General features: G+C 66.4%; 55 protein-coding genes and 5 pseudogenes (1 of these 60 running past the window's edge). 27 read left to right on the top strand and 33 right to left on the bottom strand.

Annotated elements, in window-relative coordinates:
* Together CLV40_RS32430 and CLV40_RS32425 are read left to right on the top strand one after the other, a co-directional pair.
* Positions 1-496, top strand: partial view of a GntR family transcriptional regulator gene (locus tag CLV40_RS32430; RefSeq protein WP_104482829.1) — the 3' portion only. 38 nt of this gene lie to the left of the window's left edge; 496 of the gene's 534 nt are visible here — the last part of the coding sequence; its start codon lies beyond the left edge, outside the window; it ends in the stop codon at positions 494-496.
* 27 nt (positions 497-523) lie between these two features.
* Positions 524-1,273: a GntR family transcriptional regulator gene (locus CLV40_RS32425; RefSeq protein ID WP_104482828.1), complete on the top strand. Its 750-nt coding sequence runs from the start codon at positions 524-526 to the stop codon at positions 1,271-1,273.
* A 21-nt stretch (positions 1,274-1,294) separates the two neighbouring features.
* On the opposite strand, the gene CLV40_RS32420 is transcribed toward CLV40_RS32425, so the two are convergent.
* A complete protein-coding gene (locus CLV40_RS32420) occupies positions 1,295-2,635 on the bottom strand; it encodes a helix-turn-helix domain-containing protein (protein ID WP_104482827.1) in 1,341 nt (446 codons plus the stop codon).
* 301 nt (positions 2,636-2,936) lie between these two features.
* Between CLV40_RS32420 and CLV40_RS32415 the strand changes: the two genes are divergently transcribed.
* Positions 2,937-3,278 (top strand): hypothetical protein, encoded by a 342-nt coding sequence (locus CLV40_RS32415; RefSeq protein ID WP_146108340.1) that lies wholly within the window; start codon positions 2,937-2,939, stop codon positions 3,276-3,278.
* A gap of 79 nt (positions 3,279-3,357) precedes the next feature.
* Positions 3,358-3,654, top strand: a complete 297-nt coding sequence (locus tag CLV40_RS32410) for a hypothetical protein (RefSeq protein WP_146108339.1) — start codon at positions 3,358-3,360, stop codon at positions 3,652-3,654.
* A 412-nt stretch (positions 3,655-4,066) separates the two neighbouring features.
* Here CLV40_RS32410 and CLV40_RS32405 read toward each other — a convergent pair whose 3' ends face one another.
* Together CLV40_RS32405 and CLV40_RS32400 are read right to left on the bottom strand one after the other, a co-directional pair.
* Positions 4,067-4,618: a DUF6461 domain-containing protein gene (locus CLV40_RS32405; protein WP_104482824.1), complete on the bottom strand. Its 552-nt coding sequence runs from the start codon at positions 4,616-4,618 to the stop codon at positions 4,067-4,069.
* The gene (locus CLV40_RS32400; protein WP_146108338.1) at positions 4,615-5,190 is read right to left on the bottom strand and encodes a NucA/NucB deoxyribonuclease domain-containing protein; all 576 of its coding nucleotides are present in this window, start codon (positions 5,188-5,190) and stop codon (positions 4,615-4,617) included. The genes CLV40_RS32405 and CLV40_RS32400 overlap by 4 nt, the downstream gene beginning before the upstream one ends.
* A 248-nt stretch (positions 5,191-5,438) precedes the next feature.
* Here CLV40_RS32400 and CLV40_RS32395 point away from each other — a divergent pair, with 248 nt between their 5' ends.
* Entirely contained in the window at positions 5,439-5,762 is a 324-nt protein-coding gene (locus tag CLV40_RS32395; protein ID WP_146108337.1) for a hypothetical protein, read from the top strand.
* Positions 5,759-6,085 (top strand): hypothetical protein, encoded by a 327-nt coding sequence (locus tag CLV40_RS32390; protein WP_104482821.1) that lies wholly within the window; start codon positions 5,759-5,761, stop codon positions 6,083-6,085. Before CLV40_RS32395 ends, CLV40_RS32390 begins: the two co-directional genes overlap by 4 nt.
* A 300-nt stretch (positions 6,086-6,385) precedes the next feature.
* Here the strand turns inward: CLV40_RS32390 and CLV40_RS37565 are convergent, their stop codons facing one another.
* Positions 6,386-7,192, bottom strand: a complete 807-nt coding sequence (locus tag CLV40_RS37565) for a hypothetical protein (RefSeq protein ID WP_146108336.1) — start codon at positions 7,190-7,192, stop codon at positions 6,386-6,388.
* A gap of 430 nt (positions 7,193-7,622) precedes the next feature.
* Complete coding sequence (locus CLV40_RS37560) at positions 7,623-8,846, bottom strand: RusA family crossover junction endodeoxyribonuclease (protein ID WP_146108335.1); 1,224 nt, start codon at positions 8,844-8,846, stop codon at positions 7,623-7,625.
* Positions 8,847-9,110: 264 nt separating this feature from the next.
* Between CLV40_RS37560 and CLV40_RS32370 the strand changes: the two genes are divergently transcribed.
* Entirely contained in the window at positions 9,111-12,287 is a 3,177-nt protein-coding gene (locus CLV40_RS32370; RefSeq protein ID WP_219824172.1) for a DEAD/DEAH box helicase, read from the top strand.
* A 289-nt stretch (positions 12,288-12,576) separates the two neighbouring features.
* On the opposite strand, the pseudogene CLV40_RS32365 reads toward CLV40_RS32370, so the two are convergent.
* Positions 12,577-12,723: pseudogene (locus CLV40_RS32365) on the bottom strand (transposase); the annotation flags it as partial.
* 237 nt (positions 12,724-12,960) lie between these two features.
* Here CLV40_RS32365 and CLV40_RS32360 point away from each other — a divergent pair.
* Complete coding sequence (locus tag CLV40_RS32360) at positions 12,961-15,378, top strand: hypothetical protein (protein WP_146108334.1); 2,418 nt, start codon at positions 12,961-12,963, stop codon at positions 15,376-15,378.
* Positions 15,379-15,599: 221 nt separating this feature from the next.
* On the opposite strand, the gene CLV40_RS32355 is transcribed toward CLV40_RS32360, so the two are convergent.
* Positions 15,600-16,379 carry an endonuclease domain-containing protein gene (locus CLV40_RS32355; RefSeq protein WP_219824171.1) on the bottom strand — a complete coding sequence of 260 codons (780 nt, stop codon included), beginning with the start codon at positions 16,377-16,379 and terminating at the stop codon, positions 15,600-15,602.
* Positions 16,380-16,542: 163 nt separating this feature from the next.
* Here CLV40_RS32355 and CLV40_RS32350 point away from each other — a divergent pair, with 163 nt between their 5' ends.
* The 3 genes from CLV40_RS32350 (at position 16,543) to CLV40_RS32340 (ending at position 21,307) form a co-directional block, all read left to right on the top strand.
* Entirely contained in the window at positions 16,543-19,113 is a 2,571-nt protein-coding gene (locus CLV40_RS32350; protein WP_181043882.1) for a tetratricopeptide repeat protein, read from the top strand.
* 124 nt (positions 19,114-19,237) lie between these two features.
* Positions 19,238-19,891, top strand: coding sequence for a hypothetical protein (locus CLV40_RS32345; RefSeq protein ID WP_104482815.1), 654 nt, complete (start codon positions 19,238-19,240; stop codon positions 19,889-19,891).
* A gap of 438 nt (positions 19,892-20,329) precedes the next feature.
* Positions 20,330-21,307: a hypothetical protein gene (locus tag CLV40_RS32340; RefSeq protein WP_104482814.1), complete on the top strand. Its 978-nt coding sequence runs from the start codon at positions 20,330-20,332 to the stop codon at positions 21,305-21,307.
* 7 nt (positions 21,308-21,314) lie between these two features.
* On the opposite strand, the gene CLV40_RS32335 is transcribed toward CLV40_RS32340, so the two are convergent.
* From CLV40_RS32335 to CLV40_RS32315, 5 genes are all read right to left on the bottom strand, one after another.
* A complete protein-coding gene (locus CLV40_RS32335; RefSeq protein WP_146108333.1) occupies positions 21,315-22,451 on the bottom strand; it encodes a hypothetical protein in 1,137 nt (378 codons plus the stop codon).
* A gap of 120 nt (positions 22,452-22,571) precedes the next feature.
* Entirely contained in the window at positions 22,572-24,428 is a 1,857-nt protein-coding gene (locus CLV40_RS32330; protein WP_104482812.1) for a coiled-coil domain-containing protein, read from the bottom strand.
* Entirely contained in the window at positions 24,416-24,904 is a 489-nt protein-coding gene (locus tag CLV40_RS32325; protein ID WP_104482811.1) for an ABC-three component system middle component 2, read from the bottom strand. The genes CLV40_RS32330 and CLV40_RS32325 overlap by 13 nt, the downstream gene beginning before the upstream one ends.
* On the bottom strand, positions 24,901-25,884 hold the full coding sequence (locus CLV40_RS32320) for an ABC-three component system protein (protein ID WP_146108332.1): 984 nt from the start codon (positions 25,882-25,884) through the stop codon (positions 24,901-24,903). The genes CLV40_RS32325 and CLV40_RS32320 overlap by 4 nt, the downstream gene beginning before the upstream one ends.
* A gap of 1,665 nt (positions 25,885-27,549) precedes the next feature.
* Entirely contained in the window at positions 27,550-27,906 is a 357-nt protein-coding gene (locus CLV40_RS32315; RefSeq protein ID WP_219824170.1) for an STAS domain-containing protein, read from the bottom strand.
* 393 nt (positions 27,907-28,299) lie between these two features.
* Between CLV40_RS32315 and CLV40_RS38530 the strand changes: the two genes are divergently transcribed.
* Both CLV40_RS38530 and CLV40_RS38525 read left to right on the top strand, forming a co-directional pair.
* Complete coding sequence (locus tag CLV40_RS38530) at positions 28,300-28,437, top strand: hypothetical protein (RefSeq protein WP_181043881.1); 138 nt, start codon at positions 28,300-28,302, stop codon at positions 28,435-28,437.
* Between the two features lie 383 nt (positions 28,438-28,820).
* The gene (locus CLV40_RS38525; protein ID WP_181043880.1) at positions 28,821-28,994 is read left to right on the top strand and encodes a hypothetical protein; all 174 of its coding nucleotides are present in this window, start codon (positions 28,821-28,823) and stop codon (positions 28,992-28,994) included.
* A gap of 497 nt (positions 28,995-29,491) precedes the next feature.
* Here the strand turns inward: CLV40_RS38525 and CLV40_RS32310 are convergent, their stop codons facing one another.
* The 3 genes from CLV40_RS32310 to CLV40_RS32300 are packed head-to-tail and all read right to left on the bottom strand — an operon-like array spanning position 29,492 to position 33,211.
* Entirely contained in the window at positions 29,492-30,655 is a 1,164-nt protein-coding gene (locus CLV40_RS32310; RefSeq protein ID WP_104482808.1) for a lysylphosphatidylglycerol synthase transmembrane domain-containing protein, read from the bottom strand.
* Complete coding sequence (locus CLV40_RS32305) at positions 30,652-32,010, bottom strand: HupE/UreJ family protein (protein WP_104482807.1); 1,359 nt, start codon at positions 32,008-32,010, stop codon at positions 30,652-30,654. Before CLV40_RS32305 ends, CLV40_RS32310 begins: the two co-directional genes overlap by 4 nt.
* A 1-nt stretch (position 32,011) precedes the next feature.
* The gene (locus CLV40_RS32300; RefSeq protein WP_219824169.1) at positions 32,012-33,211 is read right to left on the bottom strand and encodes a DUF3500 domain-containing protein; all 1,200 of its coding nucleotides are present in this window, start codon (positions 33,209-33,211) and stop codon (positions 32,012-32,014) included.
* A gap of 278 nt (positions 33,212-33,489) precedes the next feature.
* On the opposite strand from CLV40_RS32300, the gene CLV40_RS32295 reads away from it, so the two are divergent.
* Positions 33,490-34,119 carry a PepSY domain-containing protein gene (locus CLV40_RS32295; RefSeq protein ID WP_181043879.1) on the top strand — a complete coding sequence of 210 codons (630 nt, stop codon included), beginning with the start codon at positions 33,490-33,492 and terminating at the stop codon, positions 34,117-34,119.
* Between the two features lie 75 nt (positions 34,120-34,194).
* Here CLV40_RS32295 and CLV40_RS32290 read toward each other — a convergent pair.
* Positions 34,195-34,524 (bottom strand): annotated as a pseudogene (locus tag CLV40_RS32290) (polyprenyl synthetase family protein); the annotation flags it as partial.
* 42 nt (positions 34,525-34,566) lie between these two features.
* A complete protein-coding gene (locus CLV40_RS38520) occupies positions 34,567-34,740 on the bottom strand; it encodes a hypothetical protein (RefSeq protein ID WP_181043878.1) in 174 nt (57 codons plus the stop codon).
* Between the two features lie 82 nt (positions 34,741-34,822).
* On the opposite strand from CLV40_RS38520, the gene CLV40_RS37555 reads away from it, so the two are divergent.
* Together CLV40_RS37555 and CLV40_RS32280 are read left to right on the top strand one after the other, a co-directional pair.
* Entirely contained in the window at positions 34,823-35,314 is a 492-nt protein-coding gene (locus CLV40_RS37555) for a hypothetical protein (RefSeq protein WP_146108330.1), read from the top strand.
* Positions 35,315-35,562: 248 nt separating this feature from the next.
* Positions 35,563-36,369: a phosphatase PAP2 family protein gene (locus tag CLV40_RS32280; RefSeq protein ID WP_146108329.1), complete on the top strand. Its 807-nt coding sequence runs from the start codon at positions 35,563-35,565 to the stop codon at positions 36,367-36,369.
* Between the two features lie 121 nt (positions 36,370-36,490).
* Here CLV40_RS32280 and CLV40_RS32275 read toward each other — a convergent pair whose 3' ends face one another.
* From CLV40_RS32275 to CLV40_RS32255, 5 genes are all read right to left on the bottom strand, one after another.
* Positions 36,491-37,033, bottom strand: a complete 543-nt coding sequence (locus CLV40_RS32275; protein WP_104482801.1) for a phosphatase PAP2 family protein — start codon at positions 37,031-37,033, stop codon at positions 36,491-36,493.
* Positions 37,030-37,713, bottom strand: coding sequence for a phosphopantetheine-binding protein (locus CLV40_RS32270; RefSeq protein WP_245931703.1), 684 nt, complete (start codon positions 37,711-37,713; stop codon positions 37,030-37,032). Before CLV40_RS32270 ends, CLV40_RS32275 begins: the two co-directional genes overlap by 4 nt.
* The gene (locus CLV40_RS32265; RefSeq protein ID WP_181043877.1) at positions 37,710-39,002 is read right to left on the bottom strand and encodes a salicylate synthase; all 1,293 of its coding nucleotides are present in this window, start codon (positions 39,000-39,002) and stop codon (positions 37,710-37,712) included. The genes CLV40_RS32270 and CLV40_RS32265 overlap by 4 nt, the downstream gene beginning before the upstream one ends.
* Positions 39,002-39,223 carry an MbtH family protein gene (locus CLV40_RS32260; RefSeq protein WP_104482859.1) on the bottom strand — a complete coding sequence of 74 codons (222 nt, stop codon included), beginning with the start codon at positions 39,221-39,223 and terminating at the stop codon, positions 39,002-39,004. Before CLV40_RS32260 ends, CLV40_RS32265 begins: the two co-directional genes overlap by 1 nt.
* A 238-nt stretch (positions 39,224-39,461) precedes the next feature.
* Positions 39,462-40,409 (bottom strand): M56 family metallopeptidase, encoded by a 948-nt coding sequence (locus CLV40_RS32255; protein ID WP_219824168.1) that lies wholly within the window; start codon positions 40,407-40,409, stop codon positions 39,462-39,464.
* 60 nt (positions 40,410-40,469) lie between these two features.
* Between CLV40_RS32255 and CLV40_RS32250 the strand changes: the two genes are divergently transcribed.
* Entirely contained in the window at positions 40,470-40,856 is a 387-nt protein-coding gene (locus tag CLV40_RS32250; protein ID WP_245931702.1) for a BlaI/MecI/CopY family transcriptional regulator, read from the top strand.
* A gap of 4 nt (positions 40,857-40,860) precedes the next feature.
* Here CLV40_RS32250 and CLV40_RS38515 read toward each other — a convergent pair whose 3' ends face one another.
* Positions 40,861-41,094 (bottom strand): hypothetical protein, encoded by a 234-nt coding sequence (locus CLV40_RS38515; protein ID WP_181043885.1) that lies wholly within the window; start codon positions 41,092-41,094, stop codon positions 40,861-40,863.
* 35 nt (positions 41,095-41,129) lie between these two features.
* Here CLV40_RS38515 and CLV40_RS39975 point away from each other — a divergent pair, with 35 nt between their 5' ends.
* The 3 genes from CLV40_RS39975 to CLV40_RS32235 are packed head-to-tail and all read left to right on the top strand — an operon-like array spanning position 41,130 to position 42,974.
* Entirely contained in the window at positions 41,130-41,492 is a 363-nt protein-coding gene (locus CLV40_RS39975) for a helix-turn-helix domain-containing protein (protein WP_245931701.1), read from the top strand.
* Positions 41,387-42,037: an IS630 family transposase gene (locus CLV40_RS39970; protein ID WP_245931700.1), complete on the top strand. Its 651-nt coding sequence runs from the start codon at positions 41,387-41,389 to the stop codon at positions 42,035-42,037. Before CLV40_RS39975 ends, CLV40_RS39970 begins: the two co-directional genes overlap by 106 nt.
* A 40-nt stretch (positions 42,038-42,077) precedes the next feature.
* Positions 42,078-42,974: a WD40 repeat domain-containing protein gene (locus CLV40_RS32235; protein WP_104482798.1), complete on the top strand. Its 897-nt coding sequence runs from the start codon at positions 42,078-42,080 to the stop codon at positions 42,972-42,974.
* A gap of 119 nt (positions 42,975-43,093) precedes the next feature.
* Here the strand turns inward: CLV40_RS32235 and CLV40_RS39965 are convergent.
* Together CLV40_RS39965 and CLV40_RS32225 are read right to left on the bottom strand one after the other, a co-directional pair.
* A pseudogene (locus tag CLV40_RS39965) lies at positions 43,094-43,667 on the bottom strand (IS5 family transposase); the annotation flags it as partial.
* 33 nt (positions 43,668-43,700) lie between these two features.
* Positions 43,701-44,714, bottom strand: coding sequence for a helix-turn-helix transcriptional regulator (locus tag CLV40_RS32225; protein WP_181043875.1), 1,014 nt, complete (start codon positions 44,712-44,714; stop codon positions 43,701-43,703).
* A gap of 226 nt (positions 44,715-44,940) precedes the next feature.
* Here CLV40_RS32225 and CLV40_RS37545 point away from each other — a divergent pair, with 226 nt between their 5' ends.
* Positions 44,941-45,828, top strand: a complete 888-nt coding sequence (locus CLV40_RS37545) for a hypothetical protein (protein WP_146108328.1) — start codon at positions 44,941-44,943, stop codon at positions 45,826-45,828.
* Between the two features lie 64 nt (positions 45,829-45,892).
* Here CLV40_RS37545 and CLV40_RS32210 read toward each other — a convergent pair.
* The 6 genes and pseudogenes from CLV40_RS32210 to CLV40_RS32180 all read right to left on the bottom strand — a co-directional run.
* Positions 45,893-46,337: pseudogene (locus CLV40_RS32210) on the bottom strand (DDE-type integrase/transposase/recombinase); the annotation flags it as partial.
* A 1,031-nt stretch (positions 46,338-47,368) separates the two neighbouring features.
* Complete coding sequence (locus CLV40_RS32200; RefSeq protein ID WP_104482792.1) at positions 47,369-47,725, bottom strand: toxin-antitoxin system YwqK family antitoxin; 357 nt, start codon at positions 47,723-47,725, stop codon at positions 47,369-47,371.
* Positions 47,722-48,489 (bottom strand): YwqJ-related putative deaminase, encoded by a 768-nt coding sequence (locus CLV40_RS32195; RefSeq protein ID WP_104482791.1) that lies wholly within the window; start codon positions 48,487-48,489, stop codon positions 47,722-47,724. Before CLV40_RS32195 ends, CLV40_RS32200 begins: the two co-directional genes overlap by 4 nt.
* Before the next feature lie 98 nt (positions 48,490-48,587).
* Entirely contained in the window at positions 48,588-49,289 is a 702-nt protein-coding gene (locus CLV40_RS32190) for a WXG100 family type VII secretion target (RefSeq protein WP_104482790.1), read from the bottom strand.
* Positions 49,286-49,606: a type VII secretion target gene (locus CLV40_RS32185; protein ID WP_104482789.1), complete on the bottom strand. Its 321-nt coding sequence runs from the start codon at positions 49,604-49,606 to the stop codon at positions 49,286-49,288. The genes CLV40_RS32190 and CLV40_RS32185 overlap by 4 nt, the downstream gene beginning before the upstream one ends.
* A 3-nt stretch (positions 49,607-49,609) precedes the next feature.
* Positions 49,610-50,068: a YbaB/EbfC family nucleoid-associated protein gene (locus CLV40_RS32180; RefSeq protein ID WP_245931699.1), complete on the bottom strand. Its 459-nt coding sequence runs from the start codon at positions 50,066-50,068 to the stop codon at positions 49,610-49,612.
* A gap of 600 nt (positions 50,069-50,668) precedes the next feature.
* Between CLV40_RS32180 and CLV40_RS32175 the strand changes: the two genes are divergently transcribed.
* The 3 genes from CLV40_RS32175 to CLV40_RS32165 are packed head-to-tail and all read left to right on the top strand — an operon-like array spanning position 50,669 to position 52,688.
* Positions 50,669-51,295: a hypothetical protein gene (locus CLV40_RS32175; protein ID WP_104482788.1), complete on the top strand. Its 627-nt coding sequence runs from the start codon at positions 50,669-50,671 to the stop codon at positions 51,293-51,295.
* Positions 51,292-52,086, top strand: a complete 795-nt coding sequence (locus CLV40_RS32170; protein ID WP_104482787.1) for a hypothetical protein — start codon at positions 51,292-51,294, stop codon at positions 52,084-52,086. Before CLV40_RS32175 ends, CLV40_RS32170 begins: the two co-directional genes overlap by 4 nt.
* A 44-nt stretch (positions 52,087-52,130) precedes the next feature.
* Complete coding sequence (locus tag CLV40_RS32165; protein ID WP_146108327.1) at positions 52,131-52,688, top strand: response regulator; 558 nt, start codon at positions 52,131-52,133, stop codon at positions 52,686-52,688.
* Positions 52,689-53,774: 1,086 nt separating this feature from the next.
* Here the strand turns inward: CLV40_RS32165 and CLV40_RS32160 are convergent.
* Positions 53,775-54,263: a tyrosine-type recombinase/integrase gene (locus tag CLV40_RS32160; RefSeq protein ID WP_245931698.1), complete on the bottom strand. Its 489-nt coding sequence runs from the start codon at positions 54,261-54,263 to the stop codon at positions 53,775-53,777.
* Positions 54,264-54,454: 191 nt separating this feature from the next.
* On the opposite strand from CLV40_RS32160, the gene CLV40_RS32155 reads away from it, so the two are divergent.
* Together CLV40_RS32155 and CLV40_RS32150 are read left to right on the top strand one after the other, a co-directional pair.
* On the top strand, positions 54,455-54,757 hold the full coding sequence (locus CLV40_RS32155; RefSeq protein ID WP_104482784.1) for a transposase: 303 nt from the start codon (positions 54,455-54,457) through the stop codon (positions 54,755-54,757).
* A 92-nt stretch (positions 54,758-54,849) separates the two neighbouring features.
* Positions 54,850-55,410: pseudogene (locus CLV40_RS32150) on the top strand (IS3 family transposase); the annotation flags it as partial.
* Here the strand turns inward: CLV40_RS32150 and CLV40_RS32145 are convergent.
* Entirely contained in the window at positions 55,358-56,707 is a 1,350-nt protein-coding gene (locus tag CLV40_RS32145) for an IS30 family transposase (RefSeq protein WP_219824174.1), read from the bottom strand. The pseudogene CLV40_RS32150 and the gene CLV40_RS32145 sit on opposite strands and share 53 nt — an antisense overlap.
* Positions 56,708-56,784: 77 nt before the next feature.
* On the opposite strand from CLV40_RS32145, the gene CLV40_RS32140 reads away from it, so the two are divergent.
* On the top strand, positions 56,785-57,096 hold the full coding sequence (locus CLV40_RS32140; protein ID WP_181043874.1) for an integrase core domain-containing protein: 312 nt from the start codon (positions 56,785-56,787) through the stop codon (positions 57,094-57,096).
* Positions 57,097-57,671: the final 575 nt, after the last annotated feature.

The following is a 57,671-nucleotide window of genomic DNA, read 5'->3' as shown; positions in this document are numbered from 1 at the left end:
GTACGTGAGCGGCCACCGCAGTGATGCGTGGGCCGTGGAGGCTGCGGAGCATGGCGGTTCCGGCACGCAGAAGTTGCTGGGTGTCGAGGAGGTGCCCGCGCCGGAGATGGTGGCCGACATGCTCGGCGTCGAGCCGGGCGAGGCGGTGGTCCTCCGTCGCCGGGTGATGTTGTTCAACGACCACCCGGTCGAGCTGACCGACTCCTACTACCCCGCGGCCATCGCCCGCGGAACCAAACTGGCTGAACCACGCAAGATCCGCGGCGGAGCCGTCGCCCTCCTGGCCGACCTCGGCCACCCGCCGCGGCGCCTTCGCGAGGACGTCAGCGCGCGCCTGGCCACACCGGACGAGCAGGACGCCCTGCGACTGGATGCCGCGGCCTGCGTGCTGCTGCTCGCCCGGGTGCTGCTGACCGATGAGGACCGGCCTGTCGAGGCGAGTGTGATGACGATGGTCGCCGACGGGCGGCGGTTGCGCTACGAGCTGACCCCATGACCGTGACGACGCCCCCGGGAGCCGGTCGTGCCCCGCGCCCGTGACCCACGGCCGCGCCACCAGCAGATCGCCGCGGAGATCCGCGACCTGATCATGCGCGGCGAGCTAACGCCCGGCGAGCGCCTGCCGTCCACCGCGCAGCTCGTCGAACGATACGGCGCGGCCAACGCCACCATCCAGCACGCGCTCAAGGCGTTGAAGGACGAGGGGTTCCTCGACAGCCACGTCGGCAAGGGAGTCTTCGTCCGCGACCGCCGACCTTTCGTGATCGACGCCGCAGCCTACATCGTGCCGGAGCCGGGCCGGTTCCGCTACCGGCTGCTCTCGGTCGACAGCGTCGTCCCGCCCCGAGACGTCATCGAGAGCCTTCGACTGGCGCCCCAGGCCGCCGCCGTGGTCCGCGCCAGACTCCTCCTGCACGACGGGCACCCCGTGGAGCTGTCCTTCTCGTACTACCCGGCCGACATCGCCGCGGGCACAAGCCTGGCGGGCACGACGAAGATCCGCGGCGGCGCTCCCCGAGCACTGGCAGACCTTGGTTATCCCCAGCAGCACTTCGTCGACCGCATCTCGGCCCGTCCTCCCACTACCGAGGAGATCGAGACGCTTGACCTGCCTGACGGCACTCCGGTGATCCGGCAGTTGCGCGTCATCTACAGTTACAACGACCACCCGGTCGAGGCATCCGTCTTGATCAAAGGCGCGCACCTCTACGAGCTGCTATACCGCCAAGACACGGCAAACGAGCCGTCCAACGCACTGCCAGCGTCCACGTAGAACCATTCGGTGGGTTGCGCGTCATCCAGCCTGACTGCGGAGAGTTCGTCGCACGCGATGAGCCAGCTCGCGCACCTCCGGGACGGTGCGGTGTCCGCGGGCGGCCTCGGCCAGCCGGTTGAGCGCGTCGTTGACCCGGTCGGAGCGGACGGTGCCGACGGCGTCGAGTGCGTCGTTGCCGAGGACGACGGCTTCGCGCGGGTCGTCGCAGGCCATCACCAAGGCGGCGAGGTTGGCCTTCGCCAACGCCTTGCCGCGGGAGTGGCCATCGGGGAAGCGGGTGATGGCTGCTTCGAGTCGCTGGCGTGCTTGTTCGTGGCCGCCACCGTTGAGTGCGAGGAAGAACAAGGCCCGCCCGGCGTCGCGGTCGAGGTGCGCCTGGCCGTAGTGCGCCAGCCAGGTGGGTTCGTTGTCGGGTGTGGATGTGGCGAACAGGTCCTCCGCCTTGGCCACTGCGGTGCGGCAGTCTGCGGCGCGGGATGCGCCGACCAGGCCCAGCGCGCGGGCGTGACGGGTGTGGATCATCGCGCCGACTTTGGGACTGAGTCGGTCAGCCCGGACCAAGGCTTCCTCGGCGAAGCTCAAGGCGTCGTCTTTGCGGTCCAAGTGAACCGAGAGGTTAGCCAGGCCGGAGAGTGCCTTGGCTTTCATGGCCCAGTCGCCGGACTTGATGGCGCAACCGACACTGAACCGGAAGGCACGCTCGGCCTGTGAGTGTTCTCCGGCGTCGAAGCACACCCCCGCCGCGGTATCGGCGAGTTCGGCAACTGCGGAGAACCAGTTGTCGCGCACACGAGAACCGGCGAACGGGCTGTCGATGAGTTCCGCGGTCGCGCCAAGCTGCGCGATGACCGCGCGGGAGGAGAGTTGTCCTCCGTACTGATGGTCCTGGCTGGCGAACATGCGAGCGAGTTCGCGTACCTGGTCGACGTCGGCCTGGCCGATCTGCCGTCCGCTACCGGCTTGGGCTCGGGCCGCGAACTCGCCGAGAGGGTCGGCGAAGGTCAGGCCAGCCACTGATCCGGCCAGCACCCGGAGGAACGCCTGCCGCTCCACGTCGTCCCCTCCTTCACGGTAGCGAGGGCTTGTCCTCTCCACGGTAACCGCACGGGCACGGGTGCTGTAGAAGCCGAGATCACGGTCCGCGCCGGTCTCCAGGACCTCGCGGAAGGCCGCCCGATAGGTCTTGTTGGGCCAGCGGTGGATGCCGCGTTCGAGCTTGCTGACGTAGTCGGCGTCCATCGCGCCCGGCTTGCCCGTTGCCGCCTGGACTTGGGCGTTCGTGCGCTCGGCCAGTTGCTCCTGGGTCAGGTCGGCGGCCTCCCGCGCCGCACGCAACCGGTCGTTCGGGGTGGTCGTCACCGGTCCTCGATCCGTGTTCGCCGCTGTGCCCAGTGTAACCGGCGGCAGGACGCTGACCTGGTGATCTTGTCCAATCCTCCGGGTAATCCTCCGGGTGGACGGCGGCCGAATGGCCGGGCCCGCCTGCGGCCCTGACCTGCCCCTTCGGCTCTGTTCCGCTGCTCATGATCCAGAGCGAAGCTCGGTTCATGGCACCCCGCGCCGGATGACGCGCTGGTAGGACCCCCGACCCCGCCGGCGCCGCGTGTCTCCGGCGTGGGGTGTCACCCACCGGAGCCAGTGGACGCGGAGCACCAGCATCGTGAACAAGCACATCACCCCAGAGGATGCTCTGCGCCGTTTTCCCGAACTTGTCCATCTCCTGTCCATCCGCCAAGCCGGATGGAACTTCCACCTGTTGCACGAGAACGACGACCTGGCGGCGGTAGCCGCCAGCTACAGCCAAAAACAATTCACCGACGCCATTTTCGTCTTCGACCGCACGCACATCCTCGCCAACCGACTCCTGGATGACGGAATCGTCTGGATGAAGGAAGGAACCGACATCCAGGAGGTCATCCAAGACCTCCTGGACCTGCCGGCCCCGGGGGAGCCAGGCGCGCCGTCGTTGGTGATCCGCTCCAGCGCGTTGTGGTTGCCCTGATGCGCGCGGGAGCGACCACCGGGGGGCATGGACGGTGATGGCCGCGGCTGGCGAACGCACGAGCGGAAGGGCGGGCTCGGTGCCTGCTGAAGACGACATTCCCGAGAACCCGTGGCGAAACGGTCAGGTGCTGCTGCATGGCCTGACGGTGATCTACCGAGGGTTGGAGATGTACTTGGAGAACATCGTCGACGTGCACCAAGGCGTGGCTCAACCGCTGCCCGCGCGGGTGGTGGCCAGCCTCGGTACCTCCATGGTCGAGGTCGGCAACGCCCTCGCCGGACGAGTGATCAAGAGCCTGCCCGACGACCTGCTCTCGCCGCCCTTCACCGCCGAGGGGGCTAGCGATGGCGAGCGACCAGGCGATTCACTGTGAGCACGAGCACCGACGTGCGGCTCGCCCAGAGCGACTTGTGAACCGACGAGTTCAGCCCTATGCCTAGGCACACCCTGGAAGCCAGGATGGTGTCGGTTGCCGAGCTGGTCAAGCGGGAAACCGCTGCGGGCAGAGCGCTGCGCCTGCACTGGCGCGAGAGTGATGTCGGAGTCGACGGTTTGGTCGACCCAGCCCACGGCGGGGACTGGCCGACTGCTCTCTTGCCGCGAGTCACGCCGGAGCTGGCCCCATCGACCGCCGCAGTCGAGGACAGCGCAAAGGGCCTCCACTCACCACCGGCTCGGCGCTCTTGGCACACCGCCTTACCCTCTAGCGATCCGTCCAATCCGATGTGGGTACAGGATGACCTGGGCGTGTTGGAACGGGTGCTGCACGGCCTGCAGCGGTTGGCTCAGACCGGAAGCCGGTAGGTGGGCACCGGGGCGGTGAGCCACGAGTCGTCGAAGGCCAGCCCGGTCACGCGTTCGACGGCGGCGAGGCTGGCGGACTTGAGGTGGTCGAGGGGGAAGTCCTCGGGTTCGCACCAGCCGGGGAGCATGTCGTTGGCGCCCGCGGGCTGGCCGATGAAGGTGGGATCGAAGCGGGCGGTGAGCTGCCCGTCCCGTGCCTGGACGATCTGGTGGTCGCCGTTGGCGCTCCAGTAGACCGACAGGAATACCCCGCTCGGGCGAGACAACGTTCGGGCAACCTCTGGGGCGTTGCCGACCCAGCCGTTGGGCTCGATGGCCAGTAGGTGCTGCCCGCGGCGGGTGAGCTGGAGCAGGCCGTAGTCGTCGAAGTGCTCGTTGCGCTGCTCCAGCGCGGCCTCGAAGGTCAGGTCGGTGGGCTGGGCGTCGTCGCGGACGCCGTAGGCGGCGAGCACCTCCTGCTCGGTCCGGCCGGTGGTCACGGCCAGGGTCCAGGCCAGGTCGAAGGCGGTGTCCGCCCACGCGTAGCGGGTCACAGCGCACATTGTTCCACCTGCACGTCAGCAACGTCCGCCCCGGCAAACCCGGCCGTGGCAACCTGGGCCGGGCTGGCGATCACCACCAGAAAACTGTCCCCCTGGCCCACCTTGGCCTTGGCGTACCCGGCGCTGATCGCCCCACCCTGGCAACGTTGCTCACGCAGCGGAACCTCCTCCGTCCGCGCTCCGGAACCGCCCTCGTCCGTGGTCGCGAAGCTGTACTCGTCGCAACTGCCCCCGTTCTTCGGCACGAACTTGCCGCACGCTGCGGCCCGGTTGGCGGCCTGCTTGGCGGAGTTGCGGGTCAGGATCGACGGCTGCCCCTCACCCCAGGCCAGGTGGATGTTGCGGGCGATGAAGGGCATCTTGGCCGCGTCGATCACCACCACCTTCGCGTCACCGCACCGCCGCGTGGTCAACGCCACCAGAACGGTGCACTGCCGAGCCTTGGTCTCCCCGTCACCACCAACCAGGAGTTGATGGCCCTCGTCCTCGATCAACACCGGGTCCCGGCTCTCGAAGACACCGGTCACGGTGTCGATCACCGCGGCCGGACCGACATAGGCCACGACCCCAGCGAGAGCCAGAACAGGGAGGAGCAAGCGGGATTTGGTGCGGGGCATCGGTTTCCTTCGCGCTGACAGCCTGTCGTCATACGGACACGGACAGGTGTAGCAAGATCACTAACGCGATGACACGGAGCTTTGGGCGGAGGTTTCCCCTCGATCAACGCCACCACGCGACCCCGCCAGGGGGACCGGCCATCGATCAACGTCCACATCGAACATATGTGCGATCGGATGGTATGTTGCCGGACATGACGCCACCCTCCACGCCTCCCCCGCCGGACGGTGCGCTGCGGTACCGGATCGACCGCACGGGAGCGGTGATCGCCATCCTTCCCACCAGATGCAAGAGCGGACGACACCCACTCGTCCCCGGCATCACCACCGTGATCGCCGCGGGCGACGAACTCCGGGTCGACTGCCCGACCTGCGCGACAACAGCACGCGACACCGGCTGGCGCTTGACCGGCGATCGACCCTATCCGGACCGCGTCGAGTTGGACGAGCGGTTCTACGGCCACAGCCCCTTCCGCCACCCCACGATGACGAAGCGGCGGGAACCGGGCGAGCCATGATCATCAGCCCGTACACCTCCTGGGACGGCGACGCCCTACACGGACACAACCGCGTCCTCACCCCGGCCTGGATCCGACTCGACACCCTCTTCCCCCGCCCGGACGGACTCCCACGCCGGGTCATCGAGACCGGCCTGGACCTCACCGGCGCGGTCCCCGCCCGCCTGCACGGCCGCTTCCCCAGCGCCGACGGGAATTGGTGCGGCGTCGTCGACTACGAGATCAACTACGCCGACGGCCGACGCGACCAACTCCACCTCAAGGACCAGCTCGTGCCCTTCACCGCCCTCCGTCCGCAGGACCAGGAAGGGCGCCGTCGGTAAGCGCCAGCGTGACGTCTCCACCCCAGGAGCCCACTGCGGCCACCCGGTGCGCCAGGCACCCCAGGAAGTCGCGGAAGCTACGGCAGCCGTAATTGCGCTCATCGAACGCCGGGCCCAAGGAGATCAAGCAGTTTCTGACTTGGTCGAGGACCGTCAGGGCGTCGAAGGGGACGTTGACGAAGGACAGTTCCGTCTGAGCTGGGGCTGCAATCTGACACTTCATCGCCTCGCCCACGTCCCCTCACAACACTTCGCTTGTGCGGACGTCTCCGGTGTGGCATGGAGCGAGGTCCGCACCGGTCAATACTCAGGCAGCCTTCTCGTCGCCTTATCGAGGTCACTAATCAATCCGGGAAGCGCTTCTACGCTGGCCGCAAGTAGAGTAGCCGCTCGGTTTATGTTTTGATGTTCAAGCATCTCGGCCGCGAGCGCGAGTCGTCTTATCGACTGATGATCCACACCCTGGTTCGCACCCAAAGTACGGAGCACATCCCTAAGCTCGTCGACGGTGCGTTCGGTAACCTCGCCGGTGCGCTCCAAACGATCTGTGATGGCTTCCAGGCGGTCCAGAGGCGGAGAGAACATGCGGGTCAGTACATCCAGCAACTTCTCTGCGTCGTCGATGCGGAGCTTAGCCAGCGGAGGCCCGGCGACACCCTCTCGCTTGATCTTCCACTCTTTAAGCAAATCTGGGGGAAAGTCGGTAGCTCCTGTCTTCTTGTCATCGACATCCGCGTGATGCGGTGTGCACAACAGCAGAAGATTCTTAAAGGAGTCACGTTCCTCTGGCGACATGGTTTTAACATGACGCGGGGCGTCGGGCTTGACACCATAGATATGCGAGATCTGGACGTTCTTGCGATAAACCCCGGGGCGGGTTTCCACCACGACAGGTGCAGTGCAGTGAGGCTCGTAGCAGCGTCCGTTGCTCAGCGTCCATAGCGCAGCCTCGATCGCAGCCTGGATCTTCTGTCGAGTGCCAGCTCCAGCTGGGGGAACCTTGGGTGGAGTCACCGCCACAGCTTGCCGCAACCATACGACAATCCCCACCTGACGTAACCTGACCCGCGCCACTACCAGTACTTGCAGGAACGTCGTCCAGCTCACAGGTCGGCCTCAACGAACAGGAGCTGCGCGAAGTAGTGGCAGCTGGGTATCCTTGCCACACCATGGAGCGCCGGTTGCGCAGGTCCGGCTCTCCCACGTCCAAGCCCAGGACTTCCTCGGCGCTGGCGTCTGCCTCAACATCCACTCTCGTAGCAGCAGATGCGGCCGGCCGGACGACGGAGCCAGAACGATCATCGTCCGCCCACCCGGATCGCGCCCTGCTTGCCCCGACGCATGTTGTTCAGCAGACGACGGCCTTCTTGCTCGGTTAATCGACATGTTCTGACAGGCTCGGCCACCGACCCGATCTCATGCGCGAGGGCATGTGGGGCCGCCGGGAGGTCCCGAGTGCCGACCTTGACGGTCGAGGAACGCCCATGGCTGCCGAGGTCCGATCACTCCAGACCTTGACATACGGTCGAAATGACGGCTACCAGTGGTCGTCGCTATCCATGTGCTCCTCGATGTAATCGGTCGCGCGTTCCCAGGTGCTTTGTGGATTGAGCCCGTCGCCGAAGGCGAGACGTAGCAGTCCTTCCGGTGGATCGCCAGGAGTTCTGGCGAGTTCGATGACCTCGTACGAGGAGATCTCCCCAGGGGCCACGGCCTGGCGCACTGCGGGCATGACAGCGAGCGCGACGTTGTCGAGGTCCTTGCCCTGGGATGGCGGGACGACGAGGAGGATGACCTTCACGGGTGTTTGCATGGAGGTCAGGATGGGATACCTGGCTGTCAGTTCATCGACGGCCTGACCGATTGCCCTTCCGAAGTTCACGCCGTCACCACGGGTCTGGGGCAGCACAGGCAGCGTGAAGGTGAACGGTTCGGACAGCAGCATCATTCGACTGCGTTCGCGGCTGCGGTCAAGCTGCTCGTGGATCGCAAGCAGGCGCGGATCGTCGGCGAGCGGGCGGCCTGGTGGACGCGCGCCGGAGATCCAGTGAGGCCACTGGGTGAACATGAGGGTGAGCCGCGCATCGGACCGGGCCAGCAGAGCCTGTTGCAGGCAGCCGCGGTTGTAGCTCGCGAGCCAGTCGTTGAGTTCGCGCCGGCGTTCGGCTTGCTCAGGCGACTCGGCGTGGCATGGGTCGAAGGCAGGGTGGGTCTCGGGCTCAGGAATCGGCGGGCTGTGGACCGGACAGTCAGGGGAGTCGTCATCGCAGCGTGCGTCGTCGTGGACGGAGGAGAACCGCCTGAGATCGTCCACCACATCACGCAGGGGCCGCGCCGTGACGTGCGTGCATGGCGAGGCCGAGGCGTCAGCGGCTGGATGGCGCGATGAGAGATGAACGTGCAGTAGTTTCACTTGGCGGTCGTCGCGGTAGAGGGCGTGGTGGCGGCCACATGTGTGGCCGCGGGTCCGCAACGCGCCGAGCACGTCGAGAAGGTGCTTGGCAAGCCGGTGCACCCCCGGTGGCTGGGACCTGCCGGAAACGAAGCACACATCGAGTGCGACGGGACCGGTCAACGGGAACTGTCGGAATGTGGTCATCTGGTCCAGCAGCGCGATCTGGGCGCGTGTGATTCGATGAGTTGCGCCTCGACGTCCCTTCTGCTCAGGTTCTCCATCGATTCGAAGTCGACGTGCGCGCAGCCACCCCCGTCGCCATTGGATCCGCACGCCCTCTGGCTCGCTCCAGAAGTCATCACTCACCGAGCCTCGATTCCTCAGCCGTCACTCCGACAGTGTCTCCGCCGACGCCGGGTCACCGTGACATGCGCCCATGACCAGTTGAAGACTGACTTCAGGTCACCGAGTTCACGGTGGATCTGCGACCGACGAACGCGATCGTGAGGCTGGCTCGCTTTGCGACACGCCGGAGTGCGCGTGACACATAGCCTTGTTCTGGCTGGTCAGGTGTCATTCTGATGCGCACTGCAGGACAGCAAGTCGACCGTGGGCCGGACGGGAGGTCGCGTGAAGGTGAAGACGTCCCACGTATGGGCGGATGTCGAGCGGGTCGTGGGGAACGATGTCCGGCAGCTTCTCGTACCCGCTGGGACGCTCGAGGTAAGCAAGGATGAGGAGGAGTTGTGGGTCGCCAACTCGTCTGGGCGATGGCCAGCGCACCGGACTGCGCAATCCGACCTCTCGGCTCCCTTGACTGCCGTCGTGCCGCTGGTCTCGCCGAGCGGATCCAGGGTTCAGTGGTCTGGCAGCAAACGTCGATGGGAACCCGACGAGGTCACGAAGTCGTACGCGGGGGCTCTCGGCTTTCGGGATCACACCGAGGAGAACAGCCTCCGGCGCCCCCAGATCGGCGCGTTGCACTCGGTGCTGGGGCATTGGGCGTCCGGGGTCGGCGATCCGGGGGTCGTGGTCATGCCGACCGGGACGGGCAAGACCGAGACCATGCTCGCATTGCTGGTGGCGGCGAGACCTCAGCGCGTCCTCGTACTGGTTCCGACCATAGCGTTGCGGGATCAGATCGCAGGCAAGTTCGAGAGCCTCGGCGTTTTGCATAGGTACCAGATCGTTGCTCCCGGAGCCCAGCGCCCTGTGGTAGGTAGGCTCGAGCACGGCATCTCCGACCCGGCGGAGGTCCGCCGCTTCGCCGAGGCGTGCAACGTTGTGGTCGCGACTCCTTACGCCGTGGCTGCCTGCGGCGAGGAGGCTCGGGCTGACCTCCTCGGCGCCTTCTCGCACTTGATGGTGGACGAGGCGCACCACGCGCCCGCGTCGAAGTGGATCAGCGTCATCGACGCGTTCGCCGACCGTAAGGTCTTGCTGTTCACGGCGACGCCGTTCCGGGAGGACGGGAAGCCTCTTCCGGGTCGTTTGATCTTTCGGTTTCCGCTGCGAGAGGCGCAGAAGGAGAACTACTTCACCTCGATCGACTATAAGGCTGTGTTCGGTATGGAGGGGACGGACCTGGCGATCGCCCAACAGGCCGTGGCGCGGCTGCGGTCCGACCTGGCGGCGGGATTCGACCACATCTTGATGGCCAGAGGAGAGTCGATCAAACGCGCCAAGGAGCTGCTGGCCCTCTACGAGCAGGAGGCGCCGGACCTGGGTCCGGCAGTCCTTTACGACAAGCTGTCGACACCGGCGCGCAAGGCGGTCTTCAAGGGACTCGACGACCGCAGCTGCCGCATCATCGTGTGCGTCGACATGCTGGGCGAGGGATTCGATCTTCCCGCCTTGAAGGTCGCCGCTCTGCACGATGTGAGGAAGAGCTTGGGGCCGATGATCCAGCTCATCGGGCGGTTCACCCGTTCACGCTCGGAGACGTCGACCATCGGAACAGCGAGCGCGTTCGTGGCCAGAGACCCTGCGGCGGCGCTATCTCCCTTGCGCGACTTGCTCCGCGAAGACGCGGACTGGAACTTGCTGTTGCACGACATCACCGAGCGTGTCGCCCAAGCCACGGAGGACACCAAGGCGTTCGACGCCTCCTTCTCCGACGGACCGGACGAGGTCTCGACGGCATCCCTACGGCCCACGATGAGCGCCGTCGCCTACCGCTCCGTCGTTCCCGCGTGGGAACCGGAACGTGCCCGCGGTGTCTACGGCGCCCGGATCCTCGACGACGTGGTGGCCGTTGGACACGATGGGCAGGTCGCTTGGTTCGTGATCGAACACCACCGTCACCTCAAGTGGGTCGACCAGCGAGCGCTGCAGGTCGTCGACTACGAGCTGATCGTCATGTACTTCGACAAGGGCCAGCAGCTCCTCTTCATCCACGGCTCCGCCAACGGCGGCGACTACGCCGACCTGGCCAACGCCGTACTCGGACCTGGAACACGCGGCATCAAGGGAGCGGCGACCTTCCGGGTACTCGGCCGAGTGGACCGGCTCATCCCCACCAACGTGGGCCTCCTCGACTCCCGCAACCACTTCAACCGCTTCTCCATGCACGTCGGCAGCGACGTCCTCAAAGCGCTCACCACCGCAGAGACGGAAGGGCAAAGCCAGACGCACATCGCGACCTCCGGCTTCGACGCGGGCCAACACATCACCATCAGCGCAGCCCTCTCCGGACGCTTCTGGTCGATGTCCACAGCCCCGGACTTGCGCACCTGGCGAGACTGGTGCGACCGGCAAGGAACGAGGTTGCTGGACGGCACCATCGATCTCGAAGGGATCTTCGCAGGCTTCATCATCCCGGAAGACCTGACCGCCCGCCCCGAGTTCGTCCTTATCGGCGCGGAGTGGCCGTGGGAGTACTACGCGGGCACCGGCACTGGGGTGCACTTGGAGGTTGACGGCAAGTCGTTCGCGCTCACCGAGGTCGGAATCGAGGTTGACGACTACTCGCCCACAGGGCCGTTCATGATCTCCTTCGTCACCGGGTCATGGCGCGTGCCCTACCGCGCGGACTTCACCGACACCGGACTGCGGTACACCCCCCTTGGCCGCGATGCGACCGCGAGCACGACCCGCTCGACCCTGACTCTGCAGCAGTGGGTCAACAATCCCGAGCACAAGCTCACCCTCTTCCTCGAGGGCAACCGCATGATCACCCCACAGGACCGCCTCCTCAAACCCCGCAACGACCCGCCATTCCCTATCGAGAAGCTGACACCACTCGACTGGACCGGCATTGACCTCCGAGCGGAATCCCAAGGACCCGAGCGACGACCAGACTCCATCCAGGCCCACGTAGCGGCACACCTCATGGACACAGCGGACTACGACGTCCTCCTCGACGACGACGGCTCCTACGAGGCAGCCGACCTCGTCGGTCTCAAGGTCATCGACTCCACGCTCCACATCACCCTGGTCCACTGCAAGTTCACCCAAGCAAAGCCGGGAGTACGGGTTGAGGACCTCTACGAGGTGTGCGGTCAGGCAGTCCGCGGTGCCAAGTGGAGCCGCAACGGCGCATACCCCCTGCTTCGGCACCTCGACAAACGAGCACAGCGCTACCACGCTCGGACCCAGGTGTCTCCCTATCTCGTTGGAGACATAAACGCTCTGTTCAACATTATGACCATCGCACCGCAACTACGCGTCCAGTTTCGCACCATCATCGCCCAACCCGGACTACAAGCCGCAGCAGCCAGCGACGACCAACTCATGCTGCTCGCAGGCACAGACGTCTACGTCCGCACCGCAACCGGCGGCGACTTCGAAGTACTCTGCAACACCTGACAACATCAATCGATCCGCGTCTGTCCCGGGCAAGTACACCATCCCCTCACCCACTACCGACCACCGCGAGCCGACCGGAAGCTGCGCACACCTCGCTCGCCAACTCTCCGACGCTACCTGCTCGGCCAATCTCTGACGAGTTCGCCCCCAAGGCACACGCCGACAAGCGCACCACCGCCTGCGACGGAGAGCAAACGGGAAGCAAGCGGGAGCAAATGCTCATTGAACTGCCCCGAACTGCACCGAGCATTTCCAAATGCACACGCGTTGACCTGCCTGAGAGTGTGTCTCATGTGGGGAGTTTCTTGAAGCAGGTGAGTGCGGCGGCGAGGGTGGTGAAGGCGAGGTAGTTGCGGGCGTGGCGTTCCCGGCGGGTGGTGAGTCGGCGGTAGCCGTTGGTGAGCCAGGCCAGGGTGCGTTCGACGACCCAGCGGTGTCCCTCCACCAGCCGCAGAAACCACCGACGCCCATTCACTACCCCTTCCGATCACACCAGGGTCTCCCCAGCAGCCCACCCCGCAGGTCAGAGCCATCGAGTCTAGATTGGACCCCAGATCAGCCCATAGATCGGTGCCGGTCAGTGACCTGTGTCATCGCCACGTGGTGCGGGCACGCGAACCGAAGCGCCGGTGGCGGCGCGTTTCCATCGGTAGCTGGATGTACGGTGCGCGTCATGTCCAAGCAGCAGCGCAAGCGGACCGCCAAGCGCAGGAAGCGGGAGCGCGCGGCCAGGGGGGCTGATGGGGTCGCAGACCTGTCCTCCACTGTCTCCGGACTTCTCGGTGGCGCGATGCGGCTCGAGCCTTACCTCACACTCGCCGGAGATCCCGCGGTGGTGATCGCACTGGCCCGGCAGCGCGTCAGCGAGGCGGTGGATGAGGTCCTCGCCGTTCTTGCGCACGTTGATGCGTTCGACGTGCTGGGCACGGTCAAGACGCAGCTGACACTGGTTGATCCAGAGACCTATTGCGAGAGTGACCATGGGGCCACCGTCGCGACGACCGAGTTGCTCGCGGTGATCCTCGCGGCCCGAGGTACCCGAACAGGCGACTCCCCAACGGGCCACGTCGAGCCCAATCCCGGTGTGGTCCTCCGTGCGCTACAGAGCCATCTTCAGGAGCTGATGGACGCAGGCCAAGTGTTGACCATGTTCGGTGTCGATCGCGACGACCCGATGCACCGCGTCAGCTTTGGCACACGCCTACGCGAGGCAGCGGTGCGTAACACCTCCTATCCCCACATGGTGGAGGACACGCTCACCGCACTCTTCGACGACCCCTCCATGGAAGAGGCGTGTCGCTCAGTGCTGGGGTGCACCGTCTCACAGATTCGTCAAGTGCTCACCTCCTTCCAGCAGACGGCCATCAGCGATCAAACTGGCGATTTCGACCTACTAGCCGAGTTCGTCAGTAACACACACGATGATGTGTCGGACCTGGCAGACGTTGATGGGATCAGAGCGCTGCTAGAGCACGTTCTCGACACCGGCAGAGGACGTACCGCTGAGAGAACCGCGACTGCGGCCGGCGTGGATGGCGAAACAGTGTCAGCCGTGCTTGACCTGTTCTCGACACCGATGCGCGCCCGATCAGCGGCCGACGCCGTGCTGGAGTTTCTGGCGGGTAGCTCGCCGTTCCGGACTCGCCCGATCCTCGCCGCTGACGACGGTGAGTACATGGTCGTACATCATGCGCTGCTAATTCCGGCGGTACGCGAGCGCGTCGAGGATGCCCTGCGCGTGGATGGTGGCGCCTGGGACATCTACAGCAAGCACCGGGGCGTGTACCTCGAAACGGAGGCCGCTCGCCTTGTGGCCAGACATCTTCCCGGTCAGGTGCAGCATCTCGGTTTCGAGTATTTCGTCCCTGCCAACGACTCCGAGACCATCCCCAGCTCCTACACCAAGTTGGCCGAAGGCGACGGGCTGCTTCTGGTCGATGACATCGCGATCATCATCGAAGCCAAAGCCGTAGCGCTACGCGCACGCTCCCGCACCGGCGACCCGCTCCGGCTACGCCAGGATCTGCGTCGCATCGTCACCGACGCCGCCGAGCAAGCCGACCGCCTCCGCCAACGAATCATCCAGGACCGCGGACTGCGCCTCAGAGACGGCACCTGGCTGGACCTTGAACCCGTACGCGAGATCCACTCGATCGCGGTGAGCCTGGAGGACTTGTCCAGCATCGCCACCATCACCAGCGAGCTGGTGAGAAGCGGACTGCTGACCACCGACGCGCTACCGTGGACGGTCTCCCTGCACGACCTGCGGGTCATCAGTGAACTCGTCGACCGCCCCGCCGAACTGCTGCTCTACCTGAGGCGCCGCACCGAACCCGACACCACACGCCGCTTCCACGCCTCCGACGAACTCGACTTCTTCCTGCACTTCTACGCTGCCCAACTCTATGTCGAGCCGGACCCGGACAGCACCCACCAGGCGCTACCCCAGCTCGGCGCCCCTCGCACCAAGAACCGACGTCGATACCGCGAGCAGCACCTTGAACTGATCATCAGCCGCACCGACCCCCTTGACGCCTGGTACTTCCACCAACTCGGCCTTCGCACCACACCTGCGGACAAACCACGCATGAAGGCGAACCCAGCGCTTCTACAGCTCATCGACGACCTGACCGCCCGACGCGAACCCGGCTGGCTCGCCATGACCGCCACCCTCCTGAGCTTCGACGACGCCGGACAGCGCCGCTGCGCGGTCAACGGACCCCGCCTGGCCAAGCAAACTCGGTCCGACGGGCTCCCGCACAGCATCGCCATGCCAGTAGGCACACACCAGCGCGACAGCGCACTCATCATATGGATAACCACGCCCACCACGGCCCCACTGGGGCCATCGCGGCAACGTCTGAGGGACTACACGGCCGCCAAGAAACACCAAATGCAACTCGACCGAGGATTCGGGCTACTCTACGACGACCGGGGAGAGCTCATTGACACCTGGTATGACAATCGAACTCCAGCGCATGACACCTCGCTAGATATCCTCTGCGCCAGACTTTCACTCAGAAGTCCCGGCGCGTTCGTAAGCGCACCCCCACCGCCAAAGAAGACACACAAACCGCGACGCAAGCGATAGTAAAACCGCCCTTGTGACTTCGAAGCCTACTCAACTCGACACCGGCCGGACGCACGACGCGCTCGGAATCAAGGCCGTGCTCAACGCGTCGGCGTCGCCTCTTGGTCGCCAGCCAGCCGTAGGGCGACATCCTCCCGTGCAGCAGCACCAGTCGCTCGGCGTTGGCGTCGGAGCAATGGCGTCTGGGTAGCTGCGACGATGCACAGTGGCGCATGAGACAGTTATGGGCCTTTGGGGAATGGGTCGAAGCCCATCAGCTCTATTCTGTCCTTACTCCACGAGCGTGCCTTGGTCGCGTCGGGGTGCCGGATGCCGAGATGCTCCGCGGGTGGGCTGTTGAGGTAGTCGGCCCACCTACACGCGGACAGGTGCGGGCACTTGTCGATGTTGTTGTTGCAGTGCGTGCACAGGAGACCGCGGACGGCCCCGGTGAAGTGGTCGTGGTCCACCACCGTGCCGAAGTCGCGGCCGCATGCGTGGCAGGCCGATCCCGCCAAGTCCACCAGTGTCGCTCGGATGCGTCCGAGCGGGGTGGATGTGTCGAGATCCGGTGGCCAGGCGGCACGTCCACCAAGGAAGTAGCATCGCACGTTCGCCGGGACATGTGCGGGATCGACTTCCTTGTCCTGGAATTGAACTGTCCAGGTGACTTCTCGTGTCCGTTCGGAGTAGGTCCCTTCCTGATCCCAGGGTGTGTCGAAGTTGCCGAGCCCGCGGCGGCGGCGTGGAGGAAGCTCCCGATAGTGGGTTCCATCGGTGTACCAGCGGAATCGACGGGTGTGGACGTTGTCGAGCGGTAAAAGGGCCGGAGTCAGCAAGTCCGGCTTGCGACCGCCCGAGCACAACGGAAACGTGCCCTCGAGCAGGTGGTAGCGCCCGTCATCACCCAACACCGCCCGGAGTGCCATACCGCCCCACCGGCGCCGACGCAGAGAACACTCGGTTCCAATGGCGTCGCGGACATGGCGGTCGACCGCGTCGTAGTCCAGCTTCAACGCCATCCTCCACAGGAGGTTCCTCCTCCGTCCTTCCGGCCATCCATCAAGCCCAACCGAGTTCACCACGCGTTGAGGCTATCGCGGCGAACACACCATGATGCCGTCGTTCACCGTGGCGAGCGCGCGTAGAGTCCAGTGTCTCGCCGCACAGGATAGGGTCCGGCTTGTGTCCTCGGATGACTCCGCACGCGAAGGTGCCGATCGACTCGACTCCGCCTCCGATTCGGCGGAGGACCGGGCGGTGACGGAGCCGAGGCAGGACTCGCCGCGGATCGGCGTAGTCAACTCGGTCATGGGCGAGGTGTCCGGGTTGCTGGTGCAGGCTGGGCGAATCGAGGGCGGGGTGCACCAGCATCACCACGCGGCAGCCAGGGCGACGGTGAGTTTTCCTCACCGAGCGGGTCCCCTTCCCCTGCGAGCGGCGTCGTTCCAGCGCCGTGCGCTGTCGGGTTCCCTTGCCCCGCTCGTGGACACCATCGTGTTGTCGGGGATGGGGGGCACGGGCAAGACCCAACTCGCGGCCGAGTATGCCGAACGTGCGTGGACGGCTGGTGAGGTCGACCTGCTGGTGTGGGTCAGCGCGGGGACGCGGGACGCGGTGATCTCCGGCTACGCGCGTGTCGCGGCCGATGTGACAGGCGTCGAGGACGCCCGTCCGGACGACGGCGCGCGACGGTTCCTCGACTGGTTGGCCAGCACGTCGATGCGATGGTTGGTCGTCCTCGACGATGTCCGGATACCGGCGGACCTCGTGGAGCTATGGCCCGCGTCCTCCACGACGGGGCAAGTGGTGGTGACGACCCGGCGTCGCGACGCCGCGCTGCAGACCCAAGGCCGGGTCGTCGAGGTGGAGCCGTTCACGAGCGCGGAAGCCGAGGCGTATCTGGCCAGTGTCGTGGAGGGGCGACGGCATCTGTTGGACGGCGGCATTGATCTGATCACAGCCCTGGGATGCTTGCCGCTGGCCCTGGCTCAGGCCGCCACGTACATGCTCGATCGAGAACTGTCCTGCACCGCCTACATGAAACGGTTGGCCGATCATCGCGTACGACTGGCAACCGTGTTGCCGGAAAGGGAGGCCCTGCCGGACGCGCATCAAGCGACCGTCGCCGCGACATGGTCGCTGTCCATCGAGCTCGCCGACCGACTCGCACCCGCGGGCCTGGCGAGTCCTCTGCTGGACGTAGCTGCGCTCCTGAGCCCCGACGGGATTCCGGTGGACCTGTTCAGCACGCCGAGCGTGGTCAGCTACCTGGGCGAGCAGGCCGGATGGGCCGTCAATGGTCAGGACGTCCAGGATGGTCTGCGGTGCTTGCATCGGGTGAGTCTGGCCGTCTTGGACGGGCCGGTCGTACGCGTCCACGGTTTGGTGCAGCGAGCCGCGCGAGACGACGTGGCCCCGGACAAGCTCCCGACGTTGGCACGCGTGGCGGCCGACGGGCTCCTGCACTTGTGGCCAGACCTGGTGCGGAACTCGCCGCTCACCCAGGTACTCCGAGCGAACGCAGACTCCCTGGCGACCAACTGCGACGACCACCTCTGGCACGACGGTGCGCACGAGGTGCTGTTCCGGGCAGCGAGCAGCCTCGGCGCGACCGGCATGGTCACCTCCGCGGTCAGCCGATTTCGCCTGTTGCACTCCGCCGCGAATCACCGCCTGGGACCTGACCACGCCGACACCTTGGCGACGCGATCCGAGGCCGCCCACTGGCAAGGGGAGGCCGGTGACAGCACCGGCGCGGTGCGCGCGTTGACGGAGCTGCTCTCCGACCGGACACGAGTCCTGGGTCCGGACCACCCCGACGCATTGACGACCCGTAACGACCTGGCCCACTGGCAAGCCCGCGCAGGCAACGTGCACGACGCGATCCGTACTGCCCAGGAGCTGGTGCTCGACCAGACCAGGCTGCTGGGAGCCGACGCCCACGCCACCCTGGTCACCCGCGCCAACCTCACCACCTGGCTGCGGCACACAGATCAAGCGACACACGTGCCCGACACGTTTGACGACCTACTGGACGACCTGCTGCGAGTCCTGGGCGCCGATCATGAACTCACACTGAAGACCCAGGCCAACCACGCCATCACACTCGCCGAGTCGGACGACCCGTCACTGGCGATCCCCCTGTTCGACGAACTGCTGCCCAATCTCGTGCGTGTCCTCGGGCCCGACCACCCCACCGCCCTCGACGGCCAACTGGCCGCGGCCGCCGCACGAGGACAGGCAGGAGACCCGGCCGGTGCCGCCGCGGGGTTCGAGGACCTGCTGGCCGACCACCTTCGAGTGCTCGGCCCCGACCACCCCAAGACACTGATGACCCGACACAACATCGCCCATTGGACAGCCGAGGCAGGCGACCCGGCAGAAGCCACTCAGGCCCTCGACTACCTGCTACCCGACATGCTCAGAGTTCTCGGCGCGGACCACCCCTACACACTGGCCAGCCGCTACGCACTGGCCACCGTCCGCGGGCAGGCAGGCGACCCGAACGGCGCCATCGCGGCGTTCGAGGAGCTCCTCCACGACCAAAAGCGCGTCTTCGGCGCCGACCACCCGCAAACCCTCGACATCCGCGGCACCATCGCCCTCTGGCGCAAGGAGACAGGCGACTTGCCGGGAGCCATAGCCACCCTGGAAACCCTGCAACCTGACCAACAGCGCGTTCTCGGACCTGAACACCCCACCACGCTCATCACCCGCGAAGCCATCGACATGTGGCGAGCTCTGTTGGGATGACCGCTTCTACTACCAGCACGAGCAGAGACCGCTCGCCTACCCGGCACGCACGGCTCCATGAAGTGTCGGCACCGTCATCTACTCTGGTCGCTTACCCGATGGTCCGAGGCGAAGGAGCAGGCAGGTGACAATCGCGCGGTTCGACGCCGCAGCATGGCTACCGCAGCCCACCTCCCCCGAAACCCACCAGGCGGGGTGGCAACTGGTATCGCACTGGCTCGACGCCCAACAGCGACGAACCGGCGCACCAGCCGTCCTGTTCACCGACGAACTACGAATCGGATCCGACGGCTTGCTGGACACCTTCACCCACGGCACCACCCACTTCAGCCTCCGCAGCGCCGGCCCACCGACCCCGGGACCCGTTCTGGCGTACCGCCCGACCTTCAAGGCACTGCGCGCAGCCCAACGGATGGCAACGTCGGCCATCTGCGTGTGGGAACTCGGAGACGCACCGATCCGGGGCTGGGCAGGCCAGGTCGGAGCGATCGACCTGACCACCGGGCTCCCCACCCCGGCCGACCAAGCGGTGCAAGAACACCTCGACCACTTGGTGTTCGCAGGCAACAACGGCTACGCCGACAAGCCCGGCCTCCGCGACGCCCGCCGCATCCTCACCGAACTACACGACCTCGGCCTGCCCACCGACACCATCCCCAGCAGCCTGGCTGCCCACACAGACCTCTCCACCGAAGCGATCCAACGCATCGCCGCACTCCTCACCTCCCTGCCGGCCCCACCCCTCCAGCCCTACCAAGCCGACCTGGACCAACTGTGACCTCGTCCGGCGGCCCCGCGAAACCACATCCCAGTCGGGAGCACGATGGGGAGCAAACGGGAGCAAGAATGCGCCCAGAACAGCCGCGAATCGCACTCGACGACGTTGAACGAACTCGTGTTGACCTACAAAACTCGAATTCCGCGGGTCTACACAATATGCCGTACATAGTTCACACTTAAAAGCTCTCTAAGCAGCGCTTAACGACCTACAACAGCGACCAACCGCAGGTCGACGACATCGTACGGCGGCCAGCTTGCTGTCCGCCATCTCAGTTTTACGTGGTTCTGCCAGACCATCAGGTGCCGACGGCCACAGCTGGCGCGGTGCTTCGAAAGTCTGGTGGAGGTGGCAAGCTCGTCGCGACGGCGAACGCAGACGGCGCGCCTGGCGCCCTCGACACCTTGGCAGACATCGCTATCTATATGGAGGTAGCACGTGGCGGGCAACAAGCAGGGCTGGCAGCCGCTCCTCGAGCGCCTGCGTTCAGGGCCCATGTTCGAGAAGTGGCACTGGCTGCAGTGGAACTTCTCGCCGCACCACGCCCATGAGCCGCCGTTCGCGCAAGTCACTCTGGAGGCCCTACTGACCTGCGACCGGATGATGAGCGGGTTCGCGGACGACATGCTTGGCCGCCTTGAACGCATCGGCGGTCGACACAAGAACCTGGACGACTACGAGCAGATCAAGCAATGGCTCGGCGAGTTGCTGGTCGTGCATCACTTCGTCAGCTACCCTTGGCCCGTCCCGGTCACCTTCGATCACGAGCCGGTGGCCGACGGTTCAAAGCAGAACCCAGAGATGACTGTGAACGCCTCAGGCTTCCGGCTGGGCATCGAGGTAAAGACACCCGACCTGCGCTCCCTCTCAGAAGGGCGCGAGACCGCAGACTGGCAGCTCTTAGACCGCATGCCCGGCATGAAGGAGGCGCTATCGGGCGAAATGATCTTGCCACGGGACAACCCGGTCAAGGACTTCCTGCGCAGTGCTGATAATAAGTTCGCCGGTTTCCGCGTCGCCGATCCCAACTTTAGGTCTGTTTTAGTAATCGTGTGGGATGACTTCGTTAATGAGCCGATCAGTGCACTACTGTCCCCGAGTTCGGGACTCCTGACATCGAACAGCTTTGACAAATTGCCCGATGGTAAGCGACGGACGTACCCGAACGTCGACGCCGTCGTACTTTTGCGTCATCAACATCAGTTTGTTGAAGGGATGGCTAACCGGCCGCCGCTCGACCAGCGCGACGACTTTATCGACTACGGCCAACCCGACAACTTCCCATTTAACTGCCTTATCGTATGTCCCGACGGCAAGACCTTAAACGAAGAGCTGAAAAAAGCGCTGAGCGCCACGCCTCCACATCAGGGGCTCGGTGCGGAATACATTCCGGCCGAGATTGTCATGTGGATTTGACAGGTGCTTAGAGCCCTGACACTGCCTGCCGCTCAAGAATTTTGTCTGTGAGTCGGATCGTCGAGACATACCAGTAGAAGATCCACTGAAAGTAGAGCTCAACATCATACTTGTTATGTTGGTCAACCTTCCGGTGATGGAGGTTGAACTTGTTCGCGATCTCGAACAACGCTCGATCGTCTTTCTGGAGGAAGTTTTCCCTGATGAGGTCACGACGTTCCTCGAGTACCCCGGCCAAGGTCACAATGGCCGCTCGCTTCTCGGTCTCCGTCGCCCTTCGTCGGCGAAACAAGTCGAGCGCGTCTAAGAAGTCGTCGTGTTGGGCTCCTCCCGAGTTGCCGTCGGCCCGGGCATTGGCGATCAGTGGTTCAAGTTCGTCACCCCCGGCGACCTCCTCGCATCGGCCACCTTCACCGAGGGCGACGCCCAAGTTGCTCTCGCCGAGGATCTCGTTAACAAGGGCCCGATAGAGCCTCTGCGCAACGCCGGTACGGAAGTCCTGATAGTGCCAGCCGCACGCCCCGTAGTTGTGAAAGTAGGCTCTCGCCGGCCTAGCGATGACGTCATGTATAATCTCGATGACGTCGCAAAGGTCATCGAGTACGTATTCAGACCACCAACGCTCGATCGGCAACAAGTCGTTGCGCCCTAAGCGCCTGTGCAGTTCATCCCACGGGGCCGAGCCTAACGTCCCGAATTGCTCGCCCGTGTCGACGCAGTTCTGCCCGAGAGCCTGAACGAGGTATCCGCGGCGCTCCAGGTCAGAGATCAGATCGCGAACCCGCCGGGCGGTCTCCCCGAGGCTCAACCGGCTGGGCTCGACGCGCTCACGGCCGCGCTGAGAGAAGTACGGTTTGGGCTTGGTCGCACGCGGGAGACGCTGAGCGTGCTCGACAAGTGCGGCCAGCCATTCGCCCTTGTCAGACTCAGCCCGGAACTCGACAGCCGGTTCTTGGGACCGAAATGCCTCCTCGAGCAGACGCTCGCATTCCTCGGACCAATTCGCGAACTTCGGCGGGTCCGAGTCGAGCAACCGCCGAACTTCCTCAACCAAGATCTCAATCGGCCAACGCAGCTCAAAGATCGAGGTACCAAAATTTTTGCGGTCCGAAGGCACTGCAATACTCCTAGACTTGTCGGCCACGGGACCTTTGCCGTGGCGGCTTCAAATCGAAGTTTCATGTAGTCTGTGAACCCGCCAGGCCGGAAGCTCGCGCGGCAGACAACGGACGATGGAATCCTAGGTGACCGCCTATGGCGCGATCTAACGTGATCGGGGGTGAGGGAACAGACCGTATCGACCGCGGTCTATGTTCTTGGTGAAGGTAATGTCTCGCCATCCAGCGCCCAGTGAGTCCGGGAGGTCCTCGTTCTCAAGGATGATGATCTGTCCGGAGAAGTTTGTGTGGACGTCAGCGAAGAACCGGCTGGCGAGGCTCGTGGTGTCCAGGACACTGCCACTATCATCAGGCTCGGCACCTGGGTCCGGGGGACGGTAGACCACCAAGGGAGAGTCGAGCACGACGACGCCGGGATGAGGAAGATTGTTGTCGAAGCAGTACTGGGCGAGGGAGATTGTGAACGCGGCGTGTAGAACGGCTCGGACGCCTTTACCGTGCGCGGTGCGCAACTGGTTGCCTGACACTACATCTTGTTCAGCGAAGCTGTAGCTTGCGCTGTCGGCGTCGTGGAAGCCCCAGGCACGCAAACGGCTCGCGATCATGTGAGAGAGAGCGTCGACGGCGCTACGTTGCAGTCCTGCGGTGGGCTTGATTGGTTTCGGCTTCGGTGCCTTCGTGACTTCGGAGCGGAGGGCCTCCAGCCGCTGGACGCGACGGATGGTGTCTGCGTCGCGTTCGAGCTGGGTGGCTGTGGCGAGCAGGTCACGCAACTCGTGCTGGCGGGGGTTGAGCAGAGAGTCGAGTCGGGCGATCTGCGCCGCGGCCTCGGCAGCTCGCCCGGTGTAGTTCTGGAGCCGCTCTGCCTTCCCGGCACGTTCGTCACGCAGCCCGGCGATGGCCTGGAGGAGGTCTTCGCGCAAGGCGGTCGTCTTGCGTTGCTCCTCGCGTACGGACTGGGAGAAGGCGGTCGTGTCCTCGGTGCAGTCTGCGTTGAGGTGCTGGTGCTCGGGCTCGGCCCCGCAGAACACGCAGCGACCCGGCGTGAAATAGCCCAGCAGCGACCCGGCTTCGCCGACAGCGTCGAGCCGATCCAAGTCCGACGTGTATTGGTCATGGAGCAACGCGAACCTCGCGTCGAGCGCGTCGAGCTCGGCGATACTGCGCCGCCCGGCTGTCACCAGCCGCTCGCTGTTGGACAGATGATGTCCCCACTGCTGCCGTGCCGCGGCCGTCTGCTCGATGGTACCAGTTGACTCGGCGATGGCCGCTCGCAACCGACCGATCCGCTCGGTGACCTGCTCGAGCGTCTCATCGGTCTTGAGTTCTCTGCGGGCCTCGGCCAGCAACTTGTCGATGACATCGTGCTTGGCTGCCTTGGACCGACGGCGCTCGGTCGGCGACTCGTTTGGCTCGAGCGCCGAGTCGTCCTCGCCCTGGAGAAGCAAGCGGAACGTGGAGATCTCTCCGGTCCGATCCGCATGCTGCCCGGTCTCGACAGGCGGGGTCCTGGCTTGGATCTTGGTCTCGTTGACCAGAAAGAAGGGAAGCAGCTTCCGCAGGCTCAGCGAAATCGTCCTGCCCGCGCCGTCCTTGCGGACAACCTTGCCATCCAGGCCGATCTTGCCCAGCACATAGCGCGAGACGCTGTCGGTCTTCTTCTTGTCGTGCGTGGCCGACAGGGAGTCGCCTCCCGCAGGCAGCGGATTGGTGCGATGGTCACCGCGGAGCAACCGGAATGCCCCGCCCTGTACAGCCCGCGCCAAGGTGACGTCCTTGCCGTCCGGGAGATGGATGCCCAGCAGCACGGTGTCGTAGCCATCGCGCTCCGGTATCTCCTTCAGAGCCGAAGCACCGAGCATGAAGTCAATGCTGTCGGCGATGTACGACTTCCCCGTGTCCGACGGGCCGCGAACCACGGTTAGTTTCGGCCCGAACTCGACCGTGGCGGGAACGACCCCCGGGCCAACAAAGGTCAGGTGCAGCAGAGTCAGCCGTTCCATGTACCTGTCCCTCTCCCGTGGTCGTCTGGCCCGCCGCCGTCGGGCCGGACGCCGAAGATCGCTGCGGTCTGGCTGCGGATCTCGCTTTCCGTGAGTGTCCCGAGCTGCTGCACTACCCATCGACTGCGGTCGCGTAGCCCGACGATGTAACTCGAAGCAAGCGCTGAGACGAAGCTATGAGCCTCGTCCCCTGCCTCGTAGCGGATGCCCACGGTCGACGCGCGCATGGTGACCAGCCCGGCGCGCACCATCACCTGCAGCCCCTGCTCGACGCTGGCGCGTCGCATACCCAACTCACCAGCATGCAGAGCATGAGCAGGGTGGATGCTCGGCGGGCCGCCGAGATCGGCTGTATGCAGCACACTGTGGTCGAGCAGGACCAAGTGGTTGATGTCTAGTTGCCCTGGATACGCCTCGGTCAGCATCACCAGGACTCGGACCCCGTATTCCAGCGGGCCGTTAAGCGGAGTTCTCACGAGTCCTCCACCCAGGTCAGCCGGTCGTCGTTGGCCAGCTGGTGGCAGACGCCTTTGCGGTCATCGATGTCGGCTACGTCGATGAGCTTGTGGCGGCTGAGGTCGAGGGTGCCCACCTGGATCAGCACCTGGCCCAGCCGCGTGTAGCCGTCCTTATGGTCGCTGTCGGCAACGTCGATGACCCCGTCATGGATGTCGTCCTGGAGCTTCTCGAAGGTGCCCTCGGGCACTGCCCCGGCAGAGTAGGCCCGCAACGACTCCGCCCTGAAGAAGCTCACCCGCTGCCGTTGCAGGTGCCTGGCCACCTTCGGCACACTGGCCACCGACTCCAGCGTGGTGATCCGGTCCGGGTGACGTTCCGTGTAAACCTCCAGCAGTTGCTGCAGGTAGCGAGTCTCCTCGGGCGTGTACTGCTCCGGAGGAGCGGCGCTGTCACCCCTCACAGGGAGCGAGGTGCCGAACCTGGCCGCGTGCCACCTCGTCCGGCCGTGTGTGATCAGAGCATCCTGGACCTCGACCGACTTGAACATGCAGAACTCAGTGTCCGCCGCCAACGCTCGCACAGCAGCAAGCGCGCCCCCATCCAAGCCTTTCACCAGCGCATCGCCTTCGACGAGTCGAGCTAGGAACTTGTTCCGCAGGTCGGTAGGGTTACCGAGCAGCATGTTGAACGGAGTTGACACCCCTCGGGGAGCCAGAAACTGATAGGTGTCGGGCAGGGAGTACGCCCCGTCAATCACCGACACGAAGACCTTCAAGATCTCACCGGCGGCCACGCTGAAATTGATCGGCGTCTCGTAGTGCTTGGCTTGAAAGCAGTCCCACGGCCCCTCGAACTGCCGGTCGGTCTTGAACCCGACGACGTCCGCGCCCCTGTCCCCCGCACCCCCCAGCCGCTTGATCTGGACGTAGTCCACGTCCAGCGCGGTAGCCCACTCGCGGATAAACTCCTCCCACTCATCGGGCGAGAACATCCGCATGCGCATCCCCGGCGGGACAGGAGCGCCCTCCAAGGCCACCGACGGGATCGGGTCCGCGGGCACAGCCATAGCACTGAGCGCCACCCGCGCGCCTACCTGCCGTTGCTCCGTAGCCACCTCGCGCCCCACCCTGTTGTCCCGACCGACTGGCCCAGCCTATCCAGGAGGAGCCGAGCACGAAGGGTGTGGCAACAACTAGCGAATCCCCAATCGGGCGGACTTTGTCTGGGAGGGGAGTAGGGCGGGCGCCTCACCGGCACCTCCAACAGGGACGATCAGCGCGCGCTGGGACACCCCGTGTCACGCCACAGGGCACCCGTGAACTGTCGGTCTCATCGCCTACTCTGGTTACCTCAACACGGCGGGCAAGTAGCAAAGGAGCTGCCATGACGATCCCACGATCCGACGCCGCAGCATGGCTGCCGCAACCCGTCTCACCCGAGACCCACCAGGCCGGACGGCGACTGGTCGCGCAGTGGCTCGACACGCAGCAGCGGCGCACCGGTGCGCCGCCAGTGCTGTTCACCGACGAACTGCGAATCGGTTCGACGGCTTGCTGGACACGTTCACGCGCGGTACCACCCACTTCAGCCTCCGCAGCGGCCCGCAGACCACGGGCCCCGTCTTGGCATACCGACCGACATTCAAGGCCCTTCGCGCAGCCCAACGAACGGCATCGTCGGCCATCTGCGTGTGGGAACACAGAGACACCCCGATTTAGGACTGGGCAGGCCAGGTCGGAGCGGTCGACCTGACCACCGGGCTGCCTAGTACCACAAACCAAACCCTCGAGGAGCACCTTGACCAACTGGTGTTCGCCGGGAACAACGGCTAGGCCGACAAGCCAGGCCTTCGCGACGCCCGCCGAATCCTCACCGACCTCCACCACCTCGGCTTGCCCACCGACACCATCCCCAGCAGCATGGCCGCGCATACAAGCCTCTCCGCCGAAGCGATACAACGCATCGCCACGCTCCTCGCCTCCTTGCCTGCCCAGCTCTCCACCCCTACCGAGCCAACCTGAACCAACTGTGACCTCTTCCGGTCCTTGCGAGACGTGCCCCATGCGGGAGCAAAATGGGGAGCAAACGGGGAGCAAGTATGCGCCATAAACGGCCTTCAACTACATTCAACGACTCTGAACGAAACCGTGTTGACCTGCGGAAGCATCACATCCGCAGGTCAACACGATATGCCGTACATAGTTCACACCGAAGGGGTCACTGGTTCGATCCCAGTATCGCCCACTGGTTATATTTGCAGGTCAGCGCCCCGCCAACGGATCACGTTGGTGGGGCGTTGATCGTTTCGGGGAGCACGTGGGGAGCTGCGTGATCTGACCCCAATCGCCATACCGAAGGGGTCAGGCCGTTTTCGTTGGCACAGCGTCGTTTCCGGGTCGCAGCCAGCACACCTCCTGCTCGCGGCAGATGATCACGGGCGCGACCAGCGCGTTCTCGAGCTATCGGCCGATGATGCCATGGTGGCTGGCGCCATCCCTGACGGAATCGGTCAGCCGCAGACGTCGAGGGTCGCGCTGGCCCGGATCGACCTAACGTGGTGAACTGTGATGCAGATCATGATCTTATGCGCCTAGGTGTGATTGACGTGGCGCGGTCGCGTTCGTAGGCGTCGGTACCTGATCGACGTCACTCACGCATAGAATCAACCCCGTTCGACATCCACGGCGGCGTGTTCCTCGGCGAGGGTGAGTACATGTTCCAGGCTGCTGACGGTGATGGCACGCCGCGTCACGCTGCCCTTCGGGGTGACCACGACGAGTCCGCTGCCGGTTGTCCGGGCCCGCTGGTTGGCTGAGACCAGGGCGGCGAGTCCGGCTGAGGCAAGGAAAGTGACCTCGGTGAAGTCGACGACCACCACCGGGGGCGCCGGGTCATGGGTCAGGGCGGTGTCAAGGGCGTCGGTCAAGGTCGACACGGTGCCCATGTCGACCTCACCGCGAGCGTGCAGGACGGTTCGGTCCGGCGTCTGCTCGATCGACACCGTGAACAGGATGGACATGCCGGTGCCTCCACTCCGTGCGGTGAGGGCAGCTGGCTGCTCAACCGCCCGGATAGGTGACCTGAGTTTATCCATTCACGTTTCGCGATGCATGACTGGCGGCGGCGGTGCCTCGGTTCCCTAGCCGCGAGTCGCGGTCGGTGCCACTGCCGACACGCCTGGTCGGAGATTCGACCCATCCGCTGGTACGGTGCCCCCGCGATCACGGGCGCCGACAACCACACCGATGGCGCACGGCCGCCGCGAGCGGAACGCGGCCCGGGCCGTGCTGGAGGACCACCGCGTGGGCCTGATCACCGACCGCGTCCACGAGGAGGCCGGCCGCGTCGCCGGTGGTCGCCTGCTTCGCCCGGTCTTGGTTCCCTGGTCCGCTCGCGACGACTTGGAAGACCTGTGCGACGCCCCCTGGCCATCCGGCGCGACTGGGCGGGCGACGTCCGCGGCTGCGGGATCGACTCCGGTTACCACTTGGTCGAGGAAGCCCTCACCGAACGCGCCACCGCCCTGAGCGCCTTTCTCCAGGCGAGGTAGCCCAGGCATTTGATCCCCTCAACTCCGCCCTCGACTGCGATTCACATTGTTAGTTGGTTCGCGATGCGGTTGTTCGGCTTTGCGCGAGGGCAATAGAAATACTTCTCGGCGGGTGATGTGTGTCCGCTACGAACCTCTGACTTGCGGTAGTCGATGCCTCGTGCTGAAGGACGGAGAACCCAGCCGAATTCCTTTACGAAGCCCGGGTGGAGCCGATTATCGCCCGTCCCGGTGGCCGGTTCACTCGGTTGGGTGTTTGTCTTTTGTGGCGTCGTGGCGGTGTATCCCCTCGCGCCTATAATGCGCCCGGCAGGCAGTATTCGGTTTGGTCGGCGCGTTCATGCGCCGGCGTGAAAGGACTTGTTCGATGGCTTGGATTCGTCGTGTACCGGTCGATGAAGGGCTCCGCGCAGCAGGTCATCGCTGCGGGCACCGCGGTCCTGCTGGCGTTCTTCGCCGTACGGCTGGTCCCCGCGCCCGCGGTGGCCCTCGGGGTGGCGGTGTTGGCCGGGCTGTTGATCGGGAAGTTGTCGGTCTTCGGCGAGAGCGGCAAGTGAATCGGCGTCTCCGCCGTACTCGTACTGACCATCGGCGGGGCCACCCGCGAAGTGATGCTGTTGGGCCGCTTGGTCGAGACCGCGATGGGCGCGGTGATTGGCAGCCTGATCAGCGCCCTCGTGCTGCCACCGACGTACGACCGCTGGGCACGTACCACCACCGCCGAACTCGCGGGCGAACTCCGCGCGGTCCTGTCCGGACTCGCTGACATCCTGCATGCTGGCGACCACCCCAGCGATCCTCACGAGTTGATCCGGCGGACCCAGCAGTCCGAGCACCTCGTCCGGCACGCCGAGCAGGCCGTCCGGTTGAGCACGGAGGCGGCGCGGAACCATGGAGTTTGTCCTTGTGGACGCCGACGGTGTCGGGAAGGGCCGGGACTTGTGTCTCGGTTGAGCGCGACTTGTGCTCCTGCTGGAGCGGTGGCTGGCCCCATGGTGGTGCGCACGGCGGTTATGGAGTCGAGATGGTGGATAACGCTGCGACCGCTTGTTGGTCAGGGAGCGTTGTTGCCGTTGTGTGCGGCAGGTTTGGTGTTGAGGGTGAACCAGGTGGCGAGGCCGGGTGGGATGACGAGCCAGCAGGACAGGAGCCGGTAGACGAGGGTGATCGCGGCGGCGGTGGCGATGCCTGTGCCGAGGAGGCCGAGGCCCGCGATGAGGCTGACCTCGATCACGCCGATTCCGCCGGGGCTCATTGGGATCTGCCGGACGAGCTGGATGCCGAGGTAGAGCAGGCCGAGGTCGACGGGTGACATGGTGACGTCGAAGGCCGCGGTGACGGTGATGAGGCAGAGCAGGTCGGCGGTCCAGTTGGCGGAGGCGTAGCCGAGTCCGGACAGCCACGACCGGAGCGGGACCGAGCGCATGCCGCGTAGCGCGGCCCGGACCGAGACGAGCGCGCGGTGGGTGCGCGTGGCGTCCGGCGGGGTGGGGCTGCTGTCGTTCTCCCGCACGGGTGGCCGGGCCGGTCCTCGGGTGCGGCTGTTGTGGACGGCGACCGCGGCTGCCGCGCCGATGGCCAGCAGGGCGGGCAGGAGGGTGTGCCAGGGTTGAGCGAGGGTCCAGCGGACCGCGAGCCCGCCGAGGTAGATGCTCGCGAGTCCCAGTGCGGACACCACCCCGGAGGCGACGGTGACGGTGGCGGTGGTCGTCCGGCTCGCACCGAATCGGCGGTATTGCTCGACGGCGAACAGTGCGGAGACGACCGTGCCCGCGGGCAACGTCATCGACATCGCGGACCGGCTGTAGGTGATGGCCAGCATCGACCCGGTCGGCACGCGCACCCCGAACCCGGCGAGCAGTGCCTGCTGCTGCTTGGCGAACATCCACAGCGAACCTACCTGCAAGCAGGCGGCCAGCAGGATCAGCGGTAGGTCGACCGCGGTGAACGCCTCCACCAGGCTCGACCACGATGGCAGGCTCCGCACGGCGAACCACCCCGCGGCCACCAGGGCAAGGACCACAAGAGTCGACCGCACCGCCCCGGCGAGGGCGCGCGGTCGGGAGTGGGGCTCGCCCGAGGTCGGTCGCGACTCCTCGGACTCCTGGCTGGAGGCACATGGCTCCGGGCGGGTGGCGGGGGTGGGGATCGACATCGGCCCGAGGACGCTCGTCACGGGGCGCGGCGCGGGCGGCGATGCGAGGGCGGGCGTTGTCATGGGTCAACTGTCACTGCTCGGCCTGTGCCGGTCATGGACGGTTCCTGTGTGCCTGCTGTGAGCGTCGGCGTGGTCGCGGGCAGGCGCAGGCGCTTGACCGCGTACGCGCCGACGGACAGCGCGATGAGTCCGCCTGCCAGCGGCACGGGGTGGTCGACGAGAAGGTCCCCGAGTGGTTCGAGCGGGTTGCCCGCGAGCAGTCCGGAGCGTTCGGCGAACCACGCGGCGGCCAGCAGGGCGCCGACGGTGGCGGCTGTGACGCGCGCGTGGGTGTAGAGGGTGGTGCGGCTGAGCAGTACCAGCGACGGCATGACGAGAGCGACCACGAGGAGCTGGGTGAGTTCGATGCCGACGTTGAACCCGAGCAGGGTGAGCACGAGGTTGGCGCGGGTGAGATCAAGCTCGGCGAGCAGCGCGGCGAACGCGAGGCCGTGCAGCAGGCCGAACGACCCTGCGATGAACACCTCGCCGCGACGCACGATCGGCCGGATGGCGTGGATCGCCGAGACCAGCACCGACAGCGCGATCCCGCTCTCCACCAGCCGGGTCGGCAGGTGGATCAAGCCGGTGGCGCCGAGCACGAGGGTGATGGAGTGGCCCGCGGCGAACGCGGTGACGACGTGCACCACCCGCAGGGCGGCGCGGCGCGGGTCGGCGCGGCGGGTCCAGCGCCTGCCGCCCGCGACGAGCGGGGCGGGCAGCAACAGCATGATGAGGAACAGCAGGTGGTCGCTGCCCCCGCCGATGTGCTCGACACCGAGTTCGACCGAGGAGAGGAACCCGGTCGCGGCGACGGGCTCGGCGGCGGTGACCACGACGCTGGTGGTCTGCCAGGACAGCATCGCCAGCGTGGTGTAGTCGCCGGCGTGCCCGTCGCGGGCCGAGACGAACGCGCGGTGGGAGACGAGCTGGTCGATGACCGCGTCGTAGGCGAAGGTGAACTCGCCCACCGTGCCGGTGGCGGGGGTGAGGGTGGCGTCGAGGAGGAGGTGGTCGACGCCGTCGACGCTCTCGACCCGGCCGCCGCCCACACCGGTGCTCCAGGTCTGCCCGTCGGTGCCGGTGGCCGACATGTGGTGTTGGACGTAGGCGCGCAGGTGGGCGATCGTGTCCGGGGCGAGCACGGTATCGGCGGTGTAGGTGGTGCCGAGGGCGACGTCGAGCTGGTCGATCGGCAGCTGGACCGTGGCGGTGACTTCGTCGGTGTCGACGTCGAGCAGGACGGCGCTGGTGCTCAAGGGGTGCGCCGACGCCCGCACGGTTGCGAACAGCAGCAACGCGATCAGCGTGCCGAGTACCGGCAGGAGCCTGCGGGCGACGGTCACCGGCCCGAGCGGCCGGATCGGTGCGGGCATGTCAGGAGCTGGGGTTGGAGCTGCCGTAGTCGTCGTTCTTGTCGCGGAGCACACCGTGGTAGTGCACGTCGGGGGTGCTGCGGCTGCGGGTGTTGACCAGCTCGATCCACACCCGGGGGCCGTCGACGCGCAAGTAGGTGCTCTCGCCGTCGACGCTGGTGTTGTTGGCGTAGGCGAGGTGGGTCTGCTCCAGCGCCGACTCGTAGGTCGACAGCAGCGACGCGGCCTCGCCGGGCGCGGCGTCCTCGACCCAGGCGGCGATCGCGGCCCGCACCAACGGTTTCTGGTCGGCCGACAGCTCGCTGACCGCAAGTCCCTCGGGGGTGGGGAACTTGCCGCTGTCCACGCCGGGGCCCATCATGATGTCGTTGACGGTGGCCGACAGCTTGGCTTTGGCGTCTTGGGCGTCGGTGAGCGAGTCGAACACCGCGAACGCCGTACCCGCCTTCTCCTTCATCGGCTCGACGGCGGTGTTGTCGATGGTGAAAGCCTTCGGTTCGGTGCCGGTGAAAGCCGGGGTGACGCTGGCCGTGCCGGACTTGTAGGTGTAGTTGCGGGCCAGGTGGTGACCGCCGAACTGGACCATGAACGGCTCGGTCGCCGACGGTGTCCCGTACACGGCGACGTAGTAGTTCCCGTCACCGAAACTGTCGTTGCCGCTGGTGCTGTTGGCCTGCAACCAGTCATCGGCCCGCTGGATCGCCTCGACCTGCGCGTAGCCCTTGGCCGACAACATCGTCTTCACCACGGCCATCGCCGCGGACTTCGACGCCTCGCTCAGGTCGGTCAACGCGATTCCCTTGCGCGGTACGTTCGACGCCGGGAAGTTCGACCAGGTCTGCCGTGACACGTTGTCGGTGAAGTCGAACGTCGCGGTGTCCTTCTGCTCGTCGCTCAGCGTCGACAGGAACGACTGCACCGCGGTCACCACTTCGGCGGTGTTGGCACCGGAGGCGTTCTCGCCGTCGGTATCCAGGTCCACCGCGGTGAACGTCTGCTGCCCACCACCACCGCCCCCGGCGCCGCCGGGTCCCCGCGCACCCGACGACGTGGTCGCCGTGGTCCCTGTCGAACTGTCGGTGCCGCACGCGGTCAACACGAGGGCCGCCACCGCCAACCCCGCCGTGGTCACCACGACCCCCCGGCCACGACGACCCGTCCGGACTTTCGGCACCAACTCCTGGTACCCGATCGCCGGCACCGGCCCATCGATACCTGGATGTCGAGTCGACACAGGATCTCCTCCAGCCGGGTTCGCTCGGCTCGTCCGCTGCGCGGTATCCAAGAGGAAGCGCGACATCCAATGTAGGAAGCGATCGTGTGCGGCCGCTGCGCACGGCGTGGAGGACCACCCGGAAGGGTGACATCGACGCCGGTCGGCTCGTAGGCGGTTCCCAGGCCGCGCACAGCACCACCACAGCCAAGGTCCTCAGGATGGTGTCATCGGCTCGACAGCAGCCGCACATGGAGGAGCCCGAAATGAACCTACCCCGTCGTGGAATCCGCCGATGGACCGGCATCGTCGCCGCGGGCACTGTCATCACAGGCGGTCTCCTGCTCGGCATCATCAGCACCGCCAGTGCCCAGAACGAGACCACCGCGCCCACGACGACCTCGGCAGCGCCCCAGTCCACCGACAGCTTCGACCACGATGGCAAGGGCAACCGCTCCAACGAGACCCCGCTCACCGGCGCCGACGCCGACAAGGCAAAGGCCGCCGCCCTGGCGAAGTACCCCGGCGCGACCGTCGACCGCGTCGAAACCGATTCCGACGGCGTCTACGAAGCCCACATCACCACCACCGACGGCAAGCACGTGACCGTCGAGATGGACAAGAACTTCACCATCACCGGCGAGGAGACCGGACACGGCGGTGGTCACGGCGGTCGTGGGAACGCCAACGAGACCCCGCTCACCGGCGCCGACGCCGACAAGGCAAAGGCCGCCGCCCTGGCGAAGTACCCCGGCGCGACCGTCGACCGCGTGGAAACCGATTCCGACGGCGTCTACGAGGCCCACATCACCACCACCGACGGCAAGCACGTGACCGTCGAGATGGACAAGAACTTCACCATCACCGGCGAAGAGACCGGACACGGCCCCAAGTAGCCCACCACGTGAACCCGACCGCCCGGTGACCCCTCGCGACCGGTCACCGGGCGGCGTGACCAGGTGCCTGCCCGCCTAGGGCAGGACGTCGAGCGGCGCGAGGCCCATGCGCAGCGGCGTGGCGATGTAGTAGGCGCCGTTCTTGTACCGCGCGATCCGCAGTTCCGCGGTGTCCGGCAGACCGTCAACAACGCGGTCGACCAGCCTTGGCACAGCACCCCAAAGGGCGATCGAGCAGACATCGCTGTAGCGGGTGGGTTCGCCATACCATCCTGCCCGCTTGTGGTGCGCGGCCAGCCGGGCTCGCGCGGTGGGCCTGCCGCGCCGCGTCAGGCCGCCGTCCATCACGTCGTCGTAGAGCATGCGGACGGTCTGGATGACCTCCAGGGCCCCGCCCATGGTGTCGACGGTGTGCGGGTCGCCCGTACCGCCTGCCGCGCGCCACCCCTAGTAGCAGAACCGGGACCGAGGCCGCTTCCCGACGGGGTTGGCGACCAGGTCCCGCGCCGGGTCGAAGTGTTCGGTCAGCCCGAACCGGGTGAACACCCGCACGTGCTGGCGGAGGAACCGGTCGATGAGTGTCCCTACCCGGTCGCCGACATCGGTGGACTGGTCGGACATCGCCTCTCCCGCGGTTTCTTACGGACATCGGTCTACCGGCCTGGGGAACCGGGTGTCGTGTTTGGCCCGGGGTGTCGAACGCGTGGCGGTGATTGCCGAGCCGGAGTGCGGAGAACACCGCGATGCGCGGCGATGGCGCCACACCCGTTTCCCTGCCGGTGTATTGGTCCTGCCTCTGCCTGCGGAGAGCTGGGCGCGACAAGCGTCCGGGTGCTCGGTGACCGATCATAGCCGCTGGCGCACTCGCAAGCCGTCGGAGCAGTGCTGTGCGTCGATGGAAAGGGGGGTCTTCGCTGTGGGATCGGGTGAACTGGATGTCTTGCTGGGTGGGTTGTTCGCTGTGTGCGGCCAGAGTGCACGGTGGACGTTGATGTCGGTGGTTGGAGAGTTGGTTCTGGTGTCGGAGACGAACGCGCCCTCCGGTGATCTTCCGTTGTCGTTCTCGGTTCCGGAGCAGTTCCGGTCGATCGATTTCGCGGTGTCGGCTGAGGACAACACGAACCACGCCGGGGCGACTGCACACCACTTTGAAGCCGCCCGGTTGCGGACCATTCGTGATCTCGTCCAGGTCTGAGAACCCTGTCGGCGTGTCAGGCCCTTGACCACCTGGACTCGCGATCAAGTCGATCCTCGTGCTTTCTGAGGCCACTTTGGACACATCGTCGTGCGGGTCAGGCTGTCATCAACCAGCGCGGTGTTGCTCACGCCGACGCGTTGGGAACTTCTGTGTTCCCTGCGCCGGGGCATTGTTTGTCGACCTTTCGGGTGAAGGTGGGTCTGTTGGGCCGGGGGCGTGGGCACTCCGAGGGGGTGAAGGGCGCGATGGGTGGGTCCGATGCCAGGTTCGGCGTGCGGACGGTGTTGGCGCTGATGTCCCTGACACTGGTCGCCATCCCGTTCGGCCTGGTGTTGTTCCTCGTCCAGGACAAGTGGTCGCCCTTGCTGTCGGCGGACAACGGGCTCCGTGACGGTCTGCACCGGTTCACCACGGAACACCCGTGGTTCGCCGGGGTGATGCGGTTCCTGAGCACGGTTGGCTCGGCCCCGGTGTACTTCGTCGTGTTCGCGGTCGTGACCGGATGGCTGCTGTACCGGCGACTCCCCCGCCTGGCCGCGTTCGCCGTCGTCGCCGAGGTCGGTGGGGCGGTGCTCAACCAGGTGGTCAAGACCCTGGTGCACCGGGCCCGGCCGATCGTGGTGGACCCGGTCGCGCACTTCTCCGGCATGAGCTTCCCGAGTGGACACGCGCAGTCCGCTGTCGTGTCGTATTCGTTCCTGCTGCTGGTGTTCCTCCCCGCGATGAGCATCTCCTGGCGCCGGATCGCCGCGGGGGTCGCGGTGGTCATGGTGCTGGGCATCGGCGTGTCGCGGGTGGCGCTCTCGGCGCACTACGCTTCCGATGTCCTGGCGGGTTACATCCTGGGTGCCGCGTGGGTGATCGCGATGACCGCGACGTTCAGCGCGTGGCGCCGGGAGCGTGGCCGGAACGGGGTGCGGCCGAGCGAGGGCCTGGCCCCGGAGGACGCCGCTCGGCTCACCCCGGCAGCGCTCCCCGAACCGCGGCCCGCGGCCGACCGGGAGTCCGCGGCGGACGCCACTCGGCCCGGATCCGGGGATTCCCGGCAATAGGACGGAATATTCCACGGCGTTGGCCGCGCTATGCCCCGCTGATCGACTGCATCACGGCCAATCGCCGGAGGCGCCGGTTCGGCCACGGGTTCGGCCGTGCGATCCGGGTCGCCTCGGTGTGTCAGTCCCGGGTGGTGACGAGCGGGCGGGGAATCCGGTCGACCAGGAAGCGGTGGGCCCACCGGCCGGTCACGCCGATCGCGGCGCCGATGAGGAATCCGATGAGGACGTCATGCGGGTAGTGCGCACCCAGGTAGACGCGGGAAACGCCGACCAGCACGGTGATGGCGGTGGCGGTCAGGCCCAGGGCTCGGTCGGTCAGCAGAATCGCCGCGGCTGCCGCGGCGGCGATCGTGGCGTGGTTGCTGGGCATCGAGAAGTCGGTGACGTAGTCGCACGGTGCGACGGTGGGCAGGTGCAGGACCTGACACGGTCGGGGTTCGCGCACCAGCACCTTCACCAGGTTGCTCACCCCGTAGGCCAGCAGGACGGCCACCGGCGCCCAGACCGCCGTCGCGCCTGCCGCCGGGGACCGGTTTCGGGCCCGCCGCCAGGCCACCACCATCAGCAGGGCCAGCAGCACGAGCGCCCCGTTCGTGTAGAGCGACGCGATCGTGTGCAGCCACGGGGTGCGTTCGGCGAACCCCAGCATCGTCGTGGTCACGCGCGGTTCCCCGGCCGGACCAGCCGGATGGCGATGGGCAGCAGGGACACCACGACGATGGCCGCGGTGATCGGCAGCAGGTAGGTGTCGACGTTCGGGATGGCGCTGCCAAGCAGGCAACCCGCGATCGTGACACCGAGCGTCCACAGCAGTCCGCCGAGGACCTGCCAGCGGGTGAACACCTTCGCGGGCACCCCGGTGAGCCCGGCGAGCGGGTTCAGCACCGTCCGCACCACCGGAATGAACCGGGCCAGCACGATCGCCTTCCGGTGCCCGTACGACTCCAGGAACCGCCTGCTGCGCGTGACACCGTTGTGCAGGTGCGCGGCGACCCCGCCAAGGCGCTGGCCGGGGGCTCGGCCGAACCAGTAGGCGTGCTGCAGCACGGCCAACGGGAACGAGCCGTCCGGATCGGGTTCGCGGGCGGGCGCCGCGGGCTCGGCGGCGGTGCCCGCGCGGTCGGCCAGCAGCGCGGCCCACGCGCCGAGGGTCGGGTTCGCGGCCAGTTCGGCGAAGTCGACGGCGAAACCCGCCCGGCGCCACGTGCCGACCAACCTCATCAGCGCGATCGAGTCCAGGCCCAGCTCGAACAGGTTGGTGTCCGCGGTGATGTCCTCGGGCTCCTCCTCCGTCGACTCGGCGACCGCGGCCAGCAGGGCGGCGTAGTCCACGGCGCTCACCTCGCGGCTCCCCTCGGCTCGGCGGGCACGAGGAACCGGGAGACGCTGCGCAGCTTCTCGCAGGTCTCCGTCCACTCGCGTTCCGGTGTGGACAGTGCGATGACGCCCGCGCCCGCGCGCAGCCGGGTCCGGCCGCCCGCGCTGAACACGGTGCGCAGCACCAGGGCGGCGTCGAGGGCGCCGTCGGAGCCGACGGTCAGCACGGCGCCGCTGTAGAGGCCGCAGCGCGGCTCGTGCCTGCCGATGGTCTCGACCGCGGCGGCCTTGGGGCTGCCGGAGGCGGTGATGGACGGGAAGAGCGCGGCGAACGCGTCCCAGGCGGTGCGCCCGGCGGCCAGTTCGCCGCGCACGCGGGAGGCCAGGTGCTGCACGCTGCCGCGCTCGCGCACGGTCATGAACTCCTCGACCCGCACCGACGCGGGCACGCACACCCCGGACAGCTCCTCCTGGGCGAGCTTGACCGAGATCGCGTGCTCGAAGATCTCCTTGGGGTCGGCGAGCAGCTCCCGGCGGGTGGCCTGGTCGCGCGCGGGATCGCCGACCAGGGCGCGGGTCCCGGCCAGCGGCCGGGTGGACACCCGCCCTGACGGGTCCACCTCGACCACGGTCTCCGGGCTGAACCCGGTCGCGCGCAGGCCACCGAGGTCGAGCAGGAACGAGCGGGCCGGGGTGTTGCCACGCCGCCCGGCGAGGTAGGTGGCCGGGAAATCGATCTCCGTGGACACCGGGACGACCCGGGACAGGATGACCTTGTCCGGCCCGCCCGCCCGGATGTCGCGGACGGTCTCGGCGATCGCGGCCAGGTAGGCCGGGTCCGGCGCCTCCGGGTCGGCCAGACCGGCGGCCGGGGCGGGCCACGGCCGGTCGTCGACCGCGGGCGGTCCCGCCGGGACGGCGTCGTGCTCGCCGTCCCGGCCGATGGGCAGCTCGTGGGTGGGGATCACCAGGTCGAGCAGCGGGCCGTCGGCGTGGCCGAGGTGCAGCAGGCGGGCGAGTTCGAACGCGGCCCAGCCGTAGGCGCGCCAGGTCGGCAGACCGGTGTCGGCCAGCAGCTCCGCCACTTGGCGCAAGGGGTCTGAGCCCAGCGGGACGCGCCACTCCCCTGCCGAGGTGGTCCACGTGATGCCCGCGCCGTCCATCCGCAACCGGGCGCGGGAGCCCGCGGCCAGGACCCACCGGGCATCGCGCTCGTAGAGCACGAACGGCGGCTCGGCGCGGCTCGCCGCCACCGCGGCGACGAGTAAGGGGTCGGCCACCGCCGTGGCGACCGCCTGCGGGATCGCGGTCACTAGTCCTGCCCCGATGCCATGCGCTCGACCAGGCTCAGCGGGCGCAGGTCGGTCCAGACGCGGTCGACGTAGTCCACACAAGACGCCCGGTCCGCGGGGCCGTACACGGCGGTCCAGCCCGCCGGGACGTCGGCGAACACCGGCCACAGGGAGTGCTGGTCCTCGGCGTTGACCAGGACGAGGAACGTCCCGTCCTCGTTGTCGAACGGATTGGTGGACATCGGCGTGCTCCTCGAACGGTCCCGGCTGCGGGCAGGCGGCATCCGCCGAGCGCGGCACGCACGGCAGGCACCTGGGGTTGGCCACGCCGACGAAATCGTCCCAAGAGGACAGTGCGATCACCGTGGCGCGTCAGGTGTCGGACGTCGTTCCCCGCGAACCGCGCACGGTCGTCGAGCGACGCGCCACCACCTGAGGTTAGCCTAGCCTATCTTCTACTGATGTGTAGAAGCAAGGGCCTCAGAACGCGTCCCAACCGGCCACACCCAGCAGCTCGAACAGGTCGTAAACGCACTCACCGGTCCACACCGCGGTGCCGATCGCCAACAGTGGCAAGAGGACTCCCCACCAGCGGCCCTCGCGGCCGGGTGCGAACAGCGCGGCGACCCGCCGCGGCACGATGCCGGGCGCGGCGCCCAGGGCCATCAGCGACCCGGCGGGCCGTTCGGCGCGGCTGCCCGCGGCGGCCAGCGCGGCGTGCCCGATCGCCCGCCCGACCCGTTCGCGGTCGCCGATCGCCACCGCGGCCGCCTCGTCGGCGGCCCGCTCCACCAGGTACTCGACCTGTCCGGCGACCGGCCGCAGCAGCGGGTGCGCGACCGCGGCGACGCGCGCCCACCACAGCAGCCGGTGGTGGCCGCCGTCGAGGTGGGCGCGTTCGTGGGCGATCACGGCGTCGAACTGGCGCTCGTCGAGCAGGTCGCGCAACCCCCTGGTGACGACGATCCGACCGGGCCGCCCGGGCACCGCGAAGGCGTCCACCCGCGGGTCGTCGAGGAGCACGACGGCGCCGCCGCCCGCCCAGCCACCGCTCGCCACGCGCAACTCGCGCCTGCGCCGCGCCCAGGCCCGCAGCCCCGCGGCCACCACCACGACCAGCCAGCCGAGGGAGACCCACGACACCCAGGGGACATGGGCCGTGTCGTCGACCACACGCTGGTGCGACCAGCCACCCCAGCTCGCCACGACCGGCAGTTCCGCGAGCGCCTTGAGCGCGAACGCGGCGAGGTTGACCGTGGACGCGACCGCCGCGACGAGCGCAGACCCCGCGAAGACCCGCGCGGCCAGGCCCGGACGCAGCCGGTCGACCAGCAGCCAGGACACCCCCAGTACCAACAGCGGTGTGGCAACCATGGACCAGGCGAAGTGGTCGAACACGGTGTTCCCCTCGGCGGACGACACGGTCATCCTGCCGGTCGACCAGCGTGGAAGTCCATGTGCGCCGAAAGGCTGGGTAGCATCCCCCGCGTGCGGACAGCGGACGAGAGCGGAGACCCAGCGCCACGGCGCAGACCGGGTGAACTGGCCTCCCACGTGCTGAACACCCTCGTCGAGGCGGGCAGGCCGCTGTCCCCGGGCGAGGTGCTCGAGCTGCTCGACCCGTCCGGGGCCCTGTCCTACAGTGCGGTCGTCACCACACTGACCCGCCTGCACGAGAAGAAGGCGGTGACCCGCCAACGCATCGGCCGCGCCTACCACTACACCGCCCTCACCGACCCCCCAGCCCTGGTCGCCTGGCGGATGAGCAAACTGCTCGAATCCGAGACCGACCACACCTCCATACTCACCCGCTTCGTGTCCGGACTGGACAAGCAAGACGAGGAAACCCTGCGCCGCCTACTCGGCGAGAGCTAGTGGCTCAGCACGGAACGTTGACCCGGTAATTGATCTTCTTGGTTGACCGGTCAGGCTGGTCCCGCATGTCGATGCGGGAGGTGGTTGTGGCTCGTCGTCCAGATGCGTTCGTCCGGCCCTTGTCGATGGATGAGGGCCGGAAGCTGGCCAAGGTCAGCCGGACCGCGAAGGACCCGGTCCGGTTGCGGCGGGCGATCGTGGTGTTGATGTGCGGCCAAGGCCGGACGGTCAAGGACATCAGTTCGTTGATGCAGGTCAGCGACGATTACGTGCGTGGCGATTCATGCGTTCAACGATCGGGGGTTCGACGCGCTGGACCCAAAATGGAGCGGGGGACGGCCACCGACGATCGGTAAGCAGATCCGTGAGCGGATCTGCCTGATCGCCAGGATGTCCCCCGCCGACTGGGGCATCACCGCGTTCACCACTTGGTCGCTGTCCACGCTGTCCGAGCACCTCGTCGCCCGCGGCACCGTGGTCGCGATCAGCCGGGAAACGGTGCGCCGGATCCTGCGCGACGGTGGTGTCTCGTGGCAGACCACGACCACCTGGAAGCCTCGACCGACCCGGACTTCATCACCAAGATGCACCGCATCCTCGACCTCTACGACCACCCGCCCGCTGACGGTCGGGTGATCTACGTCGACGAGTTCGGGCCGCTGAATCTGATGACCCGCAAGGGAAAGGCATGGCGCCCACTAGCCAAGCCGCGTCGGTTGCGAGCGACCTACAACCGCAACGACGGCGTCATGCACATGCTCGCCGCCCTGGACCTGGCCACCGGCCGAATCACTTACCGGATCCGGCCACGCAAACGCCACCGCGAGTTCGGCGACCTGCTCAAAGCCCTGCGCGCCCGATGGCCGGGCCAGAAGCTCTACATCGTCTGCGACAACCTCTCCCCGCACCGCCACCCCACCGTCCGGGCCTCGGCCGCGGCCAACGACGTCGAACCGGTGTTCCTGCCGACCTACGGGTCCTGGCTCAACTGGATCGAGGCCGAGTTCGCCGCGCTGCGCTACTTCGCCCTCAACGACACCGACCACCGCGGCCACACCGAACAGAACACAGCCATCGCCGACTACATCCGCTGGCGCAACACACGAGCCCAACCCAAGACCGGCTTCGCCACCGACTCACCCATCAGAACCTGGACCGATTACCCGACCAAGGTCGCGTGACGAGCCACTAGCCATATGGGACATCGCCGGGAGCAGGAGCGTGACCAAGGTCGTGGCTCCCGTGCTCACCGAACCCGCGGCCGAGGTGGTGGCGTCGAGCCAACGCGATCTCGCTGCCTCCGCCACGACAGATGGGGACGTCCGCTTGTGGCGAACGGGCATCGACGGATCCATGTTCCCTATCGCCAACATGGCGGCTGAGAAAGGCAAAACGGTGGGACCGGTGGCGCTCTCGGTCAACGGCCGGATGTTGTTCGGGAGCGGGCGATTCTGGGACCTCGAAGATCCCACCAGGCCACGACAACTCCCTGGCAGGCCATCTCGAGCGGCCTCGGTCGTGTTCAGTCCGGACGGCCGCCTCGCGGCGTCCGTCGAACCTCGACTGGACATGGCGGGCGCTGTTCACCTCTGGGACACCTGCCGCGAGCACGACGATCCACCATTGGCCTCCCTCCCCACCCCCGTCAGAGTCGTGGCGTTCGCGAGTGCCCACGTCCTCATCGTTTCAGGCGATGGGGACATCATGCGCCCGTGGAACGTCAGCGATCCTCGCCACCCAGTCGAACTCGGCACGATTTTCGTCAGTCCCCGCCGCGGTGACAACGAAATCCGGTCGGTGGCGATCAGCCCTGACGGTCTGACCCTGGCTGTGATCCCCGACGACGAAGGGCCACCACAGATCTGGAACTTGTCCGATCCGACATTCCCCACCAAGATCGGCGAACTCACGGGCGCGCACAGTTCGACCAAGGCCATCACCTTCAGCGCGGACGGGAAGTCCATCATCACGGCCGGAGACAACACGCTGCAGAAGTGGAATATCGACGTCGAGCGCATCGCCGAACAATTATGCACCGACGCCTCCCCGCGAATCAGCCCATCAGAATGGAGGGAGTACGGGCTATCCCATTTAACCTACCGGCCGCCCTGCGCATGACAGCCCTTATTCGACTGACGTGTTCCGAGTTGACCCCTGCATGGGGGAGGCTGATGCCTGAAGGCGACGGCTCCAGCCAAGGCGCGGAATGAGGTGCGGACGAGGTTGAATCTCGTAGGCTTTGTCGGGTGGAGTTTGTCGGGCCGGAACCGCCGCCCACCCGGCGGTTGACGTATCGAGGGCATCGCGTGGATCAGCGGGCGCGGGACGTGATGGTCGTTGGCGTTGGCCGCCGACACGCCCCCGACCAGCGGCAGTCCGGCCCGGTCGGTCACAACGTGGATCTTCGAGCCGGGCTTGGCCCGATCGACCGGGCTGGGACCGGTCAGAGACCACCCTTTTCGCCCGCACCGCGGCGGCGTCGACCACGACCCGCGACCAGTCCACTAAACCCTGTTCACCGAGCCGGTCGAGCACGGCGTGGTGAACCCGGGTCCAGAGCCCGGCCATGGGTCCAGTTGGTGAATCGCCGATGCGCAGTCGGTACCGTGACCCCGAACGACCGCGGCAACATCCGCCACGCGCACCCGCTGTTCACCACGAACACGATCGCGGTGAACACCGCCCGATCATCCAACGGGGCCGTTCCGCCGCCTGCGGGCGAGACGCGAACCCCGGAATCAACGGCTCCACCAACGCCCACAACTCATCCGGCGCCAACCGCAACGACAACCCATCCACACCTAAGATCATCCCACATCAAGATCAACCACGCGAGACAGGGTCTTAGCCTCGCCATCCACTTCGCCAGAGAACGCCGACTGCGTCTGCTCGGTTGCGGGCATTGAGCTTCTTGTGGACGCGGTCCAACTGGTTCTTTACAGTGTGCTTGCTGACGCACAGTTCCTGAGCCGCTTCCTCGATGCTCGCGCCCGTGGCCACCGCCTCCAACGCGGCTCGTTCGCCAGGGGCAAGTTGACGGATCTGTTGGCTTTCGTTTGGTTCACTGCGGAACAGGATTATGGTTCCTGGCCGAGCGTCCCGGGCTCCTGCGGTGATCCTGCCGAGGTGGACGTCGGATTTTCTGGCCGTCGCCACCAAACGTGACGTTGTGGGGGTGAGGGGTTTTCCCGGTGAGAACTCGTGTCCTGCGGGTACCGCTTCCGGGTTACCCGCCGTCACGCGGACTATGCCGGAGGCGTCCACATGGACCAGGAACGCTTGGATAGCGGGATTTTCCAAGCAAGAAAGTGAATCCACCAGCTCGGCAATGCGCGCTGCTTCGGTTGTCTCGTACAAGGAGTCCAGCAGGCTGGCCTGGAGGCAGGACACGAGCACCACGTCACGATCGGTGAAATCCGAGCCGCCTCGACTGAGTGCGATGGCGTGCACCTCGCCGGACCCCAAGGGCAGTGCGAGGGCGAGTTGCCGATCTATGCCGACCGGTCGATAGAAGTACTCGTACAGCTCCCGACCACGCAGTGCCTTCAGAGAGACTATGTCCGACCAGCGTACGGGCACCAGTTGCCGGGTCCGCGCGTACCACTCCAACAGCGGCTGCTGGCCGGTGTACGCACGGTAGGCCTCGTGGTCGGCGGTATCCATGGCCCCTGGTGGCCATGTGCGGAAGTCGTTGCGCATCCGTCGCGGCTCGAATACGTTGCTGGTACCTATCTCCGCGTCCACCGCCGCCATCAGTCCGGCAATGACGGAGGGGAGCACCGCGTCGGGGCTGGACCGGTCAATGGCGTCGATGATCTCCCGCGCGAGCCGCAGATCCGCGTTGGTGGCCTCTCGCACGCACGTCCTCCTCATGACGTCCCGGCCGCTGCTCGAAAGGGAAGTTTTTCCTATTTTGACCTACGACCGTCCATGTCAGAATTTTGCCCGGCGGCCGACGCCGCCGTCGTTCCTCGTTCGGAAGGAAGCGTCAATGTTGGACCTGATTGGGTCGCGAAGGCAAGGGCCGGAGCCTATTTGTCCGAACTCTGACCATCGCGAGAACGTCGGCTGACCGGACGGATCGATGACCACGACAAGCGAGGAAGACCAGTTCAACGCCCTCGTGCGCAACGAGATCACGGATGTCAAAGGCGGATGCGTCACCCAGACGGGTGAGGTTGGTGGCGGGCTGCACATTTATCCGCCTTCATGCGGAAAAGTCGCAAACAAACCTCACCCTCGGCGTAGTAGGTGGTATCCAACCGGGGCACGCCGAATCTCGACGGTGATGGGTGCGGCAGGGGTGATGATGATCGTAGCCGCGCTGCCGCAGGGCTCGGTTCCGGAGGCCACGTGCTGCGCTCCGGCGATCGAAACAACGAAGACCGGCACACCGACCACCATCACGAGGATGACGACAACCTCGACGAAGCCGACCACGTCGGCCGCCGCACCGCGCAGGAGCTCGACGGAAGTCAATGTGGTGGCGCCCACTGGCGAGAAAGTCGCGACGTCCAACCCCTCGGCTCCTCCGGCCGACACGGAACCGGGTGAGCCGCTGGTCAGCATCGCCCCGGTTGCCCTCCACCTCGCAAGTTATCCGCGCACCTGTGTCATCAACGGCCACGCCTACCCGAACTCGATCCTCCTCACACCCACCGCGTCCGAGGCCGCCCGGGTGGACTACCAACTCCCCGACGCCACCCGGTTCGTCGCCACCATCGGACTGGTCGAGACGTCGACCGGGACCTCGCCCAACGGCACGATCTTCGTCCAGGACGGTGGCACCGACCAGCGGACTGGACACACGCCCAAACCCCTGCCCGACACGCGTGTCGTCTATGGCCGGAGGATTCCGGTGGATGTGAGCATCCACTCGGGCACACCGCTGCGGATCCAGGGATCTGCGGGGGCGAGTCTCGCGCTGTGCGTGGCCAATCCGCGTGTGGAGCGAGGAGACCCCTCCAGCTAGGTGCGATGTCCGGAGAGGTTGGTTGGCCGGATGGGGTGATGCCGAGCTCGGTGCAGGTGTCTCACCAAGTGTGGGATCGGTAGGCCGAGCCGTTGTCGGACAGGACTCGTTCGACGGTCACGCCCAGGTCGGCGAACCGGGCCACCGCCCGGCGCAGCACCGCTATGGCGGTCGCGGCGGTTTCATAGGTGTGGATTTCGGCGTAGGCGACGCGGGAGTGGTCGTCGATGACGGTGTGGACGAACCGCGGTCCCGATCCTTGTTTTGCGGTGGGCGTTGCGTGGCTTGCCCGGTGTCGCGGCCCGGTTGCGGTCGCCCTGTTGTCGGCCGACGTAGCGGTGTCCGCCGCCGTCGGGGATGTTGACGAACTTGGTGACATCGACGTGGATCAGCGAGCCGGGGTGGTCGTGTTCGTAGCGGCGCAGCGGTTCGCCGGCGACCTGATCGGTGCGGGACAGGCGGTTGATCCGGCAACGCACCAGCACCGCGTGCACGGTCGAGGCGGACAGGCCCGAGCTGGTCCGAGACGCCCTCGACCTCGCTGTCAAACGGGTCCTGATCAGCGATAATGCGTTTTTCCCGCCGATCGCGGGTCTCAATACACCTCCAGGCTGTTCCGCTCCGCGCTTGCAGGGCACGGCATGCGTCCGTCGGTGGGGCGGACCGGGTCGTGCTTCGAAAGTGCGGTCGCGGAATCGTTCTTCGCCATCCTCAAGACCGAGATCGGAACCACCGTCTTCGACATCCGCGACAACGCCCGACACGAGGTTTCGCCTACCTCGACTCCTACAACCACGACCGTCTACATTCGACACTCGACTACCGGACCCCGCACGAAGCCCGCGTCGACTATCGTCAAGGTCTCACCCTCGTGACATGAACTCCGTTGTCCGGTCATCGGGGACAACCTCAGAAGCGGTTCCTCGACAGATCCACTTCACAACCGGAGGTCTTCACCTGTCAGCACGACAGGCCGTCACCGGCCACCTCAACTCGGGACAACGTCCCCGGACATCACAGGCGGCAGGTCCATACTCAATGGTCGGCCTACTGTCGTCACCCCCTGGCAACCAATCGCACAGCCGGGACACACAGGAGCAGGAGCGAAACCGGAGAGTTGTGCCTACTTGACTGTGCGTCAAGTGCACTTAACCTGCGTGAACCACTCCCCCAGACGCAGTGGATTCTCCGTTTCCGCTGGTCAGCGCCACGTTGGGCCGCCACTGGGGGCCAAGGAGACGTATCTTTCCGCGAGGTTATGGGGTCATCTTCTCTGCTTTGGTGCGTTCTCGGCGAGCAGTGGCGCGTTGGCGACGAGTCCACTGTACTCGCGGCTAATCCCGGAGAAACTTGTTCGTAAGAGTGGAGGGGACATGGGGAGAGCGATCGCCCGCGCTATGCCCTTGATGATGCGCTGCCCGCAAGCAGTGAGTTTTGAACCACGGGCCGGTCACAGGTCATGTTTGGGGTCCGCCGCTCGCTCGCTCGGCCACCAAGCACGGTGCCAGCCGGAACTGCTCGGTCGATCGCCGAGCCCGCCTTACGTCGCGCTGTAGTCCTCGACCACGGTGCCGTCCACCGCCCAGCGCAGCCTGCGGAGCAATCTGCCTGAATCGTCGAACTCGTCGCGCCCGGCAAGGCCGCCGTCGCGGTGCCAGAACTCGTGCACGCCGACCGCGGTGCCGTAGCGGACAGCGCCCGCGGCCTTGGGCTCGCCGGACGGGTACCACTCCGCAGAGGGGCCGTCCTCCATCCCGTTGAAGTACGTCGTCAGCGCGACGATCTGCCCATTGGGCGCGCGCTCGACGACCTCACCGGTGAACGGCTCGCCCTGATAGACGACGTGCAGGTCGTCCTCGGTGTCGACGTCGTCGAACTCGACTCGCATGCTGATCACTCCGGGATGAACTGGCTGTCGGGGTGGCCGCCATCCTGGGTAAGCCGACCCGCGTTGCTGGGGGTACCGGCGAGCATTCTATGGCAGTTGGCGCAGCACGGGGCGGGCTGCGGTCCGTCCTGCCGGAACGGGAACCTGTTGTCCACCCGGAACTCCGACATCACCGACGAGTCGGCGTCGGGACCGCGCCGCCACAGCAACTCGTTCACGACCTTCACCTCGGCGTGCCTCAACGGGTTGTCGCCGTGCGGGAACGGCGTCATGACCTGCTGCCCGTCGCGCATTAGCGGTGTGCCGTCTCGGTTGTATTGCGGGTACGGGCCTGCCGCGCGCATCTGTTCGACTCTTTCCCGCAGCACCGGGTGCAGCCGGTCGTCGGGGATGACGTCGGTCGGTCTGCCGTTGACGCCCTCGACCACAGCGCCGGTCCGGGAGTCGATGCCGACCGAGTTGACCGGGCCAGCCTCCTTGGCCGAGATCGTGCCCTCCTCCCGCATCTGCCGGATGTTGTCGGTGCGCTGGGCGGCGATGTCACGCAAGCGTTGGTCGACCGAAACGCCGTCGACGTGCGTGATCAGACTGTCGGCGTCGCGGGTGAGGCTGCCCTCCAGCACCCCGAGGTCCTGCGGGGTGGCCCGGTCGCGCGGGATCGGCGGCACGTTCGGCCGGGTCGACGTCGGCGTGCTCGACGGGGCCGTGCCGGACGGGCCCGCGGGCGTGCCCGCCTCCATCGACTCACGGGTCGCCCTGATCGCCGAGCTCATCCCCGAACCCGCCGAGCCGTGTGACCGCGACGGCCTCTTCGGGTTCGGGCCGTCCGTACCGCCGCTTCCCGGGTGCCTGGGTTTCGGAGTCACCAGCGCTACCCGTTCAGCAGCTTCGTCAGGTTGGTAAGACTGTTGACCAGGCCCATGGTGTAGGTGAGGATGCGTCCCGCCCACTTCACCACGGCCGCCACGATCTGCGCCGCGACCACCGGGATCGTCACCACGAAGATCGCCTCGACCGCCCACACGATCACCCGCGCCACCAGGTCGGCGATCAGGTCGCGGACGATCTCGCGGGTCATCTCGACCAGACCGCCCGCGCCCTCAGTCGCCGCCGCCATGCCCGCGGCGATCGCGCCCAACCCGGCGGCCGCGTCCACGTTGTTGACCATCAGCGCGCGATAGGAGTCGGCTGCCGGACCCGACCAGTCCGGGATGTCGTCAGTCAGGAACGCACCGAGTTGCTCAGCCGCCTCGGCCATCTCGTTCGCCATGTTCGTCCAGGTCGCGGCATGCGCACGGACCACATCAGGCTTCCCGGTGAGCTCATCGAGCATCTCGCGCAGTGGCTCGAAGTACTCCATCGCCCAGCCCAACCCGTTGGCCAGGAGCGCGCTGATCGGATCCAGCACGGACGCCGCGACCTCGACACCGAGGCCGACGCCCGCGAGGACGTCGTCGACCCAACCCTCGCTCTTGATGGCATCGACCAAGCCCTCAATGCTGTCCGCCAGCCCGGCCCCGGTCCACGCCTCCCGCGTGGACTGGACCGGGGCCACCAGGGAGCCGTCCGTCACCTAAGTCCTTCCCCATCCGCAGAGCGGATCATCAGCGAGTTGGTGTCCTCGGTGGCCTCGTACTCGTCAGCGCAGTCGCGCAGGGCTCGCGCGACCAGCTCCAGGTTCGACTCGACGCCCGAGACGAGCTCATCGGCCTCACGGTGCTTGCCCTCGAGGACGCCGGAGATCCACCCGCACAGCAGCCCGTACGCCTGGTTGTCGCCCGAGATGTGCGAGCTGGCCGCCCGCACCGCCGCGAACCGCGCGTGCACCGCCTCGACGTTCGCCGCGTGGACACGCAATTGTTGGACGCCGACGTGGAAACCGTCACCCATGCCTCAGTCCCGTCTGAGCGGGGATCGGGAGTCGAAATGCTCATCGTCGTCGGATCGCTCGGCGGGCTCCCCGCCGAACTGGCGGCCGAGCTTCTCTGCGATGGCCCGCCCGGTTGTCGACTCGGCCCCCATCGTCTCCGCGATGACCTCCTGCGACCGCTGGGCCAGCGTCGCACGAGCGGACCTGATAGTGGCGAGGATTGCCTGGGCCACCGCAGAGGGCGCCGATCGCTGGATCTGCTCCGTGAGCTCCAGGTCAACGACCGCGCCGGTGGAGTCGACCGTGACCTCGCCCATGCCGCCGGGATCTCTCGCGGTGACCCGCAGATCCTTCAGCCGCTCCCCCATCGCCTGAGTGTGGGCCGCCAGTTCGTCGATCCTGCCCTTCCAGGCCGCCAGCCGCTCCCGCGCCCCGTCGGGATCGAGAATGTCCCCGTCCATGTCCCTCTTCAGGTCGCCCACCGTGACGTCTACCAGACTAACCGGCCGCCGCTCGCCATGAGGGCGAACGACTCAGCTACCTTCAGCTGGAGCGCCATCCACCCGGTCCTGGCAACGAACACGAACCTGTCGGGAGAACCGCCTCGGAACAGGCGATTCACCCGCGTCGGCTAACTTGAGTTTTAACCTGTTCGGCGGGGTCGTGGGTTGCTGGGCTTCTCTTTCTTGTTGGTGCTGGTGAGGGTGTGGACGTCATAGCGCGGGGTGGGGTGCTAGTTGGGGATCCCGGGTGGGCGGCCGGGGCCTGGTCGGCAGGGTTTCGGGACACGTGCAGAGCAGGTGGTGTGTGGGCGGAGATTCCGAAACCCTCTGCGGACTCGGGCTGGGGAGAGCCGGTCGGGTGGGTGGGTTCACCCTGGGACTGCCGCAGATCGGTCGCGAGGCCACGAGCGACGCGGAGTTGGGCGTAGACGGCCAGCAGGAGCCGGGTCCACCGGTCGCCCTGTTCGGGTGTGCGAAGTCTCCGGGGTGATCCGAGCACGAACGGCACCGAGGCGTAACATGTACGACTCACTGGCCGATCACCCCGGAAACACCCGCCCACAGCCGGGAGCCCGAAGAGTGATCGTCCAGTGGTGCGTCAAAGGCCTCCACCTCCCGTCCGACGCAACCGCGACGGCCATCGTCAACACCGGTCAGGGTCTGCTGTGCAACTGGTGGCGCCGCGTCGGGACGATCACCCCGGCCGGGATCCGGACCCGTCTGACCGAGGACGACCTGGAGCGGCACGTCAATCACTTCGACGCCACCGACTCCGGCACCGGTGAGACTTACGGGGCGAACAGTCCGTTCATCTCGCTGTCGGCGGGCGTGGTCGAACGGGACGCCATCGCGAAGACCAATATCGCGCACCGGGCCCGCCGGACCGCGTTCCACTTCGGCACCGGTTTCGGCGCCGTCGACCACGCCTACCTGTTCACCTGCTGGGTGCTGCTGGCCCCGCGGCGCGCGGTCGAGATCGAAGGCGTCGCCGAGGAGGTGCGTGACCTGAACACCTACCGGCGGTTCTCCCCTTGGCAGACCGAAGGCGAGATCACCGCGAAGGTCAGCGTCCCGGACAACCAGATCCGGTCCTGCGAGCGGCTGGAGTTCTCTGACCGCGGTCGGCTCCGCGTCGCGTGGCGGTTGGACAACCCCCGGTTCACCAGCCCGGAACGGCTGTCCAACGTACGTGGACTGATCTCGTGAACGAGGAGGACTTGGCGGACTTCGGCCTGTCCAGGGAGGTGGTCCTCCGAACGGCGAGGTTCCACCGGCGATACGCGGACGCCGTGGCGGCCGAGCAGGCCGAAGACGAGTACCTGCGTGTGGCCGAGGCCGCGACGGCCTACCGTGAAGCCGCGCAGTGGGAACTGCTCAACGCGCCCGCGCGCGCCGTCGATCCGATGTGGCGAGCCGGATCGCTGTACGCGCGAATCGGCCACGCCTACGGGGACTACCTGAGCGCAGTCGCATCTGGAGAACGGATGGACAGCGCGGTGAGACGGCCGATCGCCGGCAATGACGACGTCGAGTACGACGTGGTACGGATCCGGAATCCGCAGCAATCGGCTTACCAGTGGCTGATCGACGCCGCGCAGAGCCGGTCTTACACCCGGCAGAACCCGGATGGCCCACACCTGGAAGAACAGGTTGCGCTCGTCGGCGCGCTGGGAATCCCCGTCCGCCGGTACTGGCAGCTCGCCCAAGCCCTTCACGGCTCCTGGGAAACCGCCGCGCGCACCGTCGCAGAGGCGCTGACCGCCACCGCACGGCGCTACTCGGAGGTGATGGAACTGGCGAGTACCAACGAGTACCTGTGGCGCAACGGAGCCGCGCCGGTGGACATCGGTGATCTCGACCTGGCCGGGATGGCCACGCTGACCGCCCGCCGGTTCGGTGCCGAGCAAGTGCGGGCGGCGGTGCTGCGAGCGGGCGAGGTGCCGTACCGGGGTCTGCTCATCATCGAAGCGGGCTTCGAGCTCGCCGAACTGGCCTGAGGGAGACGTCGGCGGTGGATGTGACCGTACTGGTTGTCGTGGTCGTGGCAGCGGTCGTGATCGGCGGGCTCGGGCTGGCGCTGGTGCGAGCACATGCTCGGGGCTCGGACGTGCTCGCGGAGCTCTCGGTGGCCGACTGGTTCAGCCTGAAGGTCAATTTGACGGCGGCGGAGGCGGCGCGGGCCACAACGGCCGTCGAAGCAGCCGCGAGCGAGCGCGGGACCGAGCCGGAGCGGCGGGAGATCGCGCCCCGGGCACAAACCCCGGCTCGGGTGCTGTGGGTGGATGACAACCCGGACAACAACGTCCACGAGACGATCGCGCTGGAACGGCTGGGCCGGTTCGTGGTCAAGGCGACCAACAGCAGGGCGGCACTCGACTACCTCAAGGAACTCGATATCGCGCTTGTCATCACCGACCTGCATCGTGGAGACGACTCCGACGCCGGGCGCGACCTGGCAGCGAGACTGGCAGGACGACTACCGGTAGTGGTGTACACGGGAGACGCGGGAACCGCCGGGGTCGTACCCGGGGCAAGTGCCGTCGTCGACCAGCCGTGGGACCTTGTCGACGCGGTGCAACGGCTTCTCGCGCGAACCTGAGGAAAGCGCTCAGCGCGGGAACCGCCGATGGCGAGTAGCCAGACCAGCTCCAAAGCCAACACCAGCCGCAGGAGCAGGAAGTGCCAGGTCGGTGAACGGGTTATCGGCGAAGGCGATAACCGCGGCGGCTGTGGTGTGCAGGCCAACTCGCCCAGTTGGGTGGTCGCCGGATAGAAGCGGGCGTACAGGCTCGGTAAAGGTGGTGCGGGCCTCAGTGGTGATGGAGAGTGCGGTGGCGAGGGTCGCCCGCCAAGGGGTTCGCCGACGATGAACCGACGAGGTCCCACGCTGCTGCAGCACCGCCTTGAGCCAGGTCAGGCACGACGATGCCAGCAGCGGTGGGTGGCGGTATTGCCGCCGCCTGCGAGCAGGCTGTTCGCAGTGTTGGTCGAGGAGCCGCAACCGGTTAGAGATGGCACCGCGAGCGCGGCGGTAAGCGTTCCACCGAGCCGCGGGCGACGCAGGGGCAGTGAAATGGACCCTGTGCGGCAGGTGTCGGGCAGGGGGAGCCGCCTGCCTCGCACCGCCACCGACTTCACCGCGTCGACCACAGCGCGCTCGCAGTGAACACCGTCGCCGACAGCGAGCCCGTAACGGATGGCTCCGGCACGAATTCCACGTGCGGACAACGGAACCTAGGGAGACACACGACCCGTCACCGAGGGCGACTCGATATCACCATCAACCCCTCGCGCCTCCACAACCGACGACTGACCCGCCAGCGCGCGCCCCCACCAGGCGAGTAGGAAGTGCGCATCCCGCACAAACCAGCCCCAGGGCTTGGACGCACTAGAGCCGGAGCGGAACCGGAGACTTGTGCCTACTTGACCGATCGTCAAGTGCGTTCAACCTGCGTGAACCACTCCCCCACACGCAGCGGATTCTCTGTCTCCGCTGGTCAGGGCCACGTTTGGCCGCCACTGGGGGTCAAGGGGTCGCAGGTTCGAATCCTGTCAGCCCGACGGTCGAAGCAACGCCCCTCACCAGCGAGTTTTCGCAGGTGAGGGGCGTTTTTCTTGCCCCTGGTGTTGATCATGCATTGATCCACTTCAGACGGTCTTGGGGACCATTTGGGGACCACATCACCTAGACCACCCGCAGCCGAGGCGTCCGGGGCGCGTGCAGGTGCGCCGAGAGCAGGTCGCCCGCGTTCGTGATCGACTGCTTGTCCGGGTGGATGTACCGCTGCGTTGTGGTCGGCGACCCATGCCCCGCGATCACCCGCAGGACATGCACCGGAACACCAGCATCGGCCAACCACGTGATCCCCGTGTGGCGCAGATCATGCCGACGCAGATGCTCATAACCCAGTTCACCCACCACCTCATCCCAATGCGTCGCATCCCGCAGCACAGCAGTCGTGATCCGACCGCCCCGCGGCCCCGTGAACAACCGCGCCTCCGGATCACGGTCCAACTCCGAAATCCGCCGCTCGATCATGTCCCGAATCTCGACAATGATCGGCACATCCCGCGCCCGCTTGCTCTTGGTCCCCTTGTCCGCCAACCCACCAGGCCCAGGAGTCGTCTGCCGCCGCACATTCCAGATCCACGACTTGGTATCGATGTCCTTCACCCGACACCCCGACGCCTCACCGATACGCGCCGCAGTGCAGCCCATGAACTTGATGACGTCGCCCCAACCACCGAACTCACCGGCCGACTCGCCACCAACCCATCCGCAAGCCGCGTCAAGGCATCCCAACTAACGACCTCTGGAGTGCCATGGATTTCTCGGACATCAGACCCAAGTAGAATGGGTCCTGGATGATCGGAGATGTCATGGGTCAACGTCGTCGTCGTTTCTCGCCGGAGTTCAAGGACGAGGCCGTGAAATTGGTCGAGTCCGGCGTATCGGTCGCGGAGGCGGCCCGCCAGTTGGGCCTGATCGAGCAAACCCTGCGAAATTGGGTGGAGACGCACCGAAAGAAGAACCCGACCACGGCCACCCCGTTGAGTGTGGACGAGCGCGCGCGGTTGCGGGAACTGGAACGCGAGAACCATGAACTTCGCATGAAGAACGAGTTCCTGGGAAAAGCCGCGGCCTTCTTCGCCCGCGACTATCGGTGAGCGAGATCTACGAGTTCATCGACGGCGAAAAAGGCAGCTACCCGGTAGCATCGATGTGCGCGTGGATGGGCGTGTCCTGATCGGGTTTCCACGACTGGCGCGCGCGGCCGGTATCGTTCACCGTGGAGCGCCGGGAATCACTCAAAAAGCGGATCGCGATGATATTCACCGAATCCCGACGCACCTACGGGTACCGGCGGGTGCACGCCGCGTTGGCGCGCCGAGGCGACAGGTGCGGGGCCGAACTCGTGCGGATGATGATGCGTGAGCTGGGCTTGGCCCCGGTCGGGCGGCGACGTCGACCGGTCACGACGGTTCCGGCACCCGATGCCCACGCCACGCCGGATCTCGTCCGTCGCGATTTCACCGCGGACCGCCCAGGACACAAACTGGTCGGCGACATCACCTATATCCCCACCGGACAAGGGTGGCTCTACCTGGCCACCGTGATCGACTGCGCGACCCGGAAAATCATCGGCTGGTCCTGCGCAGACCATCTGAAAACCAGCCTCGTCCGTGACGCGATCACCATGGCCGCCACCCGCACCACGCTCGCCCTCGACGCCATCTTCCATTCCGACCGCGGCACCCAGGGTGGATTCAACCGGTCGTCGCAACACCGTCCTGTTGTGTGGAGAGTAACAGTTGGTTGAGTGCTTCGGTCGGCGTCTTCCAATTGAGTGTCTTGCGAGGTCGGCTGTTCAGTACGGCGGCGATAGCGGTGAGTTCGTTGAGGCTCCATCGGGCCAGGTCTGTTCCTTTGGGAAAGTATTGACGGAGCAAGCCATTCGTGTTCTCGTTGGTTCCGCGCTGCCATGGGCTGTGCGGGTCGGCGAAGTAGACCTCGACGCCGGTGTCGAGGCGCAGGGTGGCGTGCTGAGCCATTTCTTTTCCCCGATCCCAGGTCAGGGATCGCCGCAATCGCGCGGGCAGCGTGGTGATCGTCGAAGTGATGGCGTCTCGGACGGCCGCGGCTCCGTGTCCGGCCAGGGCCGGGCCGTTCTTCACTCTCGGCTCGGTTCCGTAACCTTCCATGCGGGGTAGGTGCAGCAACATCGTGTAACGAGTGGAGCGCTCCACGAGGGTGCCGATCGCGGACTTGTCCAGACCGATGATCAAATCTCCCTCCCAATGCCCGGGGACGGCACGGTCCTCGGCTTCCGCGGGCCGCCGGCTGATCATCACCTCGGGGGTGACCATGCCGTCGTGACGCCGCCGAGCACGAGCGCGGGGCACTCGCAATGCGCGACCGGTTCGCAGGCAGGCAACCAGCTCCCGTTCCAAGGCGCCACGACCATGGATGTAGAGCGCCTGGTAAATCGCTTCATGACTGATTCTCATGGATTCGTCATTCGGGAAATCGACCATCAACCGGCGAGAGATCTGTTCCGGGCTCCACGCCAACGCCCATCGGCGGTCTTGCCGCTGCGGCTTGTTCCTTCCCTTCCACGGCGCGGTCGCGGGTCCGGGAACCGGCGTTCCGTCCGCGCGGCGAACGCGCCCCGCCAGCCGTTCCTGAACATATGCGCGTAGTTGCTCGTTCACCACCAGCCTGGACGCCTTCGGGCGTCGGGCTTGCCGGTCGGCATGCCACTGCGCAACCGAGGCTCGATAGTCCAGCGCGCCACCACGGGTGGCCGCGTTGCGTCGCAGTTCCCGTGAGATCGTCGATGCAGAACGGCCGATCCGTCGAGCGATCTCCCGGACGCCAAGTTCCCGCACTCGCAACAGCGCGATCTCTTCACGTTCGGCGAACGACAGAAATCTGCCCGAGGGCGGGGCCAGGCTGATCGACGGCATACCACCACCTTCCCGGAACCACCGCGTCCCCAACGGCATCGACACGCCACACGCGACCGCCGCATCCTCACTGGACAGTCCACCAGCGATCAACCCCCAGAAACGACGTCGATCCTCATCACGATTGACCGGCGGCCGCCCCGGAGACATCAACGGCGGACGACCCGCCGCGATCGCCGCCCGCGCTCTCCCTTGTGCCACAACACCACTCCTCCACGATCAAAGTGTTGCGACGACCGGTTGAATCCACCCAGTACACTTCCGCCGAGTTCCGCGAACATCTCGACGAGCACAACATCACACCATCACTCGGACGCACAGGCGTCTGCTGGGACAACGCACTCGCGGAATCATTTTTCGCCACCCTCAAAAACGAACTCGTTCACCACACCACCTATCACACCCACACGCAAGCCCGCCACGAAATAGCCGCCTATATCGAACTCTTCTACAACCACACCCGACTCCACTCCACCCTCGGCTACATCACCCCCAACGAAGCCGAAAACCTCTACCACACAACACCATCAGCAGCCTGAAACCCCACTAACCACTGTCCGAGAAACCCATGGCAGACCACCTCGTGCATGGTTGGGTCGCTAGGCAGAACAGGCGCGGGACGCGGGGGGACGCCGTCCTCGATCAGCTAGGTCTGGCGGGTGTGGCGTAGGTCATGGAAGTGCATCCCGACCTGTAGTGGCGCCCAGCCGAGTTAGGGGGTCGGCTTGAAGCCTGCTCCGACTCCCCGAAGGTCAATGGGCCTCACTACCTCGGCAGCTGCCAGCGCGCTGGGAGGAAGATTGGGTGGCAGGCACGCGAGCAGGACCGCAGGCGCACCTTGCCCGGGCGTCACATCAATCCCACCAACCGACGATAGTCACCACCCACCGCCCCGATCGCGTGTACAACCGCTGCCGCGTTCTCCCCGCCTAGCCGCAATGCCGGTCGGTTAGGTGGTTTCGGCTGGTCGGCGGCGGTGTCGGGTCTTGCTGGGCGGGGTGAGGGTGATGTTCGAGTGGGGTGGTCGGCTGTTTCGGAGTTGTTGTCGGTGTCGTGCGCGTTTGACCGGGAAGTTGCTCATTTTCCGTTTGATCACCCGCGGGTAGCTCCGGTG

Source organism: Actinokineospora auranticolor, from assembly GCF_002934265.1.
In the GTDB taxonomy this organism is placed as follows: domain Bacteria; phylum Actinomycetota; class Actinomycetes; order Mycobacteriales; family Pseudonocardiaceae; genus Actinokineospora; species Actinokineospora auranticolor.
The sequence above is the reverse complement of the archived record's forward strand: the minus strand, read 5'-3'. Positions and strand labels throughout refer to the sequence as shown.

What these genes read in the sequence shown, in the direction of transcription:
- CLV40_RS32315 (WP_219824170.1), bottom strand. Translation starts at nt 27,906, where the DNA reads ATGTCCATCCTGTTCACGGTGTCGATCGAGCAGACGCCGGACCGAACC.
- CLV40_RS38520 (WP_181043878.1), bottom strand. Translation starts at nt 34,740, where the DNA reads ATGTCCGACCAGTCCACCGATGTCGGCGACCGGGTAGGGACACTCATC.
- CLV40_RS38515 (WP_181043885.1), bottom strand. Translation starts at nt 41,094, where the DNA reads ATGTCCTTGACCGTCCGGCCTTGGCCGCACATCAACACCACGATCGCC.
- CLV40_RS32355 (WP_219824171.1), bottom strand. Translation starts at nt 16,379, where the DNA reads ATGGCGTTGAAGCTGGACTACGACGCGGTCGACCGCCATGTCCGCGAC.
- CLV40_RS37545 (WP_146108328.1), top strand. Translation starts at nt 44,941, where the DNA reads ATGACCACGACAAGCGAGGAAGACCAGTTCAACGCCCTCGTGCGCAAC.
- CLV40_RS32255 (WP_219824168.1), bottom strand. Translation starts at nt 40,409, where the DNA reads ATGACCGTGTCGTCCGCCGAGGGGAACACCGTGTTCGACCACTTCGCC.
- CLV40_RS32280 (WP_146108329.1), top strand. Translation starts at nt 35,563, where the DNA reads ATGGGTGGGTCCGATGCCAGGTTCGGCGTGCGGACGGTGTTGGCGCTG.
- CLV40_RS32145 (WP_219824174.1), bottom strand. Translation starts at nt 56,707, where the DNA reads ATGTCTCCGGGGCGGCCGCCGGTCAATCGTGATGAGGATCGACGTCGT.
- CLV40_RS32305 (WP_104482807.1), bottom strand. Translation starts at nt 32,010, where the DNA reads ATGCCCGCACCGATCCGGCCGCTCGGGCCGGTGACCGTCGCCCGCAGG.
- CLV40_RS32185 (WP_104482789.1), bottom strand. Translation starts at nt 49,606, where the DNA reads ATGGGTGACGGTTTCCACGTCGGCGTCCAACAATTGCGTGTCCACGCG.
- CLV40_RS32195 (WP_104482791.1), bottom strand. Translation starts at nt 48,489, where the DNA reads ATGAGCTCGGCGATCAGGGCGACCCGTGAGTCGATGGAGGCGGGCACG.
- CLV40_RS32155 (WP_104482784.1), top strand. Translation starts at nt 54,455, where the DNA reads ATGATCGGAGATGTCATGGGTCAACGTCGTCGTCGTTTCTCGCCGGAG.
- CLV40_RS32330 (WP_104482812.1), bottom strand. Translation starts at nt 24,428, where the DNA reads ATGGAACGGCTGACTCTGCTGCACCTGACCTTTGTTGGCCCGGGGGTC.
- CLV40_RS32320 (WP_146108332.1), bottom strand. Translation starts at nt 25,884, where the DNA reads ATGCGGATGTTCTCGCCCGATGAGTGGGAGGAGTTTATCCGCGAGTGG.
- CLV40_RS32360 (WP_146108334.1), top strand. Translation starts at nt 12,961, where the DNA reads ATGTCCAAGCAGCAGCGCAAGCGGACCGCCAAGCGCAGGAAGCGGGAG.
- CLV40_RS32310 (WP_104482808.1), bottom strand. Translation starts at nt 30,655, where the DNA reads ATGACAACGCCCGCCCTCGCATCGCCGCCCGCGCCGCGCCCCGTGACG.
- CLV40_RS32295 (WP_181043879.1), top strand. Translation starts at nt 33,490, where the DNA reads ATGAACCTACCCCGTCGTGGAATCCGCCGATGGACCGGCATCGTCGCC.
- CLV40_RS32395 (WP_146108337.1), top strand. Translation starts at nt 5,439, where the DNA reads ATGACGCCACCCTCCACGCCTCCCCCGCCGGACGGTGCGCTGCGGTAC.
- CLV40_RS32390 (WP_104482821.1), top strand. Translation starts at nt 5,759, where the DNA reads ATGATCATCAGCCCGTACACCTCCTGGGACGGCGACGCCCTACACGGA.
- CLV40_RS32260 (WP_104482859.1), bottom strand. Translation starts at nt 39,223, where the DNA reads ATGTCCACCAATCCGTTCGACAACGAGGACGGGACGTTCCTCGTCCTG.